The sequence below is a fragment of the Pseudomonas sp. P4_B3 genome, assembly GCF_056402295.1.
In genome coordinates this window covers 1-57076 of sequence record NZ_JBFUHR010000024.1, presented here as the reverse complement: position 1 = coordinate 57076, position 57076 = coordinate 1, and the positions used below count along the sequence as shown (strand labels likewise).

Here is a 57076-nt window from a genome sequence, read left to right as displayed (position 1 = left end):
AGAACACCGAGATCGGGATACTGGCCACGCCATGCTCGCGCGTCATCCACAGGGCCATCTCGACGTCATTGAGGTCCGGGCGGATCTGCGAGTAATCGACCAACTGGAAATAGGTGCCGGTCACCCGGGTGAAACTGAAACGCGACGGCGCCAGCAGATCACAGAACAAATCGCGCTTGGCCTGATAGAAACCCGGCAGCTCTTCGACGTGTTCCGGGTATTCGGCCATGAAGTCGGCCAAGGCATATTGCAGCGGCGTCACACCACAAAAATTCACGTACTGGTGCACCTTGCGCAACTCCGCCGTGAGGGCCGGTGGCGCGACAACGTAGCCGGTTTTCCAGCCTGTGACGTGATAGGTCTTGCCGAACGAGCTGACTACGAACGCACGCTGATACAGCTCTTCATGGGCCAGCACGCTGACATGGGGAACACCGTCATACACCAGGTGCTCGTAGACTTCGTCGCTGATCACATAAATGTCGCGATCGCGGATCAAGGCTGCCAACTGGTCGAGTTCGGCACGGCTGATCAACGCACCACTAGGGTTGTGCGGGGTGTTGAGAATGATCATCCGCGTGCGCGGGCTCAGTGCCTGGGCAAGCTTCTCGAAGTCGATACTGAAGTCGTTCAGGCCCAGTTGCACATGCACGCAACGACCGCCGGCCAGCTCTACCGAAGGCTCGTAGCTGTCGTAGGCCGGGTCAAACACAATGACTTCGTCACCGCTGTGGATAACCGCCTGAATGGCACAGAAAATCGCCTCGGTCGCGCCGGGGGTGACCGTCACTTCAGTATCCACATCCACCTGCGCGCCATAACTGCGGGCGATCTTCGCCGCGATCTGCTGACGCAACACCGGCAGCCCGGTCATTGGCGAATATTGGTTATGGCCGCTGGCGATATGCCGGCCGACCGCATCGCACAGGGCCTGCGGGGCCGCGAAATCGGGAAAACCCTGGGACAGATTGAGCGCGCCGGTCTGTGCCGCGAGCTGAGACATCTGAGTGAAGATAGTGATGCCGACATTCGGCAGCTTGCTGGTGATCATCGGTGGTTCCCTGCTCTACACCCGGCTCTACGGCGGCGCGGGGGAGTCCGAGGATAGCCCAAACGGCGCCCATAAAAAAAGGGCGCTCTGGTGAGCACCCTTCTTATCGCCGAACCCTGCGGCAGCTCCTACAAAAGCACGCCCCAGAACGCTCGAATCAGCGCTTGTCGCGGCGCTTCTTGTCGGCTTTCTTGTGGTGCGACATCAAACGACGCTTCTTGTTGACCTGACGGTCGGTGAGCGTGTTCTTGTTGCCTTCGTACGGGTTCTCGCCACCCTTGAACTCGATGCGGATCGGCGTACCGACCAGCTTCAGCACACGGCGGTAAGTGTTTTCCAGATAGCGAACGTACGACTTCGGCACTTTCTCGATCTGGTTGCCGTGGATCACGATGATCGGCGGGTTCGCGCCACCCAAGTGGGCGTAACGCAGCTTGATCCGGCGGTTGTTGACCATCGGAGGGGCGTGCTCACCGACCGCATCTTCCAGGATCTGGGTCAGGCGGTTGGTCGGCCAGCGGGTGACCGCGGACTTGAACGAGTTCTGTACCGACGCGTAGAGGTTGCCCACGCCGGTGCCGTGCAGTGCCGAGATAAAGTGAATATCGGCAAACTCGACGAAGAACAGGCGACGCTGCAACTCGATCTTGACGAAGTCGCGCTCGCTCGGCGTCATGCCGTCCCACTTGTTGATCGCGATGACCAACGCACGACCGGCCTCAAGGGCAAAGCCCAGCAGGTTGAGGTCGTGGTCCACCACACCTTCGCGGGCGTCCATCACGAAGATCACCACGTTGGCGTCTTTGATCGCTTGCAGGGTTTTGACCACGGAGAACTTTTCGACTTCTTCGTGGATCTTGCCGCGCTTGCGCACACCGGCGGTGTCGATCAGCGTGTACTTCTCGTCGTTACGCTCGAACGGGATGTAGATACTGTCGCGGGTGGTGCCGGGTTGGTCGTAGACGATTACCCGGTCTTCCCCGAGCATGCGGTTGACCAAGGTCGACTTGCCGACGTTCGGACGGCCGATGATCGCGATCTTGATCCCGTCTTTTTCGCTTGGGCCAGGAATGCGCTTGGCTTCCTCGCCTTCGGCGACGTCTTCTTCCTCGCCTTCTTCCAGCTCGTCTTCGTCTTTCGGGAAGTCACTCAGTGCGATTTCCAGCATCTGAGTAATGCCACGACCATGAGCGCCAGCGATCGGGATCGCGTGTCCCATGCCCAACGGAGCGAATTCGGCGCGGGCCATTTCCGGGTCGATGTTGTCGACCTTGTTGGCGACCACGTAGGAACGCTTGTTACGTTTGCGCAAATGCTCGGCGATCATCTGGTCGGCGGCGGTGAAACCGGCCTTGGCATCTACCAGGAACAGCACGACATCGGCTTCTTCAATGGCCAGCAGCGACTGCTCGGCCATCTTTTCGTCCATACCATGTTCGTCACCGGAGATGCCGCCGGTGTCGATCAGAATGTAGGAACGCCCTTGCCACTTGGCCTCACCGTACTGGCGATCACGGGTCAGACCGGACAAGTCGCCGACGATGGCGTCGCGAGTCCTGGTCAGGCGGTTGAACAAGGTGGACTTGCCGACGTTTGGTCGGCCCACCAGGGCGATTACGGGAACCATGCGGCTCTCCACTTCGTTATTTCAGAAAATACAAAAGCCGCTGCGAGGCAGCGGCTGGTGCTCGGGGCAACGCCTGAAAGCGCTGCAAACCCCGGAAATCCGGAGCCGCCTGGGGTGTTAACCCCAAGCATAGTTCTTACTTGATGGTCAGGGCTTCCAGTTTGCCGCTGTTGCCATATACATAAATCGTGTCACCCATCACCAGCGGACGGGCACGCAGGCCGTCGCTGTCGATGCGCTCGCGGCCGACGAAACGACCGTCCACCTGACTCAGCAGGTGCAGGTAACCTTCCAGGTCACCGACTGCAACGTAGCTGGAGAACACTTCCGGGGCCGACAGTTGACGACGGGCCAGCGAATCGTTGCTCCACAAGGCTGTGGTGGAACGCTCGTCGACGCCTTCAACGGTGCCCGAAGACAGGCTCACATAAACGGTACCGAAACCCTGGGCGACACCGGCGTAGCTGGAAGCATCACGCTGCCAGAGCTGACGGCCGCTTTGCAGGTCCAGAGCGGCAACGCGCCCCTGATAGCTGGCGACATACAGCGTCTCGCCCGACAGCAGCAAGCCACCGTCGATATCGACCACACGCTCCAGCTCCGAACGACCTTGCGGGATCGCTACGCGCTGTTCCCACACCGGTACGCCGTTGGTGATATCCACGGCAACCACTTTACCGGTCGACAGGCCAGCCACCGCGAGGCGGTTGGTCACGATCGGTGCACTGGTGCCACGCAGGGTCAGTACCGCAGGAGTGCTGTCATAGATCCAGCGACGGTTACCGGTGGAGGCATCCAGGCCGATCAGGCGATCATCCTGGGTCTGAACCACCACAACGTCACCGTTGTTGGCTGGCGGTGCCAGTACTTCGCTGGACACGCGAGCGCGCCACTTCTCTTCACCGTTGATGGCGTCCAGGGCAACGATTTCACCCTTGAGCGTACCGATGGTGACCAGACCGTAACCTACGCCAACGGCGCCGGAGACAGGCAGCTCGAGATCTTTCTTCCATTTGACGTCGCCGGTGTTGCGGTCCATCGCCATCAACACGCCAGTGACGTCGGCGGCATAGATGGTATCGCCATCGATGGCCGGAACCAGCATGTTGTAGGTTTCGCCCTGACCGTCACCGATCGAACGACTCCACTGCTTGTGCAGAACCACTTCTTCCTTGAAGTCGACCAGTTCGGCCGGAGGCAGTTCTTTTTTGCTGTTGCTGCTGCAACCCGCGGCCAACAAGGCCAGAGCCAGCAATGCTGCATGTTTCCAACGAATCACGTCACGCATCCCCTTTGGCCAGGTCGTCCAGCTTGATTTGCAGGCCACCGACCGCCGCTTCATCCGACAGAGCCGCCTTGGCTTTTTGATACGCCGCGCTCGCCTCATCGGTACGCCCCAACTGCACCAGCAGGTCGCCCTTGAGCTCTTCGCGAGTGGCCAGGAATGCCTTGTCGGCATCGCCGTCGAGCAACTTCAGTGCTTCGTCGGGCTTGTTCTGCGCACCGAGCACCTGGGCCAGACGCTGACGGGCGATTTCGCCCAGCGCCGGGTTGGCCGGCTTGGCGACGATGGCTTTGAGCTCGCTGGCCGCGTCGTCCAGCTTGCCGCTGTCGACCGCAACCTTGGCCACGAACAGGCTGCCGTACTGCGCGTAGGCGCTGCCGCCGAACTCGCTGTTGAGCTTGCCGGCCAGGTCCGAAACACGGGCCGCATCAGGCTTGCCATCAGGCGTCAACGTGGTTTCGAGCAATTGCTGATAGAGAATCGAGGCGCCTTGCGACTGATTGCTCTGATACTTGTGGAACGCCTGCCAGCCGAACACGATGACCAGCGCCAACAGGCCGCCAGTGACCAGGGGCTTACCGTTGCGTGACCACCATTCCTTCAATTCCGCCACATGTTCGTCTTCGGTACTCGACACCCCAATACTCCTTAATCGCTAATTCGGCTGTTTAGACAGCTTCAACCCTGCACGACGCAGGTGGCCAGGTGTGCTGCAAGCGCATCCCAGGCAATGCTTTGTTGTTCGCCCTGGCCACGCAGGGGCTTGAAACCTACCACTTGCTGGGCCATTTCGTCGTCACCGAGGATCAGCGCATACAGCGCACCGCTCTTGTCGGCCTTCTTGAACTGGCTTTTGAAACTGCCGGCGCCGGCATTCACTTGCAGGCGCAGGTTGGGCAACTGATCACGAACGCGCTCTGCCAGGATCAGCCCGGCGAGCTCGGCGGCTTCACCGAAGGCGCAGAGGTAGACGTCGACCTGACGGGAGATCTCCTGCGGGATCTGCTCCAGGGTTTCGAGCAACAGCACCAGGCGTTCGATGCCCATGGCAAAGCCAACGCCGGCGGTCGGCTTGCCGCCCATCTGCTCCACCAGACCGTCGTAACGGCCACCGGCACACACGGTGCCCTGGGCGCCAAGCTTGTCGGTGACCCACTCGAAAACGGTCTTGCTGTAGTAATCCAGCCCGCGAACCAGCTTCGGGTTGATCACGTAAGGAATGCCGGCGGCGTCCAGGCGAGCCTTGAGGCCCTCGAAATGCACACGGGATTCTTCGTCGAGGTAGTCGGCCATTTTCGGCGCATCGACCAATACCGCCTGGGTGTCGGCATTCTTGGTATCAAGAACCCGCAGCGGGTTGGTCTTCAGGCGGCGCTGGCTGTCTTCGTCCAGCTTGTCCAGATGCCGGGACAGGAACTCGACCAGTGCTTCGCGATAACGACCACGGGATTCGCTGGTGCCCAGGCTGTTGAGCTCGAGCTTGACCGCATCGCGGATGCCCAGTTCGCCCCACAGGCGCCAGGTCAGCACGATCAGCTCGGCGTCGATGTCCGGACCGTCGAGGTTGAACACTTCGACACCGATCTGGTGGAACTGGCGATAACGGCCTTTCTGCGGACGCTCGTGGCGGAACATCGGGCCGATGTACCAGAGTTTCTGCACCTGGCCGCCACCGGTGATGCCGTGCTCCAGCACTGCGCGCACACAGGCCGCCGTGCCTTCAGGGCGCAGGGTCAGGGAGTCGCCGTTGCGGTCGTCGAAGGTGTACATCTCTTTTTCGACGATGTCGGTCACTTCACCGATGGAACGCTTGAACAGTTCGGTGAACTCGACGATCGGCATGCGGATCTGCTTGTAACCGTAGTTATCCAGCAGGCGCGAAACGGTGCCTTCGAAATGACGCCACAGGGGGGTCTGCTCGGGCAGGATGTCGTTCATGCCACGAATGGCTTGCAGAGACTTGCTCACTTTAAATCCTTAAATTCGTTCGGCTCTTCAGTCAGGTTCAGCCGCGCGCAATAACGGCAGCGTCAGCTTCGACCTTTTCGGCCGCTTTCTGGCGGATCAAGCGTTCAAGCTCATCCACCAGATTGTCATTCGTCAGTTTCTGCGACGGCTTGCCGTCGATGTAAATCAGGTTCGGCGTACCGCCGGTCAAGCCGATATGGGCTTCCTTGGCTTCGCCCGGGCCGTTGACCACGCAACCGATGACCGCGACATCCAGCGGCACCAGCAAATCTTCGAGGCGCCCTTCCAGCTCGTTCATGGTCTTGACCACATCGAAATTCTGCCGCGAGCAGCTCGGGCAGGCGATGAAGTTGATGCCACGGGAACGCAGGTGCAGGGACTTGAGAATGTCGTAGCCGACTTTCACTTCCTCGACCGGGTCGGCCGCCAGCGAGATGCGGATAGTATCGCCAATCCCTTCGGCGAGCAGCATACCGAGGCCCACGGCAGATTTCACCGTGCCGGAACGCAAACCACCGGCTTCAGTGATGCCCAGGTGCAGCGGCTGGACGATTTCCTTGGCCAGCAGGCGGTAGGCTTCGACGGCCATGAACACGTCGGACGCTTTCACGCTGACCTTGAAATCCTGGAAGTTCAGGCGTTCAAGGTGCTCGACGTGACGCAAGGCAGACTCGACCAGCGCAGCCGGGGTCGGCTCGCCGTATTTCTTTTGCAGGTCTTTTTCCAGGGAGCCGGCGTTCACACCGATACGGATCGGGATCCCGCGGTCACGGGCGGCATCCACCACCGCACGCACGCGGTCTTCGCGACCGATGTTGCCCGGGTTGATCCGCAGGCAATCGACACCCAGTTCGGCTACGCGCAAAGCGATCCGGTAATCGAAGTGAATGTCGGCAACCAGGGGCACCTTGACCAGCTGCTTGATCTTGCCGAAGGCTTCGGCAGCGTCCATGTCCGGTACGGAGACCCGCACGATATCGACGCCGGCCGCTTCCAGGCGATTGATTTGCGCGACAGTGGCCGCGACATCGTTGGTGTCGCTGTTGGTCATGCTCTGCACAGCGATAGGTGCATCGCCGCCAACAGGCACGTTACCGACCCAGATCTTGCGGGATTCGCGACGTTTGATTGGAGATTCGCCGTGCATGACTTATTGACCCAACTTCAGGCGAGCAGTCTCGCCACTGGTGAACGGAGCGACATCAACCGGCTGGCCGTTGTAGCTGACCTGAGCGCCGCGGGCAAAGCCCAGACGCACGGTAAACGGTGGTTTACCATTGACTGCCAGGCTGGCGCCTTTGCGCTTGAGACCGCTGAACAGTACCTTGCCACTACCGTCGGTCACTTGTGTCCAGCAATCGGCGGTGAACTGCACCTGAACCTGGCCTTGACCGGCCACTGGCGCGGTTACCGCTGGAGCAGGAGCGCTCGGGGCTGCCGGAGCAGTCGCGACCGGGGCAGCAGGCGCTGCCGGGGCGGGAGTTGCCGGAGTCACTGGTGCTGCGACAACTGGCGCTGAATTGTGAGCAGGCGCGACTGGAGTGGCCGGCACCGCCGGTGCAGTCGCCTGAGCTTCTGCCGGAGTGTCGGCCTGTGGCAGTGCGAGGACGGTTCCGCCTTCGGTCTGACCTTCCACGACAGCCTGGTCTTCCGGCTCGTCCAGCGGATGAATCTGCGTAGTACCGTCGGCGCCTTCGACTTCAACGTGTTCCGGAACCAGCCCGATCAGGTCCTTGGTACGCATCGAGGTCTGATCCTGCCACCAGACGAAACCGCCACCGATCACCGCGATCAGCAACAGCAGGCTGACGATTCGCAGGATCGTGTGAGAGACCCGGACCGGTTCTTCGATACGACCCAGACTGTGAACACTGCTGCCCTGGGAGTCGGTACCGGTGGATTGATCGAATTGCTGGACCAGTACGGCCTGGTCCATGCCGAGCAATTTGGCATAGGCACGAATGTAACCACGGGCAAAAGTATGCCCGGGCAGCTTGTCGAAAGCGCCGGCTTCCAGATTGCTCAAGGAAGTGGGGGTGAGGTTGAGCTTGAGGGCCACTTCGGCCAGCGACCAGCCATTGCTTTCGCGGGCCTGGCGCAAAGTCTCACCGGGGTTTACGCGATTCGCTGCTACAACTTCGGGATGCGCCGCTTTCATCATTGCTCCGACAGGTATTGCTGATATTCCGGTGTACCGGGATAGAGTCTTTTTAGTTGCAGGCCGGCACTTGCGGCCTTGTCGCGGTCGTCAAACACTTTTGCCAGCCGAACGCCGAGCAATAGACTACGTGCATTTTGTTCAGTGAGCTGGCTAAAACGGTCGTAATAGTCACGCGCGGGCACATAATGCCTGTCTTCGTAAGACAACTCAGCCATTTCCAGCAATGCACGAGGTTGTTGGCGGTTCAGGCGCAGGGCTTTTTCCAGTTGCTGCTGGGCCAAATCGCGCTGACCGAGCATCGCAGCGGTCATGCCCAGGTTCTCGAACACCCGCGAACGCTCAGGATACAGGGTATCGGCTGCGGCTTGTTCAAAGCGCTCGTAGGCTTCCTTGTAACGCTTCTGCTCGAACAGAAAACTGCCGTAATTATTGAGGATTCGTGCATCGGCGGGACGGGAAGACAGCGCCTTGCGGAAATGCTCATCGGCAAGTTCCGGTTCCATCTCGGCCTGGAACACCAGCCCCAGCGTCGCGTTGGCATCAGGGTCGGAGCCATCCAGTTCCAGCGCTTTTTTCAACGGGACCTTGGCGCGCTCGGTCATCCCCTGCTGCAAATACCCGATACCCAGCTGAACGTACGCCTCACGCGCTTCATCGCGGCCCTTGCTGGTCTTCATCGGGCTGTAGTCGCCCGAAAGCACGCAGCCAGCACACAGGCTGGCCAACAGCAAAAGCAGCGCAAAGCGCAGGGACATAGAGTTCCTCTCTTGGTTATTTCGCGGCGTCTTGCGCTACATCGTTGTCGGCGTTGAGTTCACGCACGGCGATATAACGTTCGCTGCGACGGGTGCGATCCAGCACCTGCCCTACCAATTGACCACAGGCGGCGTCGATGTCCTCACCACGGGTGGTGCGGACGGTGACATTGAAACCTGCATGGTGAAGCTGATCCTGAAAACGACGAATCGCATTATTGCTCGGACGCTCGTAACCGGAATGCGGGAACGGGTTGAACGGGATCAGGTTGATCTTGCACGGGATGTTCTTGAGCAGCTCGATCATTTCCACCGCGTGCTCGACCTTGTCATTGATATCTTTGAGCAAGGTGTACTCGATGGTCAGCACGCGCTTTTCGCCGAGATTCGACATGTAGCGCTGGCACGACTCGAGCAGCATCTTAAGCGGATACTTCTTGTTGATCGGCACCAATTGGTTACGCAATGCGTCATTCGGTGCGTGCAGGGACAACGCCAGGGAGACGTCGATGTGCTTGGAGAGCTCATCGATCATCGGCACCACGCCGGAGGTCGACAGGGTCACACGGCGCTTGGAAATGCCGTAGCCCAGGTCGTCCATCATCAGATGCATGGCCGCGACGACGTTGTCGAAGTTCAGCAGCGGCTCACCCATGCCCATCATCACCACGTTGGTGATGGCACGGTCGACGGTTGCCGGGACGCTGCCAAAGGATTTGTTGGCAATCCACACCTGACCGATGACTTCGGCGGCGGTGAGGTTGCTGTTGAAGCCTTGCTTGCCGGTGGAGCAGAAACTGCAATCCAGGGCACAGCCTGCCTGGGACGAAACGCACAAGGTGCCGCGCTTGCCCTGGGGAATGTACACGGTCTCGACGCAGCTGCCGGACGCCACGCGCACCACCCATTTACGGGTGCCGTCGGTGGAAATGTCCTCGCTGACCACTTCAGGACCGCGAACTTCAGCAATCACCTTGAGCTTGTCGCGCAAGGCCTTGCTGACGTTCGTCATGGCGTCGAAATCATCGACGCCAAGGTGGTGAATCCATTTCATTACCTGACCGGCACGGAAACGCTTCTCCCCGATTGAGTCGAAGAATTTTTCCATTTCCTGTTGAGTCAGACCCAGCAGGTTGGTTTTTACAGTCGATGTAGTCATGGATTCACCTTCACTCTTAAGCCAATGCTTAGCGAGTGGTTACTTCAGTAGCTGCGAAGAAGTACGAGATTTCGCGAGCGGCAGCGGCTTCGGAGTCCGAACCGTGCACAGCGTTGGCGTCGATGGAATCAGCGAAGTCAGCGCGGATGGTGCCGGCAGCAGCTTCTTTAGGGTTGGTAGCGCCCATCAGCTCACGGTTCAGAGCGATAGCGTTTTCGCCTTCCAGAACCTGAACGACAACCGGACCGGAGATCATGAAAGCAACCAGGTCGTTGAAGAAACCACGAGCGCTGTGCTCAGCGTAGAAGCCTTCAGCTTCAGCTTTGGACAGTTGCTTCAGTTTCGAAGCTACAACGCGCAGGCCAGCTTTTTCGAAACGAGTGGTGATCTCGCCGATAACGTTTTTTGCAACAGCGTCAGGCTTGATGATGGAGAAAGTACGTTGAACAGCCATGGTGTAACTCCAGAAACGGTAATTTACGAAAAATTAAACCCGCGAATTATACGCGGGTTCTTGGGTATTGCCTAACCTGCAGCGTGGCTCAGTCGCGTTCTTCGATCCAGTGGGCCTGAATGGCCTCCAGAATCTTTTCGCCACAATGCTCAGGCATGTCGTCGAAATCGGGCAACTCCATCACCCATTTACGCAGATCGACGAAGTTGACCGACATAGGGTCCACGTCGGGCTTGCTTTCAGCCAGCTGGATCGCGATCTCCAGCACATCAGTCCACTTGAGTTTCATGACAATTCCTTGAATCAGTGTGCTGCTTCGGCTGCGTGGTTGAGCGAGTACTTCGGAATTTCGACGGTCAGGTCTTCGGTACCGACCTTGGCCTGGCACCCCAAACGCGACTCACGCTCAAGACCCCAAGCCTTATCAAGGTAGTCTTCTTCCAGCTCGTCGGCCTCTTCCAGCGAATCGAAACCCTCGCGGATGATGCAGTGGCAAGTGGTGCAGGCGCAGACACCGCCACAGGCACTTTCCATCTCGATATGGTGCTCATGGGCCAGCTCGAGGATGGACGTACCGGTCTCAGCCTCTACAACCATGCCTTCAGGGCAGAACTTCTCGTGTGGCAGAAAAATGACCTGCGGCATCGTTATTCCTCAATCTCATTCAGGTTGCGCCCCGCCAGCGCGGCTTTCACCGTCGAGTCCAGGCGGCGGGCAGCAAAGGCGTCGGTCACTTGCGACAGACGCTTGGTCTGCTGCTCGATGGCATAACCATCGGTACCTTTCATCAGTTCGGTCAGTTCCTGCACCTGCATGTCGATGACCAGGCGCTCTTCGGCGTCGAGCAAGCGCTCGCCATCCGCCTCCAGAGCAGCCTGCACCGCCTCGATCAGGCGCTGGGCGTCGACCTGCTGCTCGCGCAATACGCGGGCAACCTTGTCGTCATTGGCGTGCTGGAACGAATCCTTGAGCATTTTGGCGATTTCGCCGTCGGTCAGACCGTAGGACGGCTTGACCTGGATGCTGGCCTCGACGCCCGAACCCAGTTCGCGGGCGGAAACACTGAGCAGACCGTCGGCATCGACCTGGAAGGTCACGCGAATCTTCGCCGCGCCAGCCACCATCGCCGGAATCCCGCGCAACTCGAAGCGTGCCAGGGAGCGGCAGTCGCTGATCAGCTCACGCTCGCCCTGCAATACGTGGATGGCCATGGCCGACTGGCCGTCTTTATAAGTGGTGAAGTCCTGGGCGCGGGCGACGGGGATGGTGGTGTTGCGCGGAATCACCTTCTCCATCAGGCCGCCCATGGTTTCCAGCCCCAGGGACAACGGAATCACGTCGAGCAGCAGCAATTCGCTGCCATCACGCTTGTTACCGGCCAACGTATCGGCCTGGATCGCAGCGCCAATCGCTACCACTTGATCCGGATCGATTTCTGTCAGCGGCTCACGGCCGAAGGCTTCGGCGACGGCGTCACGAACGCGAGGAACGCGAGTCGAACCACCCACCATGACCACGGCATGCACGTCTTCCAGCTCGATACCGGAATCACGAACAGCGCGGCGGCAGGCCTTCAGGCTGCGGGCAACCATCGGCTCGATCAGCGCATTGAAGGCTTCACGAGTGAGTTCAGCCTTCCAGTCGCCATAAGCGACTTCGACGCTCGCAGAGTTGGTCAGCGCTTCTTTTGCCGCACAAGCAGTCTGCAGCAGGTTGCGTTGCACGCCCGGGTCGAGATCGGCGGACAGGCCAGCGCTCTCGATGATCCAGCCAGCGATCGCGTGGTCGAAGTCGTCGCCGCCCAGGGCGCTGTCGCCGCCGGTAGCCAGGACTTCGAAGACACCGCCGGTCAGGCGCAGAATCGAAATATCGAAGGTGCCGCCGCCCAGGTCGTAAATCGCGACCAGGCCTTCGGCGTGCTGGTCCAGACCGTAAGCCACGGCTGCCGCGGTCGGCTCATTGAGCAAGCGCAGCACGTTCAGACCTGCCAGCTTGGCCGCATCCTTGGTGGCTTGACGCTGAGCGTCGTCGAAATAGGCCGGAACGGTGATCACCGCGCCCACCAGTTCGCCGCCCAAGGTCGCTTCGGCGCGTTGACGCAGGACCTTGAGGATATCGGCGGAGACTTCGACCGGGCTTTTCGGGCCCTGGATCGTGTCGATGAACGGCATGTGCGACTCGCCGCCGACAAAGCGGTACGGCAACTGATCGCCCAACTGCTTGACGTCGGACAGACCACGCCCCATCAAGCGCTTGACCGACAGCACGGTGTTCAACGGATCGGTGGCGGCGGCCAGTTTGGCGGATTCGCCAACCTCGACGCGATCAGCGTGGTAGCGCACGGCAGACGGCAGGATGACCCGCCCTTCTGCGTCGGCAAGCGGCTCGGAAAGACCACTGCGCAATGCAGCGACCAGCGAATTGGTAGTGCCCAAGTCGATCCCCACAGCCAGACGACGCTGGTGCGGTTGAGGACTTTGGCCGGGTTCGGCGATCTGCAGTAGGGCCATCGTTATCAGGACTTATCTGTATATCAGGCGTGCGACCGGAGCGGCACTGGGTTAATCGTCGAGGCGCTCTTCTAACTGGCGCACTTCGTAGGTGAGCTTGTCGAGAAACTGCATGCGCCGCATCAGGCGCTCGGCCTGCTCACGTTGCGCTGCATCATTCCAGCAAGCCGCGAAGCTTTGGTTCAGTACATCCTGAGCGGTTTTCAAGCGACGCTTGAACGCTGCAACACCGGCCAAATCGGCACTGTCTTGCAGGTCTTCGAGCTCTTCACGCAACTCCATCTGCTGCAGAAGAAACTCCGGATCATGCACCGTGACCTCCAGCGGCAGCTCGCCACCATTCAAGGCGAGCAGGTAACGCGCGCGCTTGGGTGGACTCTTGAGCGTCTGGTAGGCCTCGTTGAGGCTCGCGGATTGCTCCAGCGCCAACCGCTGCTCGCGCTCGGAAGCGTCAGCAAAGCGGTCCGGATGAACGCCGCGCGCCAACTCTCGGTAGCGCGTAGCCAGCTGATCGAGGTCCAGATTGAAACTCGGTTGCAGCTCGAATAAAGCGAAATGACAAGGAGTACCCACGACAAGCCTCAGATGTTGAAGCTTTCGCCGCAGCCACATTCACCGCGCACGTTGGGGTTGTTGAACTTGAAGCCTTCGTTCAACCCTTCCTTGACGAAATCGAGCTCGGTGCCGTCCAGGTAGGCCAGGCTTTTCGGGTCGATGATCACTTTTTCGCCGTGACTTTCGAACACCTGGTCCTCTGCAACCACCTCGTCGACAAACTCCAGCACGTAGGCAAGGCCGGAACAGCCTGTGGTGCGAACACCCAGACGAATCCCTTCACCTTTGCCGCGCCCGTCGAGGGAGCGCCGCACGTGTCGAGCAGCCGCTTCTGTCATGCTGATAGCCATCGGTGACTCCTTACTCGTCGCCAAAACTCGAAAATCAGATCAAGCCTTTCTTCTGCTTGTAATCGCGAACAGCCGCCTTGATGGCGTCTTCAGCGAGTACCGAGCAGTGGATTTTCACTGGCGGCAGGGCCAGTTCTTCAGCCAGCTGGGTGTTCTTGATGGTTTCCGCTTCGTCCAGGGTCTTGCCCTTCATCCACTCGGTGGCGAGGGAGCTGGAAGCGATTGCCGAACCGCAGCCATAGGTCTTGAACTTGGCATCTTCGATGATGCCGGCGTCGTTGACCTTGATCTGCAGGCGCATCACGTCGCCGCACGCCGGAGCGCCGACCATGCCGGTGCCGACATCAGGGTCTTCCGCGTCCATCTTGCCGACGTTGCGCGGGTTTTCGTAGTGGTCGATGACCTTTTCGCTGTAAGCCATGATTCTTAATCCTCACTCATCAGAGAGTCGCTCTTGAAGCCCTGAAACCTGAGTTTACAGGGCTGATTGCGGCGACTTGAAATCAGTGTGCCGCCCACTCGATTTTCGAAATGTCGACACCGTCTTTGTACATGTCCCACAGCGGCGACAGAGCGCGCAGCTTGGTAACGGCCTCGCAGACTTTCTGCGCGGCGTAGTCGATTTCTTCTTCGGTCGTGAAGCGGCCGAAGGTGAAGCGGATCGAGCTGTGTGCCAGTTCGTCGTTGCGGCCCAGGGCCCGCAGTACGTACGAAGGCTCAAGGGACGCCGAGGTGCAGGCCGAACCGGACGAAACCGCCAGATCCTTGAGCGCCATGATCAGCGACTCGCCTTCAACGTAGTTGAAACTCAGGTTCAGGTTGTGCGGAACGCGGGCGGTCATGCTGCCGTTGACGTACAGCTCTTCCAGGTGCTCGACCTGCTTGTAGAAGCGGTCGCTCAACGCCTTGATGCGTGCGTTCTCGGCAGCCATGTCTTCCTTGGCTACGCGGAAAGCTTCGCCCATGCCGACGATCTGGTGGGTCGCCAGGGTGCCGGAACGCATGCCGCGCTCATGACCACCACCGTGCATGGTCGCTTCGATACGTACGCGCGGCTTGCGGCTTACGTACAGGGCGCCGATGCCTTTAGGACCGTAGGTCTTGTGGGCGGAGAACGACATCATGTCGACTTTCAGCTTCTGCAGGTCGATCTCGACCTTGCCGGTGGACTGGGCGGCGTCGACGTGGAACAGGATGCCCTTGGAGCGGAGCAGTTCGCCGATCGCTGCGATGTCGTTGACGGTGCCGATTTCGTTATTCACGTGCATGACCGAAACCAGGATGGTGTCGTCGCGCAGTTCGGCTTCGATCATCTCCGGGGTCACCAGGCCATCGGTGCGAGGCTCGATGTAGGTCACTTCGAAGCCTTCACGCTCCAGTTGGCGCATGGTGTCCAGGACAGCCTTGTGCTCAATCTTGGTGGTGATCAGGTGCTTGCCCTTGGTGGCATAGAAATGCGCCGCACCCTTGATTGCCAGGTTGTCGGATTCGGTGGCACCGGAGGTCCAGACGATTTCACGCGGGTCGGCGTTGACCAGGTCAGCGACCTGACGACGGGCGTTTTCGACGGACTCTTCGGCTTTCCAGCCGAACACGTGGGAACGGGACGCCGGGTTACCGAAGTTTCCGTCGACCAGCAGGCATTCACTCATTTTTTGCGCAACACGCGGATCAACCGGGGTGGTCGCAGAGTAATCAAGGTAAATCGGCAATTTCATGGACTATCTCCTAAATCAGGCTGGCTGGCGTGCCGCTAGCTCTTCGGCTGTCATTCGACGGCGGACGCTTCAATCTTGTCCAGGCGTGGCGCCTTGCTGTTGCAACGGCGCTGGTCCTGACGCTGGGCTACTTCTTGCACCTCACGGCGAGTCACAAGGTCAGCCAAGCTGATACCGCTCAGAAATTCGTGAATCTGCAGGCTCAGATCGCACCACAAGTGGTGAGTCAGGCAAGTGTCGCCGGAATGGCAATCACCCTGCCCCTGGCATTTGGTTGCATCGACCGATTCGTTCACCGCATCGATCACCTGGGCGACCTGGATGCCCTGCATGTCGCGGGACAATTGGTAGCCACCGCCCGGACCGCGCACGCTGGACACCAGATTGCTGCGGCGCAATTTGGCGAAAAGCTGTTCGAGGTAGGACAGGGAGATGCCTTGGCGCTCGGAGATATCGGCCAGGGACACGGGCCCGTGCTGCGCGTGCAATGCCAGATCGAGCATGGCGGTCACGGCGTATCGGCCTTTTGTAGTCAGTCGCATGGACAATTACCACGGAGTTCGGAATGAGGCGAGTATGCAATTCCCGAGTATTTAAGTCAACTATAAGACCTAGTACTTTAGTCAGGTTTACCCGCAAAAGAGCGGCAGCATCATAGCAGGATCTACGGCGCAATGGCACACCGGTGAGCGCGCTGCCATTGTCTGAATACGACCCGTAGGAGCTGCCGCAGGCTGCGATCTTTTGACCTTTGCTTACAAGGGCAAAATCAAAAGATCGCAGCCTGCGGCAGCTCCTACGCCTGACTCTGATCCTTGTCCTTCACACAGGCAAAGTCTTCTTCGCGCAGCTCAGGCAGATCTTTCGCACAGTAATTGCTGCCCAGGTCCTTCAGCGCCCCGCACATCCCCTCCAGGCGCCCATCGACCGCCTGCAAGTGATCGAGCAGCTGACCAATGGCACGCGCCACCGGGTCGGGCATGTCTTCGCTGAGGCCGTAGGCATCAAAACCGATCTTCTCGGCCATGGCCTTGCGCTTGGCGTCCTGCTCGACATCGGACTTGACGATGATCCGCCCCGGAATACCCACCACAGTGGCACCCGGCGGCACTTCCTTGGTCACTACAGCATTGGAACCCACCTTGGCCCCGGCACCGACAGTGAACGGGCCGAGCACCTTCGCGCCCGCCCCGACCACTACGCCATCACCCAAGGTCGGATGACGCTTGCCCTTGTTCCAGCTGGTGCCACCCAGGGTTACGCCCTGGTAAATAGTGACGTCATCGCCGATCTCGGCGGTTTCACCGATAACGATGCCCATGCCATGGTCAATGAAGAAGCGACGCCCCACCTTGGCCCCCGGATGGATCTCGATCCCGGTCAACCAGCGGCCGAAGTTCGACACCAGTCGCGCCAGCCATTTCAGGTCCGCGCGCCACAGCATCGCCGACAAACGGTGAATCCAGATGGCGTGCATGCCGGGGTAGCAGGTCAGGACTTCAAAAGCGTTACGCGCCGCCGGATCTCGGTGGAATACGCTCTGGATATCTTCACGCAAACGCTCGAACATCATTAATCCTTCCGCTTAAGGAGCTCGCCACGGGCCGCTTTCTGGGTTTCCGTGAGGATGCCACGCAAAATATTCATTTCCGCCCGGCTGACCGAGCTGCGTCCGTACAACCGGCGCAGGCGCGCCATCAAGTGCCGTGGCTTTTCCGGATCGAGGAATTCGATGGCCACCAGGGTCTGCTCCAGGTGTTCATAGAATCGCTCCAGCTCGTCCATGGTCGCCAGCTCAGCGCTTTTGACCGAGGCCACTTCTTCCTTCTCGACCTTGCTCGGCTGACCTTGCGCGGCCAGCCAGGACATGCGCACTTCATAACCCAACACCTGCACCGCCGCCCCAAGGTTCAGCGAGCTGAACTCAGGGTCTGATGGAATGTGCACGTGATAATGACATCGCTGCAGCTCTTCGTTGGTCAGGCCGGAGTCTTCACGACCGAACACCAGGGCGATTTGGGCACCCTGCCCGGCTTCCTCGACCACCTTCGCTCCGCATTCGCGGGGGTCGAGTAGCGGCCAGGGAATACGCCGGTCGCGGGCACTGGTACCCAACACCAGGTTGCAGCCAACCAAGGCATCTTCCAAGGTGGCGACGACTTGCGCTTTTTCAAGGATGTCGCCGGCACCGGAAGCACGGGCATCGGCCTCGTGGTGCGGGAACAGGCGCGGTTCGACCAGCACCAGCCGCGACAGGCCCATGTTCTTCATGGCACGCGCAGCCCCGCCGATATTGCCCGGATGACTGGTATTGACCAGGACGACACGAATGTTTTGCAGCAAGGGAGGCGCTCACGAACACAATAATCGGGAGCGGAATCTTACAGCTGTAGCAACCGTTAAGCCATGAAAGCGAACGTCGTCCTTCTCCTGTAGAAACTTTCTGATAGAATGCCCGGCTTTCTTTAACAACCTTAGGTGACACATCCATGCAGCCCATGCTGAATATCGCGCTGCGCGCCGCCCGCAGCGCCAGTGAATTGATCTTCCGCTCCATCGAGCGCCTGGATACCATCAAGGTCGACGAAAAAGACGCCAAGGATTACGTATCCGAGGTGGATCGCGCCGCCGAACAGAAAATCATCGACGCCCTGCGCAAGGCCTACCCGAATCACTCGATCATGGGTGAAGAGACCGGCATGCACGCCGGCACCGGCATCGAAGGCGAAGAGTACCTGTGGATCATCGATCCGCTGGACGGCACCACCAACTTCCTGCGCGGCATTCCTCATTTCGCTGTCAGCATCGCCTGCAAATACCGCGGTCGCCTGGAACACGCTGTTGTTCTGGACCCGGTTCGCCAGGAAGAATTCACCGCCAGCCGTGGTCGCGGCGCTCAACTGAACGGTCGTCGCCTGCGCGTCAGCGGTCGCACCAGCCTGGACGGCGCCCTGCTGGGTACCGGCTTCCCGTTCCGTGACGACCAGATGGACAACCTCGACAACTACCTGGGCATGTTCCGCGCGCTGGTTGGCCAGACCGCCGGCATCCGCCGCGCAGGTTCCGCGAGCCTGGACCTGGCCTACGTGGCCGCCGGCCGTTTCGACGCCTTCTGGGAGTCGGGCCTGTCCGAGTGGGACATGGCTGCAGGCGCCCTGCTGATCCAGGAAGCTGGTGGCCTGGTAAGCGACTTCACCGGCGGTCACGACTTCCTTGAGAAAGGCCACGTCGTTGCCGGCAACACCAAATGCTTCAAGGCAGTCCTGACGGCGATCCAGCCGCACCTGCCAGCCTCGCTGAAGCGCTAAGCTTCCAGCGACAGAAAAGCACCTTTCGGGGTGCTTTTTTTATGCCTGCGATTCGCCCCGAAATACTGTAGGAGCGAGCTTGCTCGCGATGAGCGTTAACGATAACGCGTGCATTCAGGATGAATACGGCGCCTCTGGGTTTTTCGCGAGCAAGCTCGCTCCTACAGGGACTCGCGGTGACGCTTGAATCGTGGGCACAAAAAAGCACCCCGCAGGGTGCTTCTTTTTTAATCCGGCATCAGCAGATCACTGAGCCGCCTGATTCTCCGACAAGATCAGCTTGCCTTCCTTATCCACCGGAATCTGGTTGCCTGGATCACGATCCATGCGCACCTTGCCTTCCTTGCCGTCCAGCGAATACCGCACGTCGTAACCTACAACCTTGTCACTGATGTCGTTAACCGTGTTACAGCGGGTCTGGGTCGTGGTGTAGGTATCACGCTCTTGCATTCCTTCCTGCACCTTGTTGCCGGCATAACCACCACCGACAGCGCCCGCGACCGTGGCGATCTTCTTGCCGGTACCGCCACCGATCTGGTTACCCAGCAAACCACCTGCCAATGCACCGACCACCGTACCGGCGATCTGATGTTGATCTTTCACCGGCGCCTGCCGGGTGACCGCTACATCCTTGCATACTTCACGTGGAGTCTTGATTTGTGTCTTGACCGGCTCAACGGCGAGTACTTGTGCGTACTCCGGGCCGCTTTTAACCAGGCTGTAGGTGGCCACAGCACCCCCGGCAGTCACACCGACAGCACCCAGTACAGCACCAACCAGCATCGACTTGTTCACATGAACCTCCTGGACCATCACATGCGGAACATGTCCGCGCTTCTCCCAGCCTTGGAGCACAAAAAAAGGCGCGAGTTCAACTCGCGCCTTTTTTGGACTACATCACTGGGAGACCGCTTTGGAAAAAAGAGCCCCCTCAAGGACGGTCGTCGACTTCCTTCTCGGTATTGGCCGGAGGAATCAGGTCTTCAGTGCTCAGGTTCAGCCAGATCAGCACCACGTTCGCGATGTAGATCGACGAGTAAGTACCCGCCAGAACACCGATGAACAGGGCAATGGAGAAACCGAACAGGTTGTCGCCACCGAAGAACAGCAGGGCCGCGATCGCCAGCAAGGTAGAGATCGAGGTGGCCATGGTACGCAGCAGGGTTTGCGTGGTCGAGATGTTGATGTTCTCGATCAGGCTGGCCTTGCGCAGTACACGGAAGTTCTCACGAACCCTGTCGAATACCACGATGGTGTCGTTGAGCGAGTAACCGATGATCGCCAGTACCGCCGCCAGCACCGTCAGGTCGAAGGTGATCTGGAAGAACGACAGGATACCGACGGTCACAATCACGTCGTGGATCAAGGACACGATCGCACCGACCGCAAACTTCCACTGAAAGCGGAACGCCAGGTAGATCAGGATGCCGCCCAGCGCCATCAGCATGCCGAGGCCGCCCTGGTCGCGCAGCTCTTCACCCACCTGTGGGCCGACGAACTCGACACGCTTGACCGTCGCCGGGTTCTCGCCACCCACCATCTGCAAGGCTTCGGCGACCTGGTGACCCAGTTGCGGGTCTTCGCCAGGCATACGCACCAGCAGGTCGGTGGTCGCACCGAAGTTCTGCACGATGGCTTCGTGATAACCCGCGGTCACCAGTTGCTCACGCACCTTGGTGACATCGGCCGGACGCTCGTAGGTCAGCTCGATGAGCGTACCACCGGTGAAGTCCAGCCCCCAGTTCATGCCCTTGTGGAAGACACTGAACATTGCCAGCGCGGTAAGGAACAATGTGACGCCGAACGCAAAGTTGCGAACGCCCATGAAGTTGATTGTACGTAACATGGCAGCCCCTTAAATCCACAACTTCTTGAAGTCACGACCGCCGAAGATCAGGTTGACCATCGCGCGGGTCACCATGATGGCCGTGAACATCGAGGTAAAGATCCCGAGGGACATGGTCACTGCGAAGCCCTTGACCGGGCCGGTGCCCATGGCAAAGAGGATGCCGCCGACCAGCAAGGTGGTCAGGTTGGCGTCGAGAATCGCGGTGAATGCCCGGCCGAAGCCTTCGTTGATTGCGCGCTGCACGGTCATGCCGGCGGCGATCTCTTCACGAATCCGCGAGAAGATCAGCACGTTGGCGTCGACCGCCATGCCCATGGTCAACACGATACCGGCGATACCCGGCAGGGTCAGCGTTGCACCCAGCAGCGACATCAGGGCCAGCAGCATCACCATGTTCACCGCCAGAGCGACGGTGGCGATCAGGCCGAAGAAGCGGTAGATGGCCATGATGAACAGCGAGACGAACAGCATGCCCCACAGCGATGCATCGATACCCTTGGTGATGTTGTCGGCACCCAGGCTTGGGCCGATGGTACGTTCTTCAGCGAAGTACATCGGTGCAGCCAGACCACCGGCACGCAGCAGCAGCGCCAGTTCGGACGACTCACCCTGGCCATTCAGGCCAGTGATGCGGAACTGAGCACCCAGCGGCGACTGGATGGTCGCCAGGCTGATGATCTTCTTCTCTTCCTTGAAGGTCTGAACCGGCACGTCTTTCTCGACGCCGTTGACCATCTGCTTGGTGTAGGTGGTGATCGGACGCTGCTCGATGAAGATCACCGCCATGCTGCGACCGACGTTCGAACGGGTCGCACGGCTCATCAGCTCGCCGCCGTGACCATCCAGACGAATGTTCACTTCCGGTGTGCCATGCTCGCCGAAGCCAGCCTTGGCGTCGGTCACCTGGTCACCGGTGATGATCAGGCCACGCTCGATCAGCGCAGGAGGACGCTTGCCTTCACGGAACTCGAATTCCTCGGAAGTGGCTTTCGAAGCACCCGGCTCAGCAGCCAGACGGAACTCGAGGTTGGCCGTCTTGCCGAGGATACGCTTGGCTTCGGCGGTGTCCTGCACGCCCGGCAGCTCAACCACGATGCGGTTGGCGCCCTGACGCTGAACGATCGGTTCAGCAACACCCAGCTCGTTGACGCGGTTACGTACCGTGGTCAAGTTCTGCTTGATGGAGTATTCGCGGATTTCCGCCAGCTTGGCCGGGGTCATCGCCAGACGCAGCACCGCCTGACCATTGAGGTCGGCCGGAACAATGTCGAAATCGTTGAAGTTCTTGCGGATGATCGAACGGGCCTGCTCGCGGCTGTCTTCATCAGCGAAGCCCAGCTGGATAGCACCGCCCAGTTGCGGCAGGCTGCGATAGCGCAGCTTCTCTTTACGCAGCAGGCTCTTGACGTCGCCTTCGTAGACTTTCAGGCGCGCGTCGAGGGCTTTCTCCATGTCCACTTCCAGCAGGAAGTGCACACCACCGGACAAGTCCAGACCCAGCTTCATCGGGTGCGCAGCGAGGTTGCGCAGCCATTGCGGGGTGGTTTGTGCCAGGTTCAGTGCAACGACGTAGTCATCACCCAATGCCTTGCGCACGACGTCCTTGGCTGGCAGCTGGTCTTCAGCCTTGGTCAGGCGAATCAGGCCGCCCTTGCCGTTGGCAGCCAGGGTGGCAGCCTTGACGTTGATCCCGGATTCCTTGAGCGCAGCGCTCACACGGTCCAGATCAGCCTGATTGACTTGCAGTGCAGTGCTTGCACCGCTGACCTGAATGGCCGGGTCATCAGGATAAAGATTGGGAGCGGAATAAATCAGACCGACCGCCAGCACCGCCAGGATCAGAATGTATTTCCACAGAGGATATTTGTTCAGCATCACGCCGCCCGTTTATGACGCGGGGCGCCTTGCGCGCCCCGTCGATTGAATATGAAGTTGAAACTTAGATCGCTTTGAGCGTGCCTTTTGGCAGCGTGGCGGCAATGGCGCCTTTCTGGAACTTCATTTCGACGGTGTCGGAAACTTCCAGAACGACGAAATCGTCGGCCACTTTAGTGATCTTGCCGGCGATGCCACCGGTGGTCACAACTTCGTCGCCTTTCTGCAGGCTGCTCAGCAGGTTTTTCTGCTCTTTGGCGCGCTTGGCCTGTGGACGCCAGATCATCAGGTAGAAGATGACCAGGAAACCGACCAGGAAAATCCACTCGAAACCGCCACCCATTGGGCCCGCAGCAGGTGCAGCGGCGTCAGCCATGGCATTAGAGATAAAAAAGCTCATTTAGCACTCCAGTTGCAAATGTTGAATCTTGGGGTCAGAAAACTCAGTCCAAAGGCGGCACGGGAAGCCCGCGTTTGGCGTAGAAGGCATCGACAAAGGCGGCCAATGTACCCTGTTGAATAGCCTCGCGCAAACCAGCCATAAGCACTTGATAATGGCGCAAGTTATGGATGGTATTGAGCATGCTTCCCAGCATTTCGCCGCACTTGTCCAGGTGATGCAGATAAGCGCGGGAGAAGTTCTGGCAGGTATAGCAATCGCAGGTCGGATCGAGCGGCGAATCATCATGGCGATGGAACGCGTTACGGATCTTCAGCACGCCGGTATCGATGAACAGATGCCCGTTGCGGGCATTACGGGTTGGCATCACGCAATCGAACATGTCCACACCGCGGCGCACACCCTCAACCAAGTCTTCCGGTTTGCCAACGCCCATAAGGTAACGAGGTTTGTCAGCCGGCATCATGCCCGGCAGGTAATCCAGCACCTTGATCATTTCGTGCTTGGGCTCGCCCACCGACAGGCCGCCGATGGCCAGGCCGTCGAAGCCGATCTGGTCGAGGCCTTCCAGGGAGCGCATGCGCAGGTCCTGGTGCATGCCGCCCTGAACGATGCCGAACAGCGCCGCCGTGTTGTCGCCATGGGCTTCTTTCGAACGCTTGGCCCAACGCAGGGACAACTCCATGGAGATGCGGGCGACGTCTTCATCAGCCGGGTACGGCGTGCATTCGTCGAAAATCATCACAATGTCGGAGCCCAGGTCACGTTGAACCTGCATCGACTCTTCCGGGCCCATGAACACCTTGGCGCCGTCGACCGGGGAAGCAAAGGTCACGCCCTCCTCCTTGATCTTGCGCATGGCGCCCAGGCTGAACACCTGGAAACCGCCGGAGTCGGTCAGGATCGGGCCTTTCCACTGCATGAAATCGTGCAGGTCGCCGTGCTTCTTGATCACTTCCGTGCCCGGGCGCAGCCACAGGTGGAAGGTGTTGCCCAGAATGATTTCAGCGCCAGTCGCCTCGATATCCCGTGGCAGCATGCCCTTGACCGTGCCGTAGGTGCCCACCGGCATGAAGGCCGGGGTCTCGACGGTACCGCGCGGGAAGGTCAAACGACCGCGACGAGCCTTGCCATCAGTGGCCAGCAGCTCGAAAGACATACGACAGGTGCGACTCATACTGTTTCCTCTGGGCCCGATTCTTTAGGGGCAGTCGGCGCAGGATTACGCGTGATGAACATCGCATCACCGTAGCTGAAAAAGCGGTAACCGTTGTCCACGGCAGCCTTGTAGGCGGCCATGGTTTCGGGATAACCGGCGAACGCCGAAACCAGCATCAACAGCGTGGATTCGGGCAAATGGAAGTTGGTGACCAGGGCATCGACCACATGAAACGGCCGGCCCGGGAAGATGAAAATGTCGGTATCGCCGCTGAACGGCTTGAGCACGCCATCGCGGGCGGCGCTTTCCAGGGAACGCACGCTGGTGGTCCCCACCGCCACCACCCGACCACCGCGAGCGCGGCAGGCGGCAACGGCATCGACCACGTCCTGGCCGACCTCCAGCCATTCGCTGTGCATGTGGTGGTCTTCAAGCTTCTCCACGCGCACCGGCTGGAAGGTGCCAGCGCCGACGTGCAGGGTCACGAATGCAGTCTCGACGCCTTTGGCGGCAATCGCCTCCATCAGCACCTGATCGAAATGCAGCCCCGCCGTCGGCGCCGCCACCGCGCCCAAACGCTCGGCGTAGACGGTCTGGTAACGCTCGCGGTCGGCGCCTTCATCCGGGCGGTCTATATAAGGAGGCAGCGGCATGTGCCCGACGCGGTCGAGCAGCGGCAACACTTCTTCGGCGAACTTAAGCTCGAACAACGCATCGTGCCGCGCCAGCATCTCGGCCTCGCCACCGCCGTCGATCAGGATCTTCGACCCAGGCTTGGGCGACTTGCTGGACCGCACATGGGCCAGCACGCGATGACTGTCGAGCACCCGCTCCACCAGGATTTCCAGCTTGCCGCCGGAAGCCTTCTGGCCAAACAGCCGCGCCGGAATCACCCGGGTATTGTTGAACACCATCAAGTCGCCGGGGCGCAAATGCTCCAGCAAATCAGTGAATTGACGGTGTGCCAGGGCGCCGCTGACCCCATCCAGGGTCAACAGGCGACTATTGCGCCGCTCGGCCAGCGGATGGCGGGCGATCAGCGAATCAGGGAGCTCGAAGGTAAAGTCAGCAACGCGCATGATGGGGTGTCGTCTAGCAGGGCCGGGAAGTCTAGCGGAAATATCAAAAATTCTCCATGTACCTGATTGACCAGCGGTTATCTCATCTCTATACTTCGCCGCCATTGAGCCCTGATGGCGGAATTGGTAGACGCGGCGGATTCAAAATCCGTTTTCGAAAGGAGTGGGAGTTCGAGTCTCCCTCGGGGCACCAAAATTAAGAAAGGTCTTGCTTAGCAAGGCCTTTTTTTTCGCCCGCAAAAAAGCACCTGACACCCCACCGACAACGCCCTAACAACGCACTGACCTGTAGGAGCTGCCGAAGGCTGCGATCCTTTGATCCTGCTTTTCAACGCCACAACCCGAACCCGCTCGGCTAACGAATCAAGGATTCACACAATGGAATTGCCACTGGAAACCGTTGCCCTTTTCGGCCTCAAGCTGGCCTATGAGACTGAAGGTGAAAGTCCGATTTTGCGGGATGATCCGATCATGAGTGATTACGAGCGGGAGGTATTTGGCTTGCTGGTGCGCCGGGGTGATGTCGAGGGTATTCAGTTTAGAGTGGCACACTGTGTAGGTTTGGCGCTGGACGCTATAGGTGGTGTTGACACATTGCTAGGGCGTGAGCTGCATCGGTTGTCAGCTGATTTCAGCAATGCGCGGACGTTGGAGCAGCTTGAAGCGCCGCTCATTGCGCTTAGGGATTACTTGAAAGTTATTCAGTGAGTAATGAGGCTGCCCGAAGAGGGGAACATCTCATCCATGGACCGCACCTGGCCGACGAGTGTTGACGAGAACAGATCTGTCAAATCCTCAAGGCGTCACTGCCAAAAGTCGCTACTGTGTGAGCGTTACCACCGCAGTAGCGACTAGCACCCTCACTGGTTAGTCGGAGGCTTTATCCGCCACCAGGGCTTTGGGATTGCTACTCCCCCAAACGGTAGCAAGGTCCACCAGCAATGTTCCGCTGAGTTCTTCAAGTTCACTCTGCGCGATCTCACTGTCGCCTTGTTTACCGAAGAGCACCACTTGATCGCCAGCGCGCGCAGCAGGGATATCTGTCACGTCCACCATGAGTGTATTCATGGAGACCTTCCCAACCACTGGAGCACGCTGCCCATCTATAAGGACAACGCCTTTATTGGTAAACGCTCGACGATAGCCATCAGAATAGCCCACTGGAATATTCGCAAGCTTTGAATCACGACTCAGTGTCACTGTTCGGTCATACCCCACTGTATTGCCTTTAGGGTATTGATTAACAGACGCCACGTATGACTTGACCTGCATGACCGGTTTGTACTCGGCATGCGAAGGTTCCATCATCCCATACAAGGCGCCTCCGGCACGTACCATGTCCAAATGCGACTCTGGCACTTCTAACGTCGCGTAAGAGTTCGCCGCATGAAGAGTGATTTTACTTCTATCAATTCCGGCGGCCTTTATCAGCCAAGCCGTTTGCTCATTGAAAGCCTTGAGCCCTTGCCGAACATCATCCTTATCCTGCACCGCGAAGTGAGTCATGATTCCGACCAGCTCCAGAGGAGCCAAACGATTGATCGCCAAGGCTTCTTGCCGACCGTGTTCAGTGCTCATTTCCAGGCCGTTGCGACTCATACCACCTGCGTTCAACGCCAAGTGAACCTTCAGGCGATCCCCATGCTTTTCAGCAATAGCGGCCGTTTCTCGAGCATAATCGAGGCTACTGACTAACTCCTCTATCTTGTACGGCAATGCTCCTTCCACCTCGGCCAACGTCGCTGTACGCACTCGGACAAGTTCCCCCTTGAATCCACTTTCACGTACAACTCGAGCCTCTTCATTGCTGGCAACGCCTACGCAGGGCACTTCCATTTTCATGACAGACGGCATCAATAACGCGACACCATGACCATAGGCATCCGCCTTGAGGATGGCACAAAGCCGTGATTTATTCGTCAAGGTGTTCTGGAGCGTACGAATATTGTTTTCAAACGCCGCCTGGTTAATTTCAACCCATGCATTACTGGTTACCACGGCCCGTTCAGACTGACCATTATCCAAAGAAAGCAGCGGTGCAGCCTGAACATACCCCTGCCCTATAATCAGACCTAAAGAAAGAGCAATAACAGTCCGAGTGAAAGGCATACAATACATCTCCTGATACAGAACGTTGTTGATGACAACTAACGATTTGACGACATACATGACTCTGCGCAAGCCACTACCCGACTAAGGAAATGGCCTGACTTTATGGGCGGCAGGAAACACCAATGATAGCGACAAAAGCAAACTCAGTACATGGCGAACAACGTTATTGAAACGTTATCCTTGGAGTAACCCTTCCGGTGAAATTTTTGATAACTCGCGAAATCACTGGGCAGGTATATATTAAATTTTTATATAGATTTATAGGTGACACTTTCTAACCCCACTTTAACTTGGGGCGTTGGCAGGGTGATATCCAGGGATATATCAAGCAGTTATATCCATCACGCAACCGCGTTGTCCGCCAGCTCCCAGCCCTCAGGCCGTAGCGTGTGCCAATCGCTGACCTGTTGATAGGCATGGCCGATGCGCAGAATCAGCGGTTCGGCGAATGCCCGACCCACAATCTGCATCGAGACCGGCATGCACTTTTCATCAAGCCCGATGGGCAGCGCCACCGAACACAAGTTCAGCAAGTTGGCGAACCGCCCCAACAAGGCCAGTGGCGTGCCATATTCATCGACCTCATCCAACGGCACACTGCCAATAGCGTTGGTCGGGAAAGCGCAGGCGTCTATGTTGGTCATGGCCTCCTGCATGGCGTGCCGAGCGGCGCGGCGCTGATTGTGCAACTGGATATACGACGCTGCGTCGATGGCGCGACCACTGAGTACGCGACGTTGAACATGGGGGTCGAAACGCAGATCGTCGCGCTCGAACAAGCTACCCAGGCTGGCATAACCTTCGGCGCTCATCAGCCCACCAGCGATGCGCATGCACTGCTCCAACGACGTGGGTAGCGGTTGCTCGATCAGTTGCATGCCCAGCGCGGCCAACTGCTTGAGCCCCAAATCGTAAGCCTTCAGCACCCCGGGAGCGACATGCGCTCGTTCGGCCTGTGGCAACACCCAGATGCGCAAACCGGCTACCGGCTGATTGAGACCGGCAGCGGCGCTGAATACAGGTGCCTGGGCCGAAACCGGATCCAGCGGGTCCGGGCCCAGCAGTGCATCCAACATCCACGCCGAATCTTCAACGGTGTGGGTGATAGGCCCTACCGAATCCAGCGAAGGACACAGTTCGATCAAGCCATGGCGACTGATAAGCCCACGCGTGGTTTTCAGCCCGACCAAGCCGCACATGCCCGCCGGAATCCGCACCGAGCCGCCGGTATCGGTGCCCAGCGCAGCGCTCGCCAACCCGCTGGCCACGGCCACTGCCGAGCCGCTGCTTGAGCCACCCGGAGCGCGATGCACGTTACGGTCCCACGGGTTCCACGGCGTGCCCATCACCGCGTTGGTGCCCCAGCCACCGAAAGCGAATTCGACGGTGTGGGTCTTGCCAAGAATGATTGCACCGGCACGCTCCAGGCGTTGCACTGCAGTGGCGGTCAACCTCGAAACACGCGGTGCCTGTGCCAATGATCCACCCGTGATGGCCTGGCCATCGATCTCGAACAAGTCCTTGATCGCCAGAGGAATGCCATGCAGCGGTCCCAGGTGTATGCCGGACGCACGCTGGCGATCAGCGGCGATGGCCGCGTTCAAAGCACGCGAGGAATAGGTCTCGACATAGGCATTGAGCTGCTCGTCAAAGCGCTCGATGCGCGCCAGTTGCGCACGAACCAGCGCTTCGCTAGTCAGCGATCCCGCCTGCAGCGCCCGCTGCAACTGGGCAATGCTGTGGGAAGTAACTCGATCTATGGTGCTCATATGTTCAACCTCGCACGGTTTTGCGCCCGCGTGAAAAGTGCTTTTCAAGCACACGCGACAGCATTGAAAGAGGGAAAGCGATAACAAAATAGAACAGCCCTACCAGCAGGAAGACATGCATTGGCAGGAAGGTTTCCGAAGCGATGGCCCGCGCCGCCAGCATCAACTCATCGGTGGCGATCAGAGCGCACAACGAGCTGTCCTTGAGGATCGACACGTAGGCGTTAAGCAGTGGCGGCAACATGCCGCGAATCGCTTGCGGCAGGATGACGGTGGTAAACGCTTTCAGCGGCGTCAGTCCGATGGCGATAGCGGCTTCGCGCTGGCCGCGATGCAGCGAATCCAGGCCGCCACGGAGGATTTCCGCAACGTAAGCGGCACCCTGCAAACCCAGACCGATGGCCCCGGCCCAATAGCCGGACAACGTCAACCCCAGGCTGGGCAACGCGAAATACAGGGCCAGCAGCAACGCCAGAAGAGGTACAGCGCGCATGCTCTGAATAAAGAACGCTGCCAACTGTTTCAGGATGACACTCGGACTTCTCATCGCCCAGACCAACAACGCCCCCAGCACGACCGCCAGAGCGAACCCCATCAGGGACAATTCGGCAGTGATCCGTGCACCGAGCAACAGGCGAGCGATCCAGTCGCTCCAGTACTCCGGGTATTGCTGAAAAAAACTGATCATCGCGCGCTCCCAAAATGACGTTCGAGCCGAATGAATCCCACACCGATCGGTAAAATCATCGCGGCGTAGATGCACATCACAGCCAAATAGATCAGTGAAGTCTGGAAGGTGGAGGTCACCAGATTGCGCGCCAGGAACATGATTTCCGGCACGGCGATGGCCGAGGCGATGGAGGTGTCCTTGACCAATTGCGTGACGTAGTTGGCGAACGCTGGCAACGTCACGCGCAGGGCCTGGGGCAAGAGAATGCAGTGCAAAATCTGCATCCGGCTCAGACCGACAGCCAACCCGGCTTCATGCTGACCGACATGCAGCGACTGCAAGCCGCTACGGAAAATATCAGCCAACACCGCGCTGCCCACCAGACTCAAGCCAACGATGGCGGCCAGCCACGCGGGCAAGTTGATGCCAAGGTAGGAGAGACCGAAATAGATCAGGAACAGATGCGCCAGCGCGGGAACATTGCGCATCCACTCAATGAAACAGCCGATCACCCCATGCAACACCCGTGACCGACTGAACGTCAGCAACACCGCCAGTACTACCCCACCGGCACTCGCCAGCAGCAAGGTACACAGCGCGATTTCCAGGGCGGTGAGCGCGCCTTTCAACAACAGAGGCAGTAGCCCGAGAAAGACCTCGAAGTTCGCCATCAAGCGCCCTCCATGGCCATGCGCCCAAGAAAACTGCGGGTGCGCTCATGGCTTGGGTTGTCGATTACCTGCGCCGAAGGCCCTTGCTCGACAATGTGTCCGCCGTCCATGAAGATCACCCGATCCGCCACATCCCGAGCGAAGCGCACTTCATGGGTCACCATGATCATGGTGCGGCCCTCTTGCGCCAGCTCACGAATCACGGCCAGTACTTCCCCCACCAGTTCGGGGTCCAGCGCCGAGGTCGGCTCGTCGAACAGGATGACTTTAGGTTGTTGGGCCAACGCGCGGGCGATAGCGACCCGCTGTTGCTGTCCGCCGGACAACTGCTCGGGATAGACCTCGGCCTTGTGCCGCAGATGGACTTTTTCCAACATGGCATCAGCCAGCTCATAGGCCTGCTTGCGCGGCATACCCTGTGCCTTGATCGGCCCCAGCGCGACGTTGTCGCGTACGCTCAAATGTGGCCAGAGGTAGAAGAGCTGGAACACCATCGCGATCTCGCGTCGCTGCGGAGCCATTTCCCGATCATTCATCAGACGTATGCGTTTACCGTCCTTGATCTGCCCGATCAACTCGTCGCCCAGCCAGATATCGCCTCGAGTGGGTTTTTCCAGGTAATTGATGCAACGCAGGCAAGTGGACTTTCCCGACCCGCTGGGGCCGATCAACGACAGGGTTTCACCGGCTTTCAACTCCAGGTTGATCCCCTTGAGCACCTCCAGATCACCATAACTTTTGTGCAGGTCATGCACTCGCAGCAACGCAGGTTCGGACGGGGTCGACATCTTGGTTAACCTCTTTTTGTTATAGACATGGCGATGAATCGGCACGGGCCATCAGGCCGATTCATCCGCTCAAGCGCTTACTTGCAGCCGGGCAGTTTCCAGTCCGCCGGGCGGTCGACACCCAGCCTCAGGTCCTTGCCTTCCGGCACATACCAGACATCCTGAGTCAGACCGTAGCGGGCACCGATCTTGCGCATTTCACAGCTTTTCCAGAGGGTCTGGATCTGCTCGTTCACGGCAGCCACCAGCTGCGGGCTGGCCCCTTTATTGAAGCCGTACACCACCTGACCTAGCCCCGTCAGCAGTGGGAAATTCGGATCGTTGTCGGTGAAAGCATTGAAGTGCAGGTGCCACTGCTCGTTGCGAAAAATGGCGTATTGCATGACCGGAGGATCGCCAATCACTGCATCGATGCGCCCGGCGAGGAGATCGCGCACCGCGGCATCGGAGGTGTCGTACAGCGCTACTTGCAGCCCTTCGATCTTGCGCATCTCAGGGATGAACGAGAAACCCGTGATGGTGCCGACCTTCTTGCCCTGCAAATCTTTGAGGCTGCTCCAGTTGGTCTTGTCGGTCTGGGTGATGCCGTTCTTGAAATAGTGAATCGGGTCGCTCACGGTCATGATCTTCGCGCGCTGCTCGGTCCAGCCCATGGTGCCGGCCATGACATCCACGCGTTTAGCTTGTACTGAGGCGATGGTGCCGGCCCAGTCCATCAAGGCAGGTTTAACCTTCAAACCCAGCTTCTCAGATATTTGTTGAAGGATTTCACCGTCGTAGCCGACCATCCGGCTGTCTTGATAACCGGTCCCCGGCATATCGCCAGTGAACGCGATAGTCAGGCTTCCCGGCTCTACCGTTTCCAGTGCGAATGCCGGTACCGAGGCCAGCATGGATACCAGCAGACCTGCATAGATACCGGCAAAACGTTGAACGTTGGGCTTCTTCATCACGTGCTCCTCGATTGTTTTTTTATGAACAGCATGGTGTTGGGCAGGCGCTCATCGTATGGTGATCGGCGGTATAACTGGTTGGATGGTTTGCATGAATGATTGAACATTTGCGACATTTCGGAGATGTACTGCCCAGGGCCTCCAGCGAAAGCCTCGTAGAAGAGCTTGATAATGGTCAGGCACGAAATCCGCCAAGCCGACGCGGCGCCACTGAGTTATCTATTGGCATTGTGTTGTGGCCGCGCTTCCCTTTGCTGTCACTGTCAGGGCTGACCGATGCGCTGCGACATGCCGCCGATACGGGCGATCAGAGCCGTCCGATACGCTGCCAATGGAAAGTACTCGGTACCCCCGGGCAAAGAGTCATTTCCAGCTGCGGACTGGATGTACCTATCGACAGTGAGCTCACCCATCCTCATCAATTTGATTACATCGTGGTGATTGGTGGGCTGCTTGATTCCCTTGAGGCCGCACCAAAGACGTATCCGGCATTTCTGCTTCAGGCAGCAGCCGCTAACGTGCCGTTGATCGGTCTATGCACGGGCAGCTTCGTGCTCGCTCGACATGGCCTGATGGAGGGACGTACTGCTTGCGTGCATGCCTACCATTGCGACGACTGGAAACGTCTGTTCCCCAAATTGCGCTTTGTCAGCAACAGTGACTTCCTCATCGACAAGGATCGGATCACCTGCGCAGGCGGTATCTCGGTGATTGAGTTGGCCATCCATCTTATTGGGGTGCATTGCGGCCCAGATCGGGCCGGCAAAGTTGTTCATCAGATGACGGTCGCAAAAAGCAGTTCCGGCAGTTTCGTCGACCGGCGCAAGGCACTTGGCTACGCCAGCTCTTCGAACAGGCGCCTGCACGAAGCCGTGATGCTGATGGAAAAGCACATGACCGAGCCCTTGGACATTGACTCAATCGCAAACCTTGTCGGTACCAGTAAACGGCAACTGGAGCGGCTGTTTGTCGCTGAAACCAGTAACACTCCGGCCCAATTCTACCGTCAGGTTCGACTCAGATTTGGCCGATGGCTTCTCATCAGCTCGGATCGACATATCGGGGAAATCGCTTTCGAATGCGGATTCGCCGATGCGCCCCATTTCATTCGACATTTTCAGAACATGTTTGGCATGTCCCCCGGAAAATTGCGTAAAGAGTTGATGCGAAAAGCGACACTCACCCAAGGGGGGAGGTATTTTTTATAGACAGTGAAGCATTGATCGGTCGCGGGGCAGAATGTGAAGACCAAGTTGGGATGAGATTAACGGTTTTTCGACAGGCAGCTTTTGGCTGATTTCTGCCTGTCACCACCGTCAGCTTTGGGACCAGGCTATGTAAAAACGCAGACACTGTTTTGAAATCTGCGTCGCTACGTAAAATCTGCCAATGATTGGTGTATCAGCGGACCTGAAATTTGCGTAGGAACGCGATTTTCGTTCTGGTTCTGACTGTCAAACCCGCTCTAAACCGTTTTTACACAGCCTCGGTCGTTTTCTGCCTGTCACGACTGGCTAGTTTGGGTCGACAGTTGCCTATAGCGGCAGGCCAGACTCCGCCAAACCTGATTGCTTTGTTAAAAACAATGACTCACACAACATGCATCTCGTCGAAAATTCAAAAGACGGAATCATAAATTCCCCCCCGCACACTTGCTCGCGTAAAAATACATGCCAAGTATAAATTCATGTACACAAAAAGATTTACATCCAATTTAATCTATACCAATCAAGTAATTAATGTTAGTTTCGAGTCTCCCTCGGCACCAATATTAAGAAAGGTCTTGCTTTGCAAGGCGTTTTTTTTCGTCCATAGAAAAGTGATCCACATTGCTGCCCTCTGTAGGAGCTGCCGCGGGCTGCGATCTCTTGACCCTCCTCACCAGACACACTGGACACTGCACAAGGACCATCCCCATGGAAACCCCACTGGAAACAGTCGCGCTTTTCTCGCTGAAACTGGCTTATGAGTCAGCGGATCAGAGTCCGATTTTGCGGGACGACCTGGTCATGAGCGTCTATCAGCGGGATGTGTTTGGCATACTGGTACGCCGGGGTGATGTCGAAGCGATCCAGCTCAAATTGGATGAGTGTCTGGCATTGGCACTGGATGCCGTCGGCGGTATTGAGAAACCGCTAGGGCGTGAGCTGAAAAGGTTGGCGATTAGTTTTGGCAATGCGCAAACGATGGAGCAGCTTGATGCGCCACTGATCGCGATCAAAAAATACTTGAAAGACATATTGTAAGAGATGACTTTCTGGCTAATTCCCATCTCGACATATCTAACGCCAACTTTCTTACAAGCCTATTCTGGTCTTTAACTAGACTATCAAGCAGGTAACACAAACTTTGCTTCAAGCCTATGCAGCAGCTCAAACGTATTCAAAAAAGGAATGTTTAGCTGCTCACAAAGATTAGGAATGATGAATTTTCGTTTGGCTTCACGATTCAACACTTCATGAGTAACGACTGTAGCCCCCGTAGTCATAGCTTTTGCGATTAACCAAGGGTCAGCACCGACTAAGAAATCGTCCATAGCACCTACTTTCATTTTCGGCGCTTGATTTGCTACAAGCCCTGCAATCTGAGCAAACGCCATTTGCGTAGCTTTATCGGTGGTTGAGTGGAAGAACTCTTGATTTTCCTTCGCCCACTCCGCCAATTCGTCATGCCCCTTAGTTAACTCATCCTTAACAGGTGCGATACTGGCTAAATCTAACGCTTTATTTTTCAACAACAGCCATTGCCAAAATCCAGGACAGATAGCCATCCCGTAGTAACGGTTCTTCGCTTCGATCAGTGTGTTAGCGTCGAGTAAATGATTCATTCCGTAATCTTGCTGGCGAGTGTCCTTAATTTGGCAGGTTGCACGCCGAGCAAGTGTCCCACCTCGCGCAGCAGCATCCGGCCACTCATTGCTTCAGTCAGCACGGCCTTGCTTAGGCGAGGGCTGTTTTTCGCGGTAGCGTTACGGTAATAGTCACCCGCTCCACCTTTTTCATCCTGGAAAGCCTTGAGGATCATTCGATAGTAAGCGCTGTATTGCGCTTGGCTTATATATCCAAGATCCAATGCGCGGCGACCGATAGCTAATTTACTGATGTGAAACCGAGTGGCTAGCGGAGCTAAATTATCTTGCCAGTCAACATCTGCATTCCACAGGGCGCGGAATTGGGCTTCGGGAGCCAGAAACTCACCTGCAACTGCATTGCAGAAACGCTCCTCGTCTCGACCATTGGCGGTATTTCCGTCAGATACTCCACTGCTACCAATCCAGATATGGGCCAGCTCATGAAGTAAGCTAAACAGCCTGGCGGTGGGAGCGTCGGAGCTGTTGATAAATACGACGGGAGCGTAGGCATTGCTGATGGCAAAACCCCGAAACTCGCTCACTTCAAGTTTGCGGTGAGTGTTCCCCAAAGCAATTCCACTGCGCATAACCAAAATGCCAGCCGTTTCCGCTGCCTCGATCAAGGCGCGGCTGTATTTTTCGTAATCCAATCGAGCAATGTCAGGGTTCACGCCGAGGACCCGGCGGATATCGTCCACCACCTCTCTGACTTGAGATCGACTACTGAAGCGACCTACAAATGCCAGCGGTTGATGCTCCTGGTGTTGCAGATACTCCAGGTACCAGTCCTGCTTACGTATGGCATCCCTTACGGTGTCCAACAGCTCCAAAGTGGGACGTTGAGGAGCAATCCCTCCCACCGTCCGCAGATCAGGTAAAGGCAGTTGTTCGACGGGAGGCTGCTGTAGAAACAGGAATCCGAAAGGGATGTGAGCGACACTCGCCCATTTTTGAGCCTGAAGGAATGTTGGCTTGGTCTCGCCAGCCTCCCATTCCTGTACTCGATCAGGTTTCACTGGCAGCTTTTTAGCAACCTGCTCAGTGGACAGACCTGCGCGCTCCCGAGACCAGGTGAGCAGGCTTGGATTGACGAAGGCGGCTTGACTCATAGGGTCGCAGGCAAATCAGATGGGGCCAGTAACCGTTCAAGAGCATCCTTGGCAGATGCGTCCGACTGAAGCTGGTTCCCGCTATCTGGCATTGCCTTTCTCCTTGGCTATTGAATATCTGGTAACAGCGTCTACAGATTAGTAGAGAAGCGGAGCTACCGAAGGTAGAAGCGGGCGAGTATGAGGTAAATCCGCAACGACCCGAAGCGCAAATATGTAACCCGCGGATAGATGGCATTGCCCTTTTGCCAGCCCGCCGCCACGGCCTCCTAATGCAAACATCCGCCCTGATCGCCCACATCATCACCCAGCGTCTCGACGGTTGCAGGAAAAGGATCTGGACGATAACCTTCCACCGTCGCTGCCAATTCAGCGGCCGGGCTTGGTAACCCGAGGTAAATCACTGCGCAACAGTGCCATGCGTTCGCAGGCGCTTTTTTTCGCCTGCGATCTGCGTTATGGCGGCTGTGCGTGGGACGTCTTCGGACGTGCCGGTTTCCTTGATTTCCCGGTTTACCAACCTGCGCACAGCTGCCACCCATTCGCTTGGTAACGAATTGTGGCAGCTCTTCAAATTAAGGAGCTTCGCAATGCGCAGTATGAATCCGTTTGAAATTTGGCTTTTCCCTCTACGTAACTCCCAATCGCGTAAGACCCTCCCCCATTGCCTCTCCATCCTCGGAGGTGGCCAATGACTGAACAATCCGAACTCAAAACCATTGGCCTGACACCCGCGATCTACTGTGCGGATCAAGCGCTGTTTCATGTCACTCGCGGGGTTCCTCTCGGCGATGCGTTGTCCATGGCCTCCGATTTTCTGTTCCTGGCCAAGACGCTCACTGAAGATGCTGCTTACGCCAGAGACACAGACCGCCACGCTTGGGCTGCGCATTATCTGACTTCGATGAGTAAGGCGCTGGTGGATGATGCGGTGAAGGTGCTTACTCGGGATCGGACTTGTGCGCCGGTATCCACGCGGGCGGGGGCGAAGGCTGAGGGTTAGTGGTTGAGGCCTGTGGGGTGTGGGTGGCTTGTGATGGTGGTAGCTGATTCAGCATTTATGTTGTTTGGGTTGGTGCTATCGCGAGCAGGCTCGCTCCTACAGGGATTGCGGTGAGCTGACAGGCATTATTTGGCCCGACTGGGTGACTGGGTTGTGATTGCGGTGCATCTTCAGCATTGATGGTGGCTGGGCTGGCGCTATCGCGAGCAGGCTCGCTCCTACAGGGGTTGTGGTGAACAGACGGGCATTGTTTGGCCACGGTGTGTGACTGGGTTTGCGGTGCATCTTCAGTATTGATGCTGGTTGGGCTGGCGCTTTCGCGAGCAGGCTCGCTCCCACAGGGGGCTTTGTGTGTTGAGTGGCATTTGGAATTAGCCTCGAGGTTTTCGGGGCTTTTTTATTGCTTGGGGCAAAGTAAATGCTGGGAATTCGGTTTTGAGATTTCCGGCCTCCGAGTGCTTCCGGTGGGCTTGATCGTCACCTTCTCCACAGGCAATCCGCTGTGCATAACTCCGGCAACCTCCCCTCTGGCACGGCGCCTCCCCCCTCATTCTTCTAGACTCAATACAAGGTCGTAGACAGAACCGAACACGTCGCTCTGGTGCAGCCGAATCAAGGGCCGCGTGGCAATCTGGCTTTTATGCCCCTATTGAGGTGCGGCGAAGACCGTGCCGGGCACAACAAGATGCCCGCTCAGGGTGCCCTGGCCGACCGGCTTATAGATGCCACGATACCGTGACGTGGTGTGAATGCCGCAGCCGACACTTTCGGACAACCGACAACCGCCTGGTTTGTCCGTGATCGTGAGGATTGCTGAATGCCTGATGAGATGTTGCACCTGCCTGTGGTCAACAGTCTGCTGGAGCGCCACAAGGGTACTCCGGGTGCGCTGTTGCCTATTCTTCATGATATTCAGGAGCACATCGGTTACATCCCCGATGTCGCCGTCCCCGAGATTGCCCATGCCCTCAACCTGAGTCAGGCCGAGGTTCGCGGGGTGATCAGTTTTTACCATGACTTCCGTACCGCGCCGCCCGCGCGGCATATCCTGCGGCTGTGCCGGGCCGAGTCGTGCCAGAGCCGTGGTGCCGAGCAGCTTGCCGCGCAATTGCGCGAGCGCCTGCAACTGGACGATCACGGCAGCAGCGCCGATGGCAGCATCAGTTTGCGTCCGGTGTATTGCCTGGGTGCCTGCGCCTGTTCGCCCGCTCTGGAGCTGGATGGCCGGGTGCATGCGCGGCTCAGTGCCGAGCGGCTGGATGCCCTGCTCGATGCTTGCCGGGAGGACGCATGATGCCGACGCTCTATCTGTCCTGTGATTCTCTTGCCCGTGCCGTGGGTGCCGATGAGGTCGCTGTGGCCCTGATCACGCTGGCTCAGGAACGCAATCTGCCGCTGGAGTTGCAGCGCACCAGTTCGCGCGGTCTGTATTGGCTGGAACCGCTGCTGGAAGTGGACAGCCCGCAAGGTCGTTTCGGCTTCGGCCCACTGACGGCTGCTGATGTGCCGTCTGTGCTCGAAGCGCTCAAAGGCGACCCGTCTTCTCATCCACTGGCCTTGGGTCTGGTGGAAGAGTTGCCGTATCTGAAGACTCAACAACGCCTGCTGTTCGCCCGCGCCGGTATTACCCAGCCATTGTCGTTGGACGACTACCGGGCCCACGGCGGTTTCGAGGGCCTGGCCCAAGCCATCGCCATTGGCGGCGAGCAGACCGCGACGGCAGTGTTCGATTCCGGCCTGCGTGGCCGTGGCGGCGCGGCCTTCCCGGCCGGGATCAAATGGCGCACGGTGCGCGGCACTCAGGCTGCGCAGAAGTACATTGTGTGCAACGCCGACGAAGGCGACTCCGGCACCTTTGCCGACCGCATGTTGATGGAAGGCGACCCCTTCCTGCTAATCGAAGGCATGGCCATTGCCGGCATTACCGTCGGCGCCACTTTCGGCTACATCTATGTGCGCTCGGAATATCCGGATGCCGTGGCCACGTTGCGGGCCGCGTTGAACATCGCCCGAGAAGCCGGTTACCTGGGCGCCAATGTCGGCGGCAGCGGCCAGGCCTTCGATATGGAAGTGCGCGTCGGTGCCGGTGCCTACATCTGCGGTGAAGAAACCGCGCTACTGGACTCGCTTGAAGGCAAGCGCGGGATCGTCCGCGCCAAGCCGCCGATTCCAGCGTTGCAGGGCTTGTTCGGCCTGCCGACGCTGGTGCACAACGTGCTGACCCTGGCCTCGGTTCCGATGATTCTGGCCAAGGGCGCGCAGTTCTACCGCGACTACGGCATGGGCCGCTCCCTGGGCACCATGCCCTTCCAGTTGGCGGGCAATATTCGTCACGGCGGGCTGGTGGAACGTGCCTTTGGCCTGACCTTGCGGGAGCTGGTGGAAGACTACGGCGGCGGGACCGCCAGTGGCCGGCCGCTGAAGGCTGCGCAGGTGGGTGGTCCGCTCGGCGCCTGGGTTCCGCCTTCGCAATTCGACACGCCGCTGGATTACGAAGCCTTTATGGCCATCGGCGCGATGCTCGGTCACGGTGGTGTGGTGGTGGCTGACGACACCCTGGACATGGCCCGCATGGCGCGCTTCGCCATGCAGTTCTGCGCCGAGGAATCCTGTGGCAAATGCACCCCGTGCCGCATCGGCTCGACCCGTGGCGTCGAGGTGATCGACCGCCTGTTGGCCGCGCCCGACCAGAACAGTCGCGATGAGCAGGTGATCATCCTCAAGGACCTGTGCGACACCCTGCAATACGGTTCGCTGTGCGCGTTGGGCGGCATGACGTCTTATCCCGTGACCAGCGCCCTCAAGCACTTCCCCGCTGACTTCGGTCTGCAAGCCTCGGAGGCCGAACAATGATCACTCTCTTCGACCCGAAAACAGACATTGACCTGGGTACTCCGGCCCGCGACAGCCAGGTGCAAGTCACCCTGAACATCGATGGCCGCAGCATCAGCGTGCCCGAAGGCACTTCGGTGATGCGCGCCGCCGCGCTGCTGGGCACCACCATTCCGAAACTCTGTGCCACCGACAGCCTGGAAGCCTTCGGCTCCTGCCGCATGTGCCTGGTGGAGATCGACGGCATGCGCGGTTATCCGGCGTCCTGCACCACGCCGGTCAGCGAAGGCATGAGCGTGCACACCCAGACGCCCAAGCTCGCGACCCTGCGCCGTAACGTCATGGAGTTGTACATCTCCGATCACCCGCTGGACTGCCTGACCTGCTCGGCCAACGGCAACTGCGAGCTGCAAACCGTCGCCGGCCAGGTTGGCCTGCGGGAAGTGCGTTATGGCTATGACGGCGAGAACCATTTGGAGGACGTGAAAGACACCTCCAACCCCTACTTCGACTACGACCCGAGCAAGTGCATCGTCTGCAACCGCTGCGTGCGCGCCTGCGAAGAAACCCAGGGCACCTTCGCCCTGACCATTACCGGGCGCGGTTTTGAATCCCGCGTGGCCGCTGCCGGTGGCGAGAACTTCCTCGACTCGGAATGTGTGTCCTGCGGCGCCTGTGTACAAGCCTGCCCTACTGCGACGCTGATGGAAAAAAGCGTGGTCGAACTGGGCCAGCCCGAACGCAGCGTGATCACCACCTGTGCCTATTGCGGCGTGGGCTGCTCGTTCCGTGCCGAGATGAAAGGCGACCAGTTGGTACGCATGGTTCCGGACAAGAGCGGCCAGGCCAACCACGGCCACTCCTGCGTCAAGGGGCGCTTCGCCTGGGGCTACGCCACCCACCCGGATCGCATCACCAAGCCGATGATCCGCAAGCACATCAGCGACCCTTGGCAGGAAGTCAGCTGGGACGAAGCGGTGACCTACGCCGCCAGCGAATTTCGCCGGCTGCAGCAAAAATATGGCCGCGATTCCATTGGTGGCATCACCTCCAGCCGCTGCACCAACGAAGAAACCTATCTGGTGCAGAAACTGGTGCGGGCCGCCTTCGGTAATAACAACGTCGACACCTGTGCGCGGGTCTGCCACTCGCCCACCGGCTATGGCCTGAAACAAACCCTGGGCGAGTCCGCCGGCACCCAGAGTTTCGACTCTGTGATGCAGGCCGACGTGATCCTGGTGATGGGTGCCAACCCCAGCGACGCCCACCCGGTGTTCGCCTCCCAGCTCAAACGCCGCCTGCGTGAAGGCGCACGGCTGATCGTCATCGATCCGCGGCGCATCGATCTGGTGGATACGGTGCATGCCCGCGCCGAGTATCACCTGGCCCTGCGCCCCGGTACCAACGTCGCCATGCTCAACGCCTTGGCTCATGTGATTGTCACTGAAGGACTGCTCAACCAGGCCTTTATCGACGCCCGTTGCGAGGGTAGCGATTTCGCGATCTGGAGTGAATTCGTCAGCCGTGCGGAAAACTCGCCGGAAGCCCTTGGCCCTGTCTGCGGTGTACCCGCTGCCGACATCCGTGCCGCTGCGCGCCTGTATGCCACCGGTGGCAATGCGGCGATCTACTACGGTTTGGGCGTCACCGAACACAGTCAGGGCAGTACTTCGGTGATGGGCATCGCCAACCTGGCCATGGCCACCGGCAACATCGGCCGCGAAGGCGTGGGCGTGAACCCGCTGCGCGGGCAGAACAACGTCCAGGGCTCCTGCGACATGGGTTCCTTCCCCCATGAGCTGCCCGGCTACCGGCACGTCTCCAACGAGGTGGTACGAGCGCAGTTCGAACAGGCCTGGAACGTCACCCTGCAACCCGACCCGGGCCTGCGTATCCCCAACATGTTCGAGGCAGCCTTGGGCGGCAGCTTCAAGGGCCTGTATTGCCAGGGCGAAGACATCGCCCAGAGCGACCCCAATACCCAGCACGTCACCGCGGCCCTGTCGGCCATGGAATGCATAGTGGTGCAGGACATTTTCCTCAACGAAACCGCCAAGTTCGCCCACGTGTTCCTGCCGGGCTGCTCGTTCCTGGAAAAAGACGGCACCTTCACCAACGCCGAGCGACGCATCTCCCGGGTGCGCAAGGTCATGGACCCGCTGGGCGGCAAGGCCGACTGGGAAGGCACGGTGGCCCTGGCCAATGCCTTGGGCTACCCGATGAACTACCAACATCCATCGCAAATCATGGATGAAATCGCCAGCCTGACGCCGACTTTCACCAACGTCAGCTACGCCGAACTGGACCGCCACGGCAGCCTGCAATGGCCGTGCAACGCCGAGGCACCGGACGGCACACCGACCATGCACATCGAAGAATTCGTGCGTGGCAAGGGGCGCTTCATGCTCACCGGCTACGTGCCCACCGAGGAAAAGGTCAACAGTCGCTATCCGCTGTTGCTGACCACCGGGCGCATCCTCAGCCAGTACAACGTCGGCGCGCAGACCCGGCGCACCGACAACGTCGCCTGGCATGACGAAGACCGTCTGGAAATCCACCCGACCGACGCTGAGAGCCGTGGCATCAACGAAGGTGACTGGGTCGGCATTGGCAGCCGCGCAGGGCAGACCGTGCTGCGTGCGCGGATCACCGAACGGGTCGCCCCAGGCGTGGTGTACACCACCTTCCACTTCCCGGAATCGGGCGCCAACGTCATCACCACCGACAACTCCGACTGGGCGACCAACTGTCCGGAGTACAAGGTTACGGCCGTGGAAGTCAGTCGCGTTTATCACCCTTCGGAGTGGCAAAAGCGCTTCCAGGAATTCAGCGAGGAACAGCAACGTTTGCTCGATGAACGTCGTCAGGCACGCGGGACCAAAGCCGAGGTACGCCGATGAGTACTGACAACCTGATCAAGATGGCCAACCAGATCGCCCAGTACTTCGCCAGCCAGCCGGACCAGCAACAGGCGGTGCTCAGCGTGCGCAATCATATGCAGATGTACTGGGCGCCGAGCATGCGCAAGGAATTGCTGGCCTGGCAGACGGAACATCAGGGGGCGGACTTGCACCCACTGGTGCAGGCGGCGGTGACTGGGGCGGGTTGGGAGGCTTAACCTGCTGGCTGAAAAAACTGTAGGAGCGAGCCTGCTCGCGATGGCGGCTTAACATTCAGCATTTTTGCCGGCTGAAGTACCGCTATCGCGAGCAGGCTCGCTCCTACAGGGGGGGTGTGTTGGGGTTGGGATTTGCCCTACTCCTCCCCCTTCCTCGCCGCCGTCACGGTCACTTCAATGGCCCGGACACTGATCGCCGCGAATGTCGCGGTCATCAGCACGCCGTTGAAACCCAGCAGGATCGCCAGCACTCGCGACACACCCAGTTTTGGCACCAGTTCTCCATAGCCGATGGTCAGTCCGGTCACGAAGGCAAAGTAGACACCGTCATCAGGGCTCCACCCTTCCAGCTGGGCGATGACGAGGCCAAACGCAACGATCACTAACAGCAGTATCGAGAAGATCGGCCACACCACTTTGAAATAGAACCAGACGGCTTTGTAGAACTCCTTGCGGACGTTTGCTGCACGGGCGAGGTTCATGGCGTGGGCTTCCTTGGGTTTGACTGGCCGGCAGTTGAATACGCGGCGGTTCAATACCCCGTTCAGCTTGGCACAAGCGCTGAAAACTGCGACCAACGGGGCGTTATCTTTGGCGAGGACTATGACAAAGATGACGCCCCGCAAACTATCCAGAAACAGCCCACTGTTGAATTTGTTGCAGGTTTATCCCTCAGTTCGCTTCAGTTTCCCTAATCAGCTTCTTGTTGATCTTGCCGACGCTGGTCTTGGGGATTTCGGTCACGAACTTGAACTGCTTCGGGATCGCCCATTTGTTGATGCGCCCGCCGTCGACGAAGGCTTGCAAATGAACCTCCAGAATCTTGCGGTCGAGGTATTGCCCCGGCTCGCAGACGACCATGGCCATGGGGCGTTCACCCCATTGTTCGTCGGCAATGCCCACCACGGCGACGGACATCACGCCCGGGTGTTCGCTGATCAGGCTTTCCAGTTCCAGTGAGCTGATCCACTCGCCGCCGGTCTTGATCACGTCCTTGATGCGGTCCTTGATTTCCACGCCGCCCAGCTTGTCGATCGAGGCCATGTCGCCGGTGTGCAGCCAGCCGTTGTGCCACAGTTCCGCGCCTTTGTCCGGGGCTTTCAGATAGCCCTGGGTCAGCCATGGTGCGCGCACCACGATCTCGCCCAGGGACTCGCCGTCATGGGCCACATCGTTGCCGTCGGCGTCGATGATCTTCAGGTCGACCATCGGCACCGGCGTGCCGGTCTTGATGCGGATCGGCAGTTGCGCTTCGGCGGACAGTTGCAGGTCTTCATCGCGCAGATACGTCAGACACAGCAACGGGCAGGTTTCCGACATGCCGTAACCGGCGTGCACCACCATGCCTTTGGCATTGGCTTCGCTGGCCACGCCCAGGGTTAGCGCGCTGCCGCCCAAGAGCATTTTCCAGCCGTCGAAACGGGTCGCCTTGCCTTCTTCACAGTTGAGGATCATCTGCAAAATGGTCGGCACGCAGTGGGAGAAGGTCACCTTCTCTTCGCGGTACAGCTTGACCAGGCTGTTGGGCTCATAGCGGCCGGGGTAGACCTGCTTGATGCCCATCAGGGTCGCGACATACGGCACGCCCCAGGCATGCACATGGAACATCGGCGTGATCGGCATGTACACGTCGTCGGAGCGCAGCAGCGGCTGGCCCTGATAGACGCCCAGGGTGCCGACGGCATTCAGGGTGTGCAGCACCAGTTGCCGGTGGCTGAAGTACACGCCTTTCGGGTCGCCGGTGGTGCCGGTGGTGTAGAACAGCGTGGCGACCGAGTTCTCGTCGAAATCGGGGAAGTCGTACTGGTCCGGGGCCAGGGACAGCAGGTGTTCGTACTCGCCCAGCACCGGCAGCGAGGTCGTGGTCGCCTCGTCATCGGTGAGCTGCAGGTAGCCTTTAACGGTTTCCAGCCGACCTTGGATCTGCTCGATCAGGGGCAGGAAATCATCATGCACCAGCACCAGGTCATCTTCGGCGTGGTTCATGGTGAACAACACCTGCTCCGGCGACAGGCGAATGTTCACGGTGTGCAGCACCGCGCCGATCATCGGCACGGCGAAGAAGCATTCCAGGTAACGGTGGCTGTCCCAGTCGAGTAAAGCCACGGTGTCACCGGCCTTGACCCCGGCCGCCGTCAGCGCATTGGCCAGGCGGCGAATACGCTTGTTGAGGGTCTGGTAGCTGTAGCGCAGCTTGTCGGCGTAGACGATTTCCCGGCCCGGCTGGTAGCGCATGCCGGACAGCAGCAGTTGCTTGATCAGCAAGGGATAGGCATAAGCGCCGTCGGCGGGCGGAATTATTTTTGTCGCCATCATGTTTAAGGTTCCTTGTCCTTTCGATCAGAACTGATCGGCTTGCAGCTCGTAGAGGCAGTCGCTGCCGGCCTTGGCCGATGCGCTCAACGAGTGGATACGCGGCAGCAACCGGGCGAAGTAGAAACGTGCGGTGGCCAGTTTGCTGGTGTAAAAATCGTCTTCGCCATCGCCGCTCATGACGGCCTTGGCCATACGCGCCCACATGTAGGCGTACGCGGTGTAGCCGAACACGTGCAGGTACTCGACCGAGGCCGCGCCGATTTCGTTCCGGTTGTTTTGTGCCCGGTCGAGCAGCCACGCGGTCAGGTCGTCGAGGGTGTCGACGGCGGCGTTCAGCGGCTGGGTGAACTCGCCGAGGTCCGCGCAGGCAGTGGCGGTGAAGTTGCGGATTTCCGAAGCGAACAAACGGTAGAGCGCCCCGCCGCTGCCGACGATCTTGCGCCCGGCCAGGTCCAGCGACTGGATGCCGTTGGTGCCTTCGTAGATCTGGGTAATGCGCACGTCCCGCACCAGTTGCTCCTGGCCCCACTCACGGATGTAGCCGTGGCCGCCGAAGACCTGCTGGCCGTGGAGGGTGGTCTCCAGGCCCATGTCGGTGAGAAATGCCTTGGCCACCGGGGTCAGCAGCGATACCAGATCCTGCGCGCGCTGGCGTGTCGGTGCGTCTTCGCTGTACTTGGCGATGTCCAGTTGCAGGGCCACGTAGCTGGAGAACGCACGGCCGCCTTCGTTCAAGGCTTTCATGGTCAGCAGCATGCGGCGCACGTCCGGGTGCACGATGATCGGGTCGGCCGCTTTGTCCTTGTGCTGCGCGCCGGTCGGTGCACGGCTTTGCAGGCGGTCACGGGCGTAGGCGACGGCGTTCTGGTACGAACGCTCGCCCTGTGCCAAGCCTTGTATGCCCACGCCCAGACGTTCGTAGTTCATCATGGTGAACATGGCCGCCAGGCCTTTGTTCGGTGCGTCGACGATCCAGCCGGTGGCGCCGTCGAAGTTCATCACGCAGGTGGCGGAGGCCTTGATGCCCATCTTGTGTTCGATGGAGCCGCAGGACAGCGCGTTGTTTTCACCCAGCGAACCGTCAGCGTTGACCAGCACTTTCGGCACCAGGAACAGCGAGATGCCTTTCGGCCCGGCCGGTGCATCCGGCAGTCGCGCCAGCACCAGATGGATGATGTTTTCGGTCAGCTCGTGCTCGCCACCGGTGATGAAAATCTTGCTGCCGCTGACCTTGTAACTGCCATCGGCCTGGGGTTCGGCCTTGGTGCGGATCAGGCCAAGGTCGGTACCGGAATGGGCTTCGGTCAGGCACATCGAACCGGTCCAGGTGCCGGCGTACATGTTCGGCAAGTAAGCCGCTTTCAGTTCTTCGCTGGCGTGGGCCTTGATCGACAGGCAGGCGCCGGCGGTCAGCATCGGGTACAGGCCGAACGACAGGCTGGCCGAGTTGACCATCTCTTCGACCTGCGCCGAAATCGCCTTGGGCATGCCCATGCCGCCGTACTGCGGATCACCGCCAACACCCACCCAACCGCCTTCGGCGAAGGCTTGATAGGCCTGGGCAAAACCGTCCGGAGCGGTGACCGCGCCGTCGTTCCAGGTGCAGCCCTGTTCGTCGCTGGCGCGGTTCAGTGGCGCGATCACTTCGGCGCTGATCTTGCCGGCCTCTTCAAGGATGGCGGCGGCGGTCTCTTCATCGATCACGTCGGCCAGGCCGGGCAATTGCGCCCAGAGCCGGGACACCTGGAAAACCTCGTTGAGTACGAAGCGCATGTCGCGCAGGGGAGCTTTGTAATCAGACATCTTGGCTTACTCGGAAGTGGTCACGGCATGGGGCATGCCGGGACGTTCAGTGGATTCAGCGTTTTCGGTTACCGCGACAGAACCGGGCTGAGGGGCCCGTTCGCGCAGCAGGAACCAGGACAGGGCCGGAATCAGGATCAGCGCGCCGAGCATGTTCCACAGGAACATGAAGGTCAGCAGGATGCCCATGTCGGCCTGGAACTTGATCGGCGACCAGACCCAGCACACCACGCCAGCAGCGAGGGTGATGCCCACCAGCCCGACCACCCGGCCGGTGAACGACACGGCGTTGCGGTAGGCCTGGGACAAAGGCAGGCCCTGGCGCTGGAAGTGCAGTTGCACGCTGAGCAGGTACAAGGCGTAGTCCACGCCGATGCCCACGCCGAGGGCGATCACCGGCAGGGTCGCGACTTTCACGCCGATACCCATGGCCACCATCAAGGCTTCGCAGAGGATCGAGGTCAGCACCAGCGGCAACAGCGCCACCAGCGTGGCGCGCCAGCTGCGGAAGGTGATCAGGCAGAACAGCGTCACCGCCGCATACACGTACAGCAGCATGGTGCGGTTGGCTTCGCGCACCACGATGTTGGTCGCGGCCTCGATCCCGGCGGTGCCGGCAGCGAGCAGGAACTGGCGATCCGCGGTGCTGTTTTCCTTGGCGAACTTGTCGGCAATCGCCACCACCGCGTCCAGGGTCTCGGCCTTGTGATCCTTGAGGAAGGTGATCACCGGCATCAGCGAGCAGTCGGTGTTGAACAGCTCCGGGGAGTTGACCGAGGCTTGTTGCGCGGCGTAGTTCAGCACGTCCTGGTTGCGCTGGATGCTGTTGAGCTTGGGGTTGCCTTCGTAGGTGCCGGCGGTGATCTGGCGTACCGCGTTGACCAAGGACGCGGTCGCCTGCACGCCCGGATACTGTTGCAGTTCCCAGGCCAGGCGGTCGGCGAGGACCAGGGTCTTGTAGTTCAGGCAGCCTTCCGGCGCGGTCTTGATCATCACCGCGAACAGGTCGCTGGACAGCGCGTAATGCTGGGTGATGTAGGCGTTGTCGCGGTTGTAGCGCGAGTCGGCGCGCAGCTCCGGCGCCCCGCTGTCGAGGTCGCCGATTTTCAGGTTCTGGCTGACCATGTAACCGCCAATGCCCATCAACACCGCGACCACTACTGCGCCCGTGGCCCACTTGGCGGTGGTGAAGCGATCGAGCGCGTCCCACAGTCTGCCGAAGCCTTTGTGCTTCTCTGCGCGGTTGTCGATTTTCAGCGCACGCTCGGCAGCTTTCGCGCCCACACCGACATAGGACAGCGCCACCGGCATCAACAACAACGAGGTGAAGATCAGCACGGCGACACCAATACTGGCGGTGATCGCCAGATCCTGGATCACCGGGATATCGATCAGCATCAGCACGGCGAAGCCCACGGCGTCGGCCAGCAGCGCGGTGACACCGGCGATGAACAGACGGCGGAAGGTGTAGCGCGCAGCGATCAGTTTATGGGTGCCACGGGCGATGTCCTGCATGATGCCGTTCATCTTCTGCGCGGCGTGGGACACGCCGATGGCGAAGATCAAGAACGGCACCAGCACCGAGTACGGATCAATGGCGTAGCCGAGCCAGGCGACAATACCCAGTTGCCAGACCACCGCGATCAGCGAGCAGCCGACCACCAGCAGAGTGCTGCGCACGCAACGGGTGTAGCCGTAAATGATGATCAGCGAAGTGACCACGGCCAGGCCGAAGAACATCATCACCTGGATCAGGCCGTCGATCAGGTCGCCCATGAGCTTGGCGAAGCCGATCACCCGCACCTTGTAATGGCCGGTGCCTTCGACCCCGGATTTACGCGCCGCGCTGTCGCCGGCGTATTCGATCTTGTCGCGCAACTGCTCTTCGAGCATCTGCGAGAACGCGTGGTAGTTGATGCGTTGACCACCGGCGGCGGCTTTGTCCATCAGCGGCACGATCAGCATGGTCGACTTGAAGTCGCTGGCCACCAGGCTGCCCACCAGACCGGCGCGGGAGATGTTCTGGCGCAACTGTTCAATGTCGGAGGGCGAGCCCTGATAACTGTCGGGCATCACCGGGCCACCCTGGAAACCGTCCTCGGTGACTTCAGTCCAGCGCACCGCCGGGCTCCACAGCGACTTCATCCACGCGCGGTCGACGCCTTCGGTGAGGAACAGCTGGTCGTTGACCTGCTTGAGCACGTCGAGGTATTGCGGATCGAAAATATCGCCCTGGGTGTTCTCGACCACTACCCGCACCGAATTGCCCAGGCCGCGCAGCGAAGCGCGGTTTTCCAGGAAGTTCTGGATGTAGGGCTGACTCTGGGGAATCATTTTTTCGAAGCTTGGGCGCAACTCCAGGCGAGTCACCGCCATGAAGCCCAGCACCACGGTGGCGAGCGCCATCAGCAGCATGAACAGCGGGCGGTAGTTGAACACCAGCCGTTCGAGGAGGTTGCCGGAGCGACGATCGAAATCACGCAGATCGCGGATCACCGGCATGGCGTCTTGTTTGATATTGCCCATGTCTGGGTTCTCGCTCTTAGGGTTCGAGGGCTGGATCGGCGGACAGCGTCCGGGCACCACGGCTGCCGGCCAGCACCAAGGCGCCATCGGCGGACTGGGTGGCGCCGGCGACCGGGGTCGGTGCCGGTTGCTGCTTCAGATGCAACTGCGCGCCCGTCCCTTGGCTGACCAGCATCTGCCCGCCCTGGGTGAACAAGCGATAATTGCCACGGGCGTCGATCAGGCCCGCGGTGATGCTGACGTGCAGGCCGGTGTCCAGTGCGGTCCAGCTCTGGCCGCCGTCGGTGCTGCGCAGCACATTGCCGCGCAGGCCGTAGATCAGCACTTCGCCAGGCTTGCCGAGTACGCCAAAGAAGCTGCCTTGATAAGGCGTCGGCACGGCATTGAAGCGTTGGGCGCTGTCGTCCCACTTGAGCAACAGGCCTTGCTCGCCGGCGATGTACAAACCGTCGCCGGTAGAGGCGATGGCGTTGAGGTGGAAACCCTGTGGGTTGTCGGTGCGGTCCTGGAATGGCGTCCAGGTCAGGCCACCATCGTCGGTGCGCAGGATCAGGTTGAATACACCGACCACATAGCCGGTCTTGTCGTTGGCGAACCAGACGTCGAGCAGCGGTTTGTCCGCGCCCTGATCGACCAGCTTCTGGCCCTCGGTGACCAGCAGCGGCCATTGCTCATTGCCCGGCTCGGCGCTGGCCAGCGCCGTGTAATGCTTGACCAGCAAGGCGCCGATCTGACGACCGTCGAGTTGCTTTTGCCAAGTCGCGCCAGCGTCGCTGCTGTGCAGCACCACGCCGTCATTACCCACCGCCCAGCCTTGGGTGGCGGTCGGAAAATTCACCGCAGTGAGGTCGGCACTGGCCGGTACGGCGGCCTGTTGCCAGTGGTTTCCCGAATCATCGGAAAACATAATATGGCCACGCTGGCCGACGGTAATCACGCGCCCACCGGCGCGGGTCATTCCGGACAACGGGCTGTTGATGGCCAAGGCACTGACCCTGGCAGGCAGGTCCAGCACATCGACGTACTCGGCCGCATGGGTGACGCCCTGCGACAGGCCGAGCACGACACCAAACGCCAGCCGCAAAATATTATTTTTATACGAACACATACTGCGTCCTCTTCGGAAAACCGCGCCACACCTCGCGCCGTGCAGCTCATGCAGTTGTAGGAGCGAGCCTGCTCGCGATGGACCTGAGGGCGACGCGGGCATCCTGAAAACACGCGTAATCGTTAACGTCCATCGCGAGCATGCTCGCTCCTACATTGCGGTTGGCTTAGCGAATACCGGCGCCGGCCAGGGATTCCGAAGACCATTGGGCCTTGGAGAGCGGCTCGATGTACTTGATGCCGCCGTAAGGGCCGACTACACCGTTGATGTTGTAGGAACCGCCGACCAGGTCGTAGATCATGAACGGCGTGGAGTCCGGAACCTGCTTGTCATAGCTCTGGCTCAGGAAGGCAAACGAGCCACGGTAGAGCTGACCACGAGCGTCATATTGATCCGAGGCCAAAGCGGTCCAGCTGTCTTCGTCGAGGTAGAAGCGGCGCTTGGCGTAGATGTGACGGGCACCGGCCTTGAGGTTGCCTTCAACGACCCATACGCGGTGTTTTTCCCAGCGTACGAAGTCCGGTGACAGGTGATTGGCAGTGGTCAGCGACTTAGGATCCTGCACGTAGGTCAGCTTGTAGGTGTTGTAGGGCACGATCATTTCTTGCTTGCCGACCAGTTTCCAGTCGTAGCGATCCAGTGCACCGTTGAACACGAACACGTCATCGTAGGTGCCCGCGCCAGCGGTACCCGGGTTAGGCGTGTCGTAGGCCAGGCTCGGAGCCAGCTTGACTCGACGCTGCCCCGGCAAGTATTGCCAGGCGCGACGTGGCTGCTGCAACGGGTTGGCGGCGTCCTTGAGCATGATCGCCTCACCGGCCCGGCGCGCAGGGCCGGTGTACGCCAGCTTCATCTGGTAGTACACGTCGGCGCTGCTGATCGGCTGCGAGAGGTTTTCATAGATCGGGTAGGAGATGTTCGCTTGCCCGGTGGTCGCCAGGCTCGCCACGCCGGCCGAGTCGACGTTCCAGGAGTCGTACTTGGAGCTGATGCTGACGCCTTGGTAGCGCAACAGGAAGTTCCACATCGCTTCGTTGCCCGACTGCGGAATCGGGAACGGAATGCCCGGCAGTACGTTGTCGATGGCCAGGCCACCTTCCAGGGACTTGGCGCCGCTGGCGTTCTTCACGCCGTTATCCAGAATCGCTTGAGGCAGCGACACGGTGCGGTGCGTCGGGAACACGTCGACACGGAAAGTCGGGAAACGCTTGGCCAGTTCTACCGTGGTCGCCGTGAGCATGCCCTTGTACTGATCGACGTTCTTGCCGTCGATCACCAGCAGCGGCTTCTCACTGGCAAACGGATCCGGGCGCATGCTGTCGCCGGCTTTGAAGCTGGCCGGCGCAGTGGTCAAGCCACCGTTGTAGGCAGGAATGGAACCATCAGCGTTCCCGGCTTTTTCAGCCCCTACCTGTGTCAGGCTGGTGCCCAGTTTGGCAGCTTCCTGAGTTGAAACAGCAGCCTGTGCCTGAGCGGCAAGGACCATGGCCAGCGAAGCGGCCAACACGGTTTTTACAAATTTCATCTTGTTATTCTCCTGCTTGCATTGAGCAAATCAGTGGTGAATCAGAATGTTGTTTTCATCGTCAGGTACACGGCGCCACGGTCCTCAGTCGTGGCACCACCTCCGGAGAAGGACGAGTAGCCACCGGCGAAACAGGCGTAGTTCTCGTTGCCGCTAAAGGCGTTAGGCGTGGAGCCGTCACCACCGTTCGGGCCGGTACTCACACCGCTGACGTTGCATTTTTCGGTTTTGCCGAAGGAGTCCACGTACTTCAGGTCAACGAAGTATTTGTTGTACACAACGGCACCGACGCCCACGGCATAGTTGCCGGTGTCCTTGGCACCGCCACCAGAGACCGGTGACACGCCGGCGAGACCGACGTTGACCGACATCGGCGCGTTGAGGTCGACACCGGGAAACACCTGGTACCAGGTCGGTGTGAAGTTGACCGCGATGCCCCAGTTGTCCCGGGTCGGCGCGTCGATGCCGCGATAGCTGTCCTTGCCCTTGTAGAGCGCTTCGTTCTTGCTATCGAGCTTGAGCAGGTTGCTGTAGTACAGCTCGGCAAGCACGGTTGCCTGATCGAACACCGGCGTTTTCGGCAGGGTCATCAGACCGTTGAGCGTCCAGTGCAAGGTGTCACCGGTGGCGCTCATGCTGTCGCCGCGGCTCGGGGTGTCGTAGACCACACCGGTGGCGTCGGTACGTGCAGGCAGCAGACCAAGCCCTTGCCCCAGACCCAGCGGGCTGCGGGTACTGACGATCGCCGGGATACTGGCCAGCGGCATGTTGTGACGGATGTTCAGGTCCGAACCGACACTGATCCCGCCCACGTCCTTGGACAGGCTCAGGCCGACGATCTTGATGTTGTCGGCATAGGCCATCTGATAGGTGGCGGTGTCCAGCGAATTGAGGGTGTTGATCACCGCAGGCACTTGCCCTGCCGGCCGAGTGCCGTTGGGGTTGGCCGAGGTAATGCCCCTGGCGTCCAGCCAGGCTTGCGGCAGGATTTCCGAAGTCTCGCGGTAGTAGACACCGAGGGTGCCATCGAGCCAGGCCGGCGACCACTTGGCCATGACGCCCCAGTCGCCGCTGCTGCCCGGCGTCAGGTCATGGCCGCGACGCACGTTGGTCAACGCGTTGCACGGCGCCAGGCCACAACCCAGCGGACTGCCAGGCACCACGGCGTTGGTGTTGCCGAGCAGGAACGATTGCGCACCAAAGCCGACCAGGTCGGAACCACCGTAATAAGTACCGGCTTCCGGCAGACGCGCGGCGTCCCAATCGAGGAAGTACTGGGCACCCACGGTCAATTCCGGATTGACGGTGAACGTCATCGACAACTGGTTACGCGGAACGAACAGTTCCTTGGCCTCGGTACCCGGCGACGCGGCAAGCTTGGCCAGGTCGAGGCCGGACTGGCCGTAGCTGACCGAGTGCACCGGGTTGAGAATGGTCTCGCCCCAGAACACGTTGTGCTGACCGGCCTTGACGCTGAACATCGACTCCTCGCCCACTTCGGTGCTGTAGAACACGAAGGCATCGAGGATTTCGCCCGAAGGACCGCTGTAGTAGCGCTGGGCATAATTGCTCAGGTGCGGGCTGCCGTTGCCAACGTTGTCATGGGTGACCCCGGCCAGGCGCGGGTCGTTGGCGATCAGGCCCGAGCGCGCATCGTTGCCGTTGACGAACGGGTTGGAATTGGAACCGGTATTGTCATAGGCCTTGTCGTACCAGCTGGCGGCGCTGACGCGAAAGCCCATGGCGTTCTTGTAGACCACGTCCATTTCGGTCAACAGGTCGATACGGTTGGTGATGTTGGTACCGGCCTTGCGGAAGTTGTAGTCGCCGTCGTTGTTGTTCGGGGTTGCCAACATGCGCTTGTCGGCACTTTCGGTGCGCACGCCGTAGTTGTACTTGATGGTGTTATCCACGCGTACGTTCCAGTCCGGATTCCCCGTCTCGATCTCGGCCGCATGGGCCACCGGTAGGGTTGCCGCAAGAATGGCTGAGGCCAGCAAGGTGTAGCGTGGAGCGGTGAAGCCGTGACTCTTATTGTTGTGCATTGCGTTGTCTCCGCCTTTTTGTATTTGTTTTAAGCGCAGCCGCCCTCGCGCAAGCCTCTTCGGGTTTGCGTTTAAGGAATGAGGGCAAATGCCGGTTGGCGTACTGCCAGTCCAGCTCCTTGTACTAGCGATCCAGCTCCTGGATGAGTGCCTCGGCTTGCTGCCAATGGCCAAATCCTGCGGCCGGATTGAGATGGCCGACATCGCCCAGATTGAGCAATTCGGCGCCCCAGCCTTCTGCCATCCGGGTGACCGCAGGCATACTGGCAAGGTGATCGTTGGTGCTGCCGGCCACGATGCTGCGAAATGGCAGCGGGCCTTGTGGCAGAGGGTTCCAGCCCTGGTTACGCAGGGTCTCGGAAGATGGATAGTTTGACGGCCAGACCGCATCGAGGTCCGGTGGCGCGGCCAGCAAGGCGCCCTTGATCGGACGGCTGTAGTGCGCCGCCCAGTGCGCGACCATCAGCACGCCGGCGCTGTGGGCCACCAGAATCACGGGGCCGTCGATCTGTTCGAGTTCGTGTTGAATCGCCCGCACACGGGCCATGCAATCGAGCTTGTCGGTCTCCAGCGGCGCAACACTGCGCACGTTGCTCAGCCTGGCTGCAAGCAATGTTTGCCAATGTTCGGCCACGTGCTCGCGCAGACCCGGAACGATCAGAATGGTGGCGGCAGTTTGCAGTTTGTCCACGGTCAACACCTTCGCTTTCTCGATAACTCGACTGGCTGTTTTCGCCAGGGGCTTTTTGTAGTGTCGACATTAAAGAGCGCCCACCCGCAGCGCTTTACATTGGACGTCAGGCACTTTTCTTTTGATGACAAATTGTCGGACAGCAGGACAGCGCGACCACTGGTCGAAAAATCCCCCAGGTTGGCGCAAGGTCACTGTAATCAACGGATGAGCGCTGATGGCTCCCTGCAGCGTAGAGGATGGGTGACCGGACAGCATGAAATCCATCAACGACATGACAACTGTTCAACTGTTGATGCGCTGGATATAGTCGCCACGCTCACGCCAATCGCCATAGGCCCAGGGAAGACTTTCGCATGACCAAGCTTGTTCGCGCCGCTGTCTTGACCAACTACCTGGAGGTCACCCAGTACCTGGGTTTCAACCCGCGCGACGTGCTGGCCGCTGTCGGCCTGAGCAGGGCCCAACTGCAAGCCCCTGAACACCGTATCCAGATCGATGCCGCCGTGCGGTTGCTGGAAGACTCGGCCGCTGCCAGCGGTTGCCAGACCTTCGGCCTGAGCATGGCCGAATCGCGCCAGCTCTCGGACTTCGGCGTGGTCAGCCTGCTGCTCAGCCACCAGCGCACCCTGCGCGATGCCTTGCAGGTCGTGGTGGATTACCGGCACCTGATGAATGACTCGCTGGCGATCTTCATTGAAGAGGCCGGCAAGATGGTGATCATTCGCGAAGAGGTGGTCACCGAAACGCCGATGCCCAGCCGCCAGGCCACGGAGCTGGCCATCGGTGTGATGTTCCGGCTGTGCTCGGCATTGCTCGGCTCACACTGGCACCCCTACAGCGTCAACTTCATGCACCAGCCACCGGACAACCTGCACCTGCATCGCCGCCTGTTCGGCTGCAACCTGGAGTTCGGCAGCGAGTTCAACGGCATCGTCTGCCCGGACGTCAGCCTCGACATGACCAACCCCAACGCCGACCCGGCCATGGCCCGCTACGCCCAGAGCTACCTCGATTCGCTGCAGAACCACGAAGGCGCCTCGATGCTGTTCGAGGTGCGCAAGGCCATCTACCTGCTGCTGCCCATGGGGCGCGCCACCATCGAACAGGTCGCCCAAAGCCAGGGCATGAACGTGCGCACCCTGCAACGCCGCCTCAAGGACGACGGCTGCGCCTTCAACGACGTGATCAACGACGTGCGCCGCGACCTGGTGCTGCGCTATCTGGATAATCCGAATTATCCGCTGAGTCGGATTGCAGACATGCTCGGCTATTCGATGGCGAGTTCGTTTACGCGGTGGTTCATTAGCCAGTTCGGTATGCCGCCGGCGACTTGGAGAGCGCAGAAACAAACCATCGTCAAACCCCTTACTAGTCCTAAAGAACTCTGAATCAACAGCACAAAAAAAACGGCGACTGCTGGTACAGTCGCCGCGAAAGACCGGTGCTTGTAGCACCGGTCTGGAGCCCCACGGCATGAGGAGTCAACGCCGTGCAGCCCTGCCATAAAACGAACGAGTGGTGACGTGCTCAGAGGCCCCAGTGCAGCAACAACAGCACCAACACGACGAGGAACACCGTCTCCCCCACCATCAGCAGAATCGGTTTGATCCCGACCGCCGCCAGCTCCTTGAGCCGGGTCTTCATGCCCAGGGCACTGATGGAGATCACCAGGCACCAGCGCGACAGTTCGTTGACCGATCCTTGCACCGCAGGCGCTATCCATCCGGTGCTGTTGATGCAGGCCAGAATCAGAAAACCGACGGCGAACCATGGCAACAACGGTGGGCGTTTGCCGGTCGGGTCGGCGCCTTGCATGCGGGTGATCATCGCGGCGGTGACGATCACCGGCAGCAGCATGGCAACGCGCATCAGCTTGACCACCGTGGCCGTGTCGCCGGTCTCGGTCGACATGCTGTAGCC

General features: G+C 59.4%; 53 protein-coding genes and 1 tRNA gene (1 of these 54 cut by a window edge). 11 read left to right on the top strand and 43 right to left on the bottom strand.

Going from position 1 to position 57076, the window contains the following annotated elements; translation table 11 throughout:
* The 20 genes from AC1DWG_RS25035 to trmJ all read right to left on the bottom strand — a co-directional run.
* Window positions 1-1051: the 5' portion of a pyridoxal phosphate-dependent aminotransferase gene (locus AC1DWG_RS25035; protein WP_477788471.1), read on the bottom strand. The gene continues 98 nt to the left of window position 1, outside the view; the window shows 1051 of its 1149 coding nt (coding positions 1-1051); its start codon is at window positions 1049-1051; its stop codon lies beyond the left edge, outside the window.
* 157 nt (window positions 1052-1208) lie between these two features.
* Window positions 1209-2678 carry a ribosome biogenesis GTPase Der gene (gene der / locus AC1DWG_RS25030; protein WP_477763297.1) on the bottom strand — a complete coding sequence of 490 codons (1470 nt, stop codon included), beginning with the start codon at window positions 2676-2678 and terminating at the stop codon, window positions 1209-1211.
* Between the two features lie 136 nt (window positions 2679-2814).
* Window positions 2815-3966, bottom strand: coding sequence for an outer membrane protein assembly factor BamB (gene bamB / locus AC1DWG_RS25025; protein WP_477754693.1), 1152 nt, complete (start codon window positions 3964-3966; stop codon window positions 2815-2817).
* Entirely contained in the window at window positions 3959-4600 is a 642-nt protein-coding gene (locus tag AC1DWG_RS25020) for a YfgM family protein (protein WP_477754694.1), read from the bottom strand. Before AC1DWG_RS25020 ends, bamB begins: the two co-directional genes overlap by 8 nt.
* Window positions 4601-4641: 41 nt before the next feature.
* The gene (hisS, locus tag AC1DWG_RS25015) at window positions 4642-5931 is read right to left on the bottom strand and encodes a histidine--tRNA ligase (protein WP_477754695.1); all 1290 of its coding nucleotides are present in this window, start codon (window positions 5929-5931) and stop codon (window positions 4642-4644) included.
* 37 nt (window positions 5932-5968) lie between these two features.
* On the bottom strand, window positions 5969-7078 hold the full coding sequence (gene ispG / locus AC1DWG_RS25010) for a flavodoxin-dependent (E)-4-hydroxy-3-methylbut-2-enyl-diphosphate synthase (protein ID WP_003185136.1): 1110 nt from the start codon (window positions 7076-7078) through the stop codon (window positions 5969-5971).
* Window positions 7079-7081: 3 nt separating this feature from the next.
* Window positions 7082-8089, bottom strand: a complete 1008-nt coding sequence (locus AC1DWG_RS25005) for a RodZ domain-containing protein (protein ID WP_477763296.1) — start codon at window positions 8087-8089, stop codon at window positions 7082-7084.
* The gene (pilW, locus tag AC1DWG_RS25000) at window positions 8089-8847 is read right to left on the bottom strand and encodes a type IV pilus biogenesis/stability protein PilW (protein WP_477788470.1); all 759 of its coding nucleotides are present in this window, start codon (window positions 8845-8847) and stop codon (window positions 8089-8091) included. Before pilW ends, AC1DWG_RS25005 begins: the two co-directional genes overlap by 1 nt.
* Before the next feature lie 16 nt (window positions 8848-8863).
* On the bottom strand, window positions 8864-10006 hold the full coding sequence (gene rlmN, locus AC1DWG_RS24995) for a dual-specificity RNA methyltransferase RlmN (RefSeq protein WP_477754698.1): 1143 nt from the start codon (window positions 10004-10006) through the stop codon (window positions 8864-8866).
* 28 nt (window positions 10007-10034) lie between these two features.
* Window positions 10035-10460, bottom strand: coding sequence for a nucleoside-diphosphate kinase (gene ndk / locus AC1DWG_RS24990; RefSeq protein WP_007903599.1), 426 nt, complete (start codon window positions 10458-10460; stop codon window positions 10035-10037).
* An 88-nt stretch (window positions 10461-10548) separates the two neighbouring features.
* A complete protein-coding gene (gene iscX / locus AC1DWG_RS24985; RefSeq protein WP_007973999.1) occupies window positions 10549-10749 on the bottom strand; it encodes a Fe-S cluster assembly protein IscX in 201 nt (66 codons plus the stop codon).
* 14 nt (window positions 10750-10763) lie between these two features.
* A complete protein-coding gene (gene fdx / locus AC1DWG_RS24980) occupies window positions 10764-11105 on the bottom strand; it encodes an ISC system 2Fe-2S type ferredoxin (protein WP_477763295.1) in 342 nt (113 codons plus the stop codon).
* A 2-nt stretch (window positions 11106-11107) separates the two neighbouring features.
* Window positions 11108-12970, bottom strand: a complete 1863-nt coding sequence (hscA, locus tag AC1DWG_RS24975; protein ID WP_477754700.1) for a Fe-S protein assembly chaperone HscA — start codon at window positions 12968-12970, stop codon at window positions 11108-11110.
* Between the two features lie 51 nt (window positions 12971-13021).
* Window positions 13022-13543, bottom strand: a complete 522-nt coding sequence (gene hscB, locus AC1DWG_RS24970) for a co-chaperone HscB (RefSeq protein WP_477754701.1) — start codon at window positions 13541-13543, stop codon at window positions 13022-13024.
* Window positions 13544-13551: 8 nt separating this feature from the next.
* Window positions 13552-13875 carry an iron-sulfur cluster assembly protein IscA gene (gene iscA, locus AC1DWG_RS24965; protein ID WP_003227904.1) on the bottom strand — a complete coding sequence of 108 codons (324 nt, stop codon included), beginning with the start codon at window positions 13873-13875 and terminating at the stop codon, window positions 13552-13554.
* 34 nt (window positions 13876-13909) lie between these two features.
* Window positions 13910-14296, bottom strand: a complete 387-nt coding sequence (iscU, locus tag AC1DWG_RS24960; RefSeq protein WP_007974006.1) for a Fe-S cluster assembly scaffold IscU — start codon at window positions 14294-14296, stop codon at window positions 13910-13912.
* Between the two features lie 82 nt (window positions 14297-14378).
* Entirely contained in the window at window positions 14379-15593 is a 1215-nt protein-coding gene (locus AC1DWG_RS24955; protein ID WP_057716303.1) for an IscS subfamily cysteine desulfurase, read from the bottom strand.
* 50 nt (window positions 15594-15643) lie between these two features.
* Window positions 15644-16135: a Fe-S cluster assembly transcriptional regulator IscR gene (gene iscR / locus AC1DWG_RS24950; protein WP_003227911.1), complete on the bottom strand. Its 492-nt coding sequence runs from the start codon at window positions 16133-16135 to the stop codon at window positions 15644-15646.
* A 254-nt stretch (window positions 16136-16389) separates the two neighbouring features.
* Window positions 16390-17163: a serine O-acetyltransferase gene (gene cysE, locus AC1DWG_RS24945; RefSeq protein ID WP_477763294.1), complete on the bottom strand. Its 774-nt coding sequence runs from the start codon at window positions 17161-17163 to the stop codon at window positions 16390-16392.
* A 2-nt stretch (window positions 17164-17165) separates the two neighbouring features.
* Complete coding sequence (gene trmJ, locus AC1DWG_RS24940; protein WP_477788469.1) at window positions 17166-17936, bottom strand: tRNA (cytosine(32)/uridine(32)-2'-O)-methyltransferase TrmJ; 771 nt, start codon at window positions 17934-17936, stop codon at window positions 17166-17168.
* A gap of 146 nt (window positions 17937-18082) precedes the next feature.
* Between trmJ and suhB the strand changes: the two genes are divergently transcribed.
* On the top strand, window positions 18083-18901 hold the full coding sequence (suhB, locus tag AC1DWG_RS24935; protein WP_007982736.1) for a type III secretion system regulator SuhB: 819 nt from the start codon (window positions 18083-18085) through the stop codon (window positions 18899-18901).
* A gap of 246 nt (window positions 18902-19147) precedes the next feature.
* Here the strand turns inward: suhB and AC1DWG_RS24930 are convergent, their stop codons facing one another.
* The 6 genes from AC1DWG_RS24930 to queA form a co-directional block, all read right to left on the bottom strand.
* The gene (locus AC1DWG_RS24930) at window positions 19148-19696 is read right to left on the bottom strand and encodes a glycine zipper 2TM domain-containing protein (RefSeq protein ID WP_150728289.1); all 549 of its coding nucleotides are present in this window, start codon (window positions 19694-19696) and stop codon (window positions 19148-19150) included.
* Window positions 19697-19832: 136 nt separating this feature from the next.
* The gene (gene secF / locus AC1DWG_RS24925; protein WP_477763292.1) at window positions 19833-20747 is read right to left on the bottom strand and encodes a protein translocase subunit SecF; all 915 of its coding nucleotides are present in this window, start codon (window positions 20745-20747) and stop codon (window positions 19833-19835) included.
* Between the two features lie 9 nt (window positions 20748-20756).
* Entirely contained in the window at window positions 20757-22625 is a 1869-nt protein-coding gene (secD, locus tag AC1DWG_RS24920; protein WP_477755278.1) for a protein translocase subunit SecD, read from the bottom strand.
* 64 nt (window positions 22626-22689) lie between these two features.
* On the bottom strand, window positions 22690-23025 hold the full coding sequence (gene yajC, locus AC1DWG_RS24915; RefSeq protein WP_007982729.1) for a preprotein translocase subunit YajC: 336 nt from the start codon (window positions 23023-23025) through the stop codon (window positions 22690-22692).
* Window positions 23026-23068: 43 nt separating this feature from the next.
* Window positions 23069-24184 carry a tRNA guanosine(34) transglycosylase Tgt gene (tgt, locus tag AC1DWG_RS24910; RefSeq protein WP_191624894.1) on the bottom strand — a complete coding sequence of 372 codons (1116 nt, stop codon included), beginning with the start codon at window positions 24182-24184 and terminating at the stop codon, window positions 23069-23071.
* A gap of 14 nt (window positions 24185-24198) precedes the next feature.
* The gene (gene queA, locus AC1DWG_RS24905) at window positions 24199-25263 is read right to left on the bottom strand and encodes a tRNA preQ1(34) S-adenosylmethionine ribosyltransferase-isomerase QueA (RefSeq protein ID WP_477763291.1); all 1065 of its coding nucleotides are present in this window, start codon (window positions 25261-25263) and stop codon (window positions 24199-24201) included.
* Between the two features lie 108 nt (window positions 25264-25371).
* Here queA and AC1DWG_RS24900 point away from each other — a divergent pair.
* Window positions 25372-25456: transfer RNA gene (locus tag AC1DWG_RS24900), tRNA-Leu, on the top strand.
* A 185-nt stretch (window positions 25457-25641) separates the two neighbouring features.
* Window positions 25642-25971, top strand: a complete 330-nt coding sequence (locus tag AC1DWG_RS24895; protein WP_477755280.1) for a hypothetical protein — start codon at window positions 25642-25644, stop codon at window positions 25969-25971.
* A 159-nt stretch (window positions 25972-26130) separates the two neighbouring features.
* On the opposite strand, the gene alr is transcribed toward AC1DWG_RS24895, so the two are convergent.
* From alr to AC1DWG_RS24865, 6 genes are all read right to left on the bottom strand, one after another.
* Entirely contained in the window at window positions 26131-27372 is a 1242-nt protein-coding gene (gene alr, locus AC1DWG_RS24890) for an alanine racemase (RefSeq protein ID WP_477788479.1), read from the bottom strand.
* Window positions 27373-27716: 344 nt separating this feature from the next.
* Window positions 27717-29144, bottom strand: a complete 1428-nt coding sequence (locus tag AC1DWG_RS24885) for an amidase (protein WP_477763290.1) — start codon at window positions 29142-29144, stop codon at window positions 27717-27719.
* Between the two features lie 4 nt (window positions 29145-29148).
* The gene (locus tag AC1DWG_RS24880) at window positions 29149-29832 is read right to left on the bottom strand and encodes an amino acid ABC transporter permease (RefSeq protein ID WP_477788468.1); all 684 of its coding nucleotides are present in this window, start codon (window positions 29830-29832) and stop codon (window positions 29149-29151) included.
* Window positions 29829-30485: an amino acid ABC transporter permease gene (locus AC1DWG_RS24875; RefSeq protein WP_019582764.1), complete on the bottom strand. Its 657-nt coding sequence runs from the start codon at window positions 30483-30485 to the stop codon at window positions 29829-29831. Before AC1DWG_RS24875 ends, AC1DWG_RS24880 begins: the two co-directional genes overlap by 4 nt.
* The gene (locus AC1DWG_RS24870) at window positions 30485-31273 is read right to left on the bottom strand and encodes an amino acid ABC transporter ATP-binding protein (protein ID WP_477763289.1); all 789 of its coding nucleotides are present in this window, start codon (window positions 31271-31273) and stop codon (window positions 30485-30487) included. Before AC1DWG_RS24870 ends, AC1DWG_RS24875 begins: the two co-directional genes overlap by 1 nt.
* A 77-nt stretch (window positions 31274-31350) precedes the next feature.
* Window positions 31351-32223, bottom strand: coding sequence for a substrate-binding periplasmic protein (locus AC1DWG_RS24865; protein WP_218429437.1), 873 nt, complete (start codon window positions 32221-32223; stop codon window positions 31351-31353).
* Between the two features lie 98 nt (window positions 32224-32321).
* Here AC1DWG_RS24865 and AC1DWG_RS24860 point away from each other — a divergent pair, with 98 nt between their 5' ends.
* Both AC1DWG_RS24860 and AC1DWG_RS24855 read left to right on the top strand, forming a co-directional pair.
* A complete protein-coding gene (locus AC1DWG_RS24860; protein ID WP_477763288.1) occupies window positions 32322-33434 on the top strand; it encodes a GlxA family transcriptional regulator in 1113 nt (370 codons plus the stop codon).
* A 708-nt stretch (window positions 33435-34142) separates the two neighbouring features.
* On the top strand, window positions 34143-34472 hold the full coding sequence (locus tag AC1DWG_RS24855) for a hypothetical protein (RefSeq protein WP_477763287.1): 330 nt from the start codon (window positions 34143-34145) through the stop codon (window positions 34470-34472).
* A gap of 83 nt (window positions 34473-34555) precedes the next feature.
* On the opposite strand, the gene AC1DWG_RS24850 is transcribed toward AC1DWG_RS24855, so the two are convergent.
* Together AC1DWG_RS24850 and AC1DWG_RS24845 are read right to left on the bottom strand one after the other, a co-directional pair.
* Window positions 34556-35053: a DUF4411 family protein gene (locus AC1DWG_RS24850; RefSeq protein ID WP_477763286.1), complete on the bottom strand. Its 498-nt coding sequence runs from the start codon at window positions 35051-35053 to the stop codon at window positions 34556-34558.
* The gene (locus tag AC1DWG_RS24845) at window positions 35050-36186 is read right to left on the bottom strand and encodes an ImmA/IrrE family metallo-endopeptidase (protein ID WP_477788467.1); all 1137 of its coding nucleotides are present in this window, start codon (window positions 36184-36186) and stop codon (window positions 35050-35052) included. Before AC1DWG_RS24845 ends, AC1DWG_RS24850 begins: the two co-directional genes overlap by 4 nt.
* 691 nt (window positions 36187-36877) lie before the next feature.
* Between AC1DWG_RS24845 and AC1DWG_RS24840 the strand changes: the two genes are divergently transcribed.
* The 5 genes from AC1DWG_RS24840 (at window position 36878) to AC1DWG_RS24820 (ending at window position 43139) form a co-directional block, all read left to right on the top strand.
* A complete protein-coding gene (locus tag AC1DWG_RS24840; RefSeq protein ID WP_477763284.1) occupies window positions 36878-37189 on the top strand; it encodes a DUF3077 domain-containing protein in 312 nt (103 codons plus the stop codon).
* An 817-nt stretch (window positions 37190-38006) separates the two neighbouring features.
* Complete coding sequence (locus AC1DWG_RS24835; protein ID WP_477763283.1) at window positions 38007-38483, top strand: formate dehydrogenase subunit gamma; 477 nt, start codon at window positions 38007-38009, stop codon at window positions 38481-38483.
* Entirely contained in the window at window positions 38480-40042 is a 1563-nt protein-coding gene (locus tag AC1DWG_RS24830) for a formate dehydrogenase beta subunit (protein WP_477788466.1), read from the top strand. The genes AC1DWG_RS24835 and AC1DWG_RS24830 overlap by 4 nt, the downstream gene beginning before the upstream one ends.
* Entirely contained in the window at window positions 40039-42921 is a 2883-nt protein-coding gene (gene fdhF / locus AC1DWG_RS24825) for a formate dehydrogenase subunit alpha (RefSeq protein ID WP_477788465.1), read from the top strand. The genes AC1DWG_RS24830 and fdhF overlap by 4 nt, the downstream gene beginning before the upstream one ends.
* Window positions 42918-43139 (top strand): formate dehydrogenase subunit delta, encoded by a 222-nt coding sequence (locus tag AC1DWG_RS24820; RefSeq protein ID WP_046040259.1) that lies wholly within the window; start codon window positions 42918-42920, stop codon window positions 43137-43139. The genes fdhF and AC1DWG_RS24820 overlap by 4 nt, the downstream gene beginning before the upstream one ends.
* Before the next feature lie 137 nt (window positions 43140-43276).
* Here the strand turns inward: AC1DWG_RS24820 and AC1DWG_RS24815 are convergent, their stop codons facing one another.
* From AC1DWG_RS24815 to AC1DWG_RS24780, 8 genes are all read right to left on the bottom strand, one after another.
* The gene (locus AC1DWG_RS24815; protein WP_477763279.1) at window positions 43277-43621 is read right to left on the bottom strand and encodes a potassium channel family protein; all 345 of its coding nucleotides are present in this window, start codon (window positions 43619-43621) and stop codon (window positions 43277-43279) included.
* A 190-nt stretch (window positions 43622-43811) separates the two neighbouring features.
* Complete coding sequence (locus AC1DWG_RS24810; RefSeq protein WP_477788464.1) at window positions 43812-45455, bottom strand: fatty acid--CoA ligase; 1644 nt, start codon at window positions 45453-45455, stop codon at window positions 43812-43814.
* A 24-nt stretch (window positions 45456-45479) separates the two neighbouring features.
* On the bottom strand, window positions 45480-47258 hold the full coding sequence (locus AC1DWG_RS24805; RefSeq protein ID WP_477788463.1) for an acyl-CoA dehydrogenase C-terminal domain-containing protein: 1779 nt from the start codon (window positions 47256-47258) through the stop codon (window positions 45480-45482).
* A 6-nt stretch (window positions 47259-47264) separates the two neighbouring features.
* Window positions 47265-49784, bottom strand: a complete 2520-nt coding sequence (locus AC1DWG_RS24800; protein ID WP_477788462.1) for an efflux RND transporter permease subunit — start codon at window positions 49782-49784, stop codon at window positions 47265-47267.
* 16 nt (window positions 49785-49800) lie between these two features.
* Window positions 49801-50892, bottom strand: coding sequence for a WD40/YVTN/BNR-like repeat-containing protein (locus AC1DWG_RS24795; protein WP_477788461.1), 1092 nt, complete (start codon window positions 50890-50892; stop codon window positions 49801-49803).
* Window positions 50893-51058: 166 nt separating this feature from the next.
* Entirely contained in the window at window positions 51059-52417 is a 1359-nt protein-coding gene (locus AC1DWG_RS24790) for a DUF1329 domain-containing protein (RefSeq protein ID WP_477763275.1), read from the bottom strand.
* A 41-nt stretch (window positions 52418-52458) separates the two neighbouring features.
* Window positions 52459-54462, bottom strand: coding sequence for a DUF1302 domain-containing protein (locus AC1DWG_RS24785; RefSeq protein ID WP_477763274.1), 2004 nt, complete (start codon window positions 54460-54462; stop codon window positions 52459-52461).
* A 124-nt stretch (window positions 54463-54586) separates the two neighbouring features.
* Window positions 54587-55153 carry an RBBP9/YdeN family alpha/beta hydrolase gene (locus AC1DWG_RS24780; protein ID WP_477763273.1) on the bottom strand — a complete coding sequence of 189 codons (567 nt, stop codon included), beginning with the start codon at window positions 55151-55153 and terminating at the stop codon, window positions 54587-54589.
* A 356-nt stretch (window positions 55154-55509) separates the two neighbouring features.
* Between AC1DWG_RS24780 and AC1DWG_RS24775 the strand changes: the two genes are divergently transcribed.
* Entirely contained in the window at window positions 55510-56544 is a 1035-nt protein-coding gene (locus AC1DWG_RS24775; protein ID WP_477763272.1) for an AraC family transcriptional regulator, read from the top strand.
* A gap of 139 nt (window positions 56545-56683) precedes the next feature.
* Here AC1DWG_RS24775 and AC1DWG_RS24770 read toward each other — a convergent pair.
* A partial coding sequence (locus tag AC1DWG_RS24770) for a putative sulfate exporter family transporter (protein WP_477788460.1) occupies window positions 56684-57076 on the bottom strand: 393 nt, incomplete at its 5' end.

What these genes read in the sequence shown, in the direction of transcription:
- iscA (WP_003227904.1), bottom strand. Translation starts at nt 13,875, where the DNA reads ATGGCTATCAGCATGACAGAAGCGGCTGCTCGACACGTGCGGCGCTCC.
- iscU (WP_007974006.1), bottom strand. Translation starts at nt 14,296, where the DNA reads ATGGCTTACAGCGAAAAGGTCATCGACCACTACGAAAACCCGCGCAAC.
- AC1DWG_RS24955 (WP_057716303.1), bottom strand. Translation starts at nt 15,593, where the DNA reads ATGAAATTGCCGATTTACCTTGATTACTCTGCGACCACCCCGGTTGAT.
- suhB (WP_007982736.1), top strand. Translation starts at nt 18,083, where the DNA reads ATGCAGCCCATGCTGAATATCGCGCTGCGCGCCGCCCGCAGCGCCAGT.
- AC1DWG_RS24875 (WP_019582764.1), bottom strand. Translation starts at nt 30,485, where the DNA reads ATGGCGAACTTCGAGGTCTTTCTCGGGCTACTGCCTCTGTTGTTGAAA.
- AC1DWG_RS24865 (WP_218429437.1), bottom strand. Translation starts at nt 32,223, where the DNA reads ATGAAGAAGCCCAACGTTCAACGTTTTGCCGGTATCTATGCAGGTCTG.
- tgt (WP_191624894.1), bottom strand. Translation starts at nt 24,184, where the DNA reads ATGTCTTTCGAGCTGCTGGCCACTGATGGCAAGGCTCGTCGCGGTCGT.
- AC1DWG_RS24835 (WP_477763283.1), top strand. Translation starts at nt 38,007, where the DNA reads ATGCCTGATGAGATGTTGCACCTGCCTGTGGTCAACAGTCTGCTGGAG.
- fdhF (WP_477788465.1), top strand. Translation starts at nt 40,039, where the DNA reads ATGATCACTCTCTTCGACCCGAAAACAGACATTGACCTGGGTACTCCG.
- AC1DWG_RS24880 (WP_477788468.1), bottom strand. Translation starts at nt 29,832, where the DNA reads ATGATCAGTTTTTTTCAGCAATACCCGGAGTACTGGAGCGACTGGATC.
- AC1DWG_RS24845 (WP_477788467.1), bottom strand. Translation starts at nt 36,186, where the DNA reads ATGAGTCAAGCCGCCTTCGTCAATCCAAGCCTGCTCACCTGGTCTCGG.
- AC1DWG_RS24810 (WP_477788464.1), bottom strand. Translation starts at nt 45,455, where the DNA reads ATGATGGCGACAAAAATAATTCCGCCCGCCGACGGCGCTTATGCCTAT.
- AC1DWG_RS24790 (WP_477763275.1), bottom strand. Translation starts at nt 52,417, where the DNA reads ATGAAATTTGTAAAAACCGTGTTGGCCGCTTCGCTGGCCATGGTCCTT.
- yajC (WP_007982729.1), bottom strand. Translation starts at nt 23,025, where the DNA reads ATGAGCTTTTTTATCTCTAATGCCATGGCTGACGCCGCTGCACCTGCT.
- AC1DWG_RS24795 (WP_477788461.1), bottom strand. Translation starts at nt 50,892, where the DNA reads ATGTGTTCGTATAAAAATAATATTTTGCGGCTGGCGTTTGGTGTCGTG.
- alr (WP_477788479.1), bottom strand. Translation starts at nt 27,372, where the DNA reads ATGCCTTTCACTCGGACTGTTATTGCTCTTTCTTTAGGTCTGATTATA.
- iscX (WP_007973999.1), bottom strand. Translation starts at nt 10,749, where the DNA reads ATGAAACTCAAGTGGACTGATGTGCTGGAGATCGCGATCCAGCTGGCT.
- AC1DWG_RS24850 (WP_477763286.1), bottom strand. Translation starts at nt 35,053, where the DNA reads ATGAATCATTTACTCGACGCTAACACACTGATCGAAGCGAAGAACCGT.
- AC1DWG_RS24895 (WP_477755280.1), top strand. Translation starts at nt 25,642, where the DNA reads ATGGAATTGCCACTGGAAACCGTTGCCCTTTTCGGCCTCAAGCTGGCC.
- AC1DWG_RS24815 (WP_477763279.1), bottom strand. Translation starts at nt 43,621, where the DNA reads ATGAACCTCGCCCGTGCAGCAAACGTCCGCAAGGAGTTCTACAAAGCC.
- iscR (WP_003227911.1), bottom strand. Translation starts at nt 16,135, where the DNA reads ATGCGACTGACTACAAAAGGCCGATACGCCGTGACCGCCATGCTCGAT.
- hscA (WP_477754700.1), bottom strand. Translation starts at nt 12,970, where the DNA reads ATGGCCCTACTGCAGATCGCCGAACCCGGCCAAAGTCCTCAACCGCAC.
- AC1DWG_RS24775 (WP_477763272.1), top strand. Translation starts at nt 55,510, where the DNA reads ATGACCAAGCTTGTTCGCGCCGCTGTCTTGACCAACTACCTGGAGGTC.
- AC1DWG_RS24870 (WP_477763289.1), bottom strand. Translation starts at nt 31,273, where the DNA reads ATGTCGACCCCGTCCGAACCTGCGTTGCTGCGAGTGCATGACCTGCAC.
- ispG (WP_003185136.1), bottom strand. Translation starts at nt 7,078, where the DNA reads ATGCACGGCGAATCTCCAATCAAACGTCGCGAATCCCGCAAGATCTGG.
- AC1DWG_RS25005 (WP_477763296.1), bottom strand. Translation starts at nt 8,089, where the DNA reads ATGAAAGCGGCGCATCCCGAAGTTGTAGCAGCGAATCGCGTAAACCCC.
- AC1DWG_RS24885 (WP_477763290.1), bottom strand. Translation starts at nt 29,144, where the DNA reads ATGAGCACCATAGATCGAGTTACTTCCCACAGCATTGCCCAGTTGCAG.
- der (WP_477763297.1), bottom strand. Translation starts at nt 2,678, where the DNA reads ATGGTTCCCGTAATCGCCCTGGTGGGCCGACCAAACGTCGGCAAGTCC.
- AC1DWG_RS24785 (WP_477763274.1), bottom strand. Translation starts at nt 54,462, where the DNA reads ATGCACAACAATAAGAGTCACGGCTTCACCGCTCCACGCTACACCTTG.
- AC1DWG_RS24830 (WP_477788466.1), top strand. Translation starts at nt 38,480, where the DNA reads ATGATGCCGACGCTCTATCTGTCCTGTGATTCTCTTGCCCGTGCCGTG.
- pilW (WP_477788470.1), bottom strand. Translation starts at nt 8,847, where the DNA reads ATGTCCCTGCGCTTTGCGCTGCTTTTGCTGTTGGCCAGCCTGTGTGCT.
- queA (WP_477763291.1), bottom strand. Translation starts at nt 25,263, where the DNA reads ATGCGCGTTGCTGACTTTACCTTCGAGCTCCCTGATTCGCTGATCGCC.
- AC1DWG_RS24855 (WP_477763287.1), top strand. Translation starts at nt 34,143, where the DNA reads ATGGAAACCCCACTGGAAACAGTCGCGCTTTTCTCGCTGAAACTGGCT.
- AC1DWG_RS24840 (WP_477763284.1), top strand. Translation starts at nt 36,878, where the DNA reads ATGACTGAACAATCCGAACTCAAAACCATTGGCCTGACACCCGCGATC.
- AC1DWG_RS24820 (WP_046040259.1), top strand. Translation starts at nt 42,918, where the DNA reads ATGAGTACTGACAACCTGATCAAGATGGCCAACCAGATCGCCCAGTAC.
- AC1DWG_RS24860 (WP_477763288.1), top strand. Translation starts at nt 32,322, where the DNA reads ATGATTGAACATTTGCGACATTTCGGAGATGTACTGCCCAGGGCCTCC.
- secF (WP_477763292.1), bottom strand. Translation starts at nt 20,747, where the DNA reads ATGTTACGTACAATCAACTTCATGGGCGTTCGCAACTTTGCGTTCGGC.
- AC1DWG_RS24800 (WP_477788462.1), bottom strand. Translation starts at nt 49,784, where the DNA reads ATGGGCAATATCAAACAAGACGCCATGCCGGTGATCCGCGATCTGCGT.
- secD (WP_477755278.1), bottom strand. Translation starts at nt 22,625, where the DNA reads ATGCTGAACAAATATCCTCTGTGGAAATACATTCTGATCCTGGCGGTG.
- rlmN (WP_477754698.1), bottom strand. Translation starts at nt 10,006, where the DNA reads ATGACTACATCGACTGTAAAAACCAACCTGCTGGGTCTGACTCAACAG.
- ndk (WP_007903599.1), bottom strand. Translation starts at nt 10,460, where the DNA reads ATGGCTGTTCAACGTACTTTCTCCATCATCAAGCCTGACGCTGTTGCA.
- cysE (WP_477763294.1), bottom strand. Translation starts at nt 17,163, where the DNA reads ATGTTCGAGCGTTTGCGTGAAGATATCCAGAGCGTATTCCACCGAGAT.
- fdx (WP_477763295.1), bottom strand. Translation starts at nt 11,105, where the DNA reads ATGCCGCAGGTCATTTTTCTGCCACACGAGAAGTTCTGCCCTGAAGGC.
- AC1DWG_RS24805 (WP_477788463.1), bottom strand. Translation starts at nt 47,258, where the DNA reads ATGTCTGATTACAAAGCTCCCCTGCGCGACATGCGCTTCGTACTCAAC.
- bamB (WP_477754693.1), bottom strand. Translation starts at nt 3,966, where the DNA reads ATGCGTGACGTGATTCGTTGGAAACATGCAGCATTGCTGGCTCTGGCC.